This window comes from Intrasporangium sp. (assembly GCF_040414665.1).
Classification (GTDB): Bacteria; Actinomycetota; Actinomycetes; order Actinomycetales; family Dermatophilaceae; genus Intrasporangium.
The window spans coordinates 1-44,212 of record NZ_JBEDUL010000090.1 but is presented as its reverse complement, the minus strand read 5'-3'; the positions used below and the strand labels follow the sequence as shown (position 1 = coordinate 44,212).

Annotated in this window: 34 protein-coding genes; 7 read left to right on the top strand and 27 right to left on the bottom strand. The window is 70.4% G+C overall.

Annotation, left to right across the window (positions count from 1 at the left end; translation table 11 throughout):
* Positions 1–233: 233 nt before the first annotated feature.
* The 6 genes from ABF401_RS10195 to dnaE all read right to left on the bottom strand — a co-directional run bounded on the left by ABF401_RS10195 (position 234) and on the right by dnaE (position 13,845).
* The gene (locus ABF401_RS10195) at positions 234–812 is read right to left on the bottom strand and encodes an alpha/beta hydrolase-fold protein (RefSeq protein WP_353509446.1); all 579 of its coding nucleotides are present in this window, start codon (positions 810–812) and stop codon (positions 234–236) included.
* A 532-nt stretch (positions 813–1,344) separates the two neighbouring features.
* The gene (gene lysX, locus ABF401_RS10190; protein ID WP_353509445.1) at positions 1,345–4,800 is read right to left on the bottom strand and encodes a bifunctional lysylphosphatidylglycerol synthetase/lysine--tRNA ligase LysX; all 3,456 of its coding nucleotides are present in this window, start codon (positions 4,798–4,800) and stop codon (positions 1,345–1,347) included.
* A gap of 139 nt (positions 4,801–4,939) precedes the next feature.
* Positions 4,940–8,083 carry an ExeM/NucH family extracellular endonuclease gene (locus ABF401_RS10185; protein ID WP_353509444.1) on the bottom strand — a complete coding sequence of 1,048 codons (3,144 nt, stop codon included), beginning with the start codon at positions 8,081–8,083 and terminating at the stop codon, positions 4,940–4,942.
* 85 nt (positions 8,084–8,168) lie between these two features.
* Positions 8,169–9,116 (bottom strand): pseudouridine synthase, encoded by a 948-nt coding sequence (locus tag ABF401_RS10180; protein ID WP_353509443.1) that lies wholly within the window; start codon positions 9,114–9,116, stop codon positions 8,169–8,171.
* Entirely contained in the window at positions 9,117–10,220 is a 1,104-nt protein-coding gene (locus tag ABF401_RS10175) for a winged helix DNA-binding domain-containing protein (protein WP_353509442.1), read from the bottom strand.
* 31 nt (positions 10,221–10,251) lie between these two features.
* Positions 10,252–13,845 carry a DNA polymerase III subunit alpha gene (gene dnaE / locus ABF401_RS10170; protein WP_353509441.1) on the bottom strand — a complete coding sequence of 1,198 codons (3,594 nt, stop codon included), beginning with the start codon at positions 13,843–13,845 and terminating at the stop codon, positions 10,252–10,254.
* Positions 13,846–14,059: 214 nt separating this feature from the next.
* On the opposite strand from dnaE, the gene ABF401_RS10165 reads away from it, so the two are divergent.
* The 3 genes from ABF401_RS10165 (at position 14,060) to ABF401_RS10155 (ending at position 16,168) form a co-directional block, all read left to right on the top strand.
* On the top strand, positions 14,060–14,569 hold the full coding sequence (locus tag ABF401_RS10165) for an RNA polymerase sigma factor (RefSeq protein WP_353509440.1): 510 nt from the start codon (positions 14,060–14,062) through the stop codon (positions 14,567–14,569).
* On the top strand, positions 14,562–15,356 hold the full coding sequence (locus tag ABF401_RS10160; protein ID WP_353509439.1) for a hypothetical protein: 795 nt from the start codon (positions 14,562–14,564) through the stop codon (positions 15,354–15,356). Before ABF401_RS10165 ends, ABF401_RS10160 begins: the two co-directional genes overlap by 8 nt.
* 74 nt (positions 15,357–15,430) lie before the next feature.
* Positions 15,431–16,168: a hypothetical protein gene (locus tag ABF401_RS10155; RefSeq protein WP_353509438.1), complete on the top strand. Its 738-nt coding sequence runs from the start codon at positions 15,431–15,433 to the stop codon at positions 16,166–16,168.
* A 10-nt stretch (positions 16,169–16,178) separates the two neighbouring features.
* Here the strand turns inward: ABF401_RS10155 and ABF401_RS10150 are convergent, their stop codons facing one another.
* The 3 genes from ABF401_RS10150 to ABF401_RS10140 all read right to left on the bottom strand — a co-directional run bounded on the left by ABF401_RS10150 (position 16,179) and on the right by ABF401_RS10140 (position 18,245).
* Complete coding sequence (locus tag ABF401_RS10150; protein WP_353509437.1) at positions 16,179–17,111, bottom strand: RluA family pseudouridine synthase; 933 nt, start codon at positions 17,109–17,111, stop codon at positions 16,179–16,181.
* The gene (gene lspA, locus ABF401_RS10145) at positions 17,104–17,700 is read right to left on the bottom strand and encodes a signal peptidase II (RefSeq protein WP_353509436.1); all 597 of its coding nucleotides are present in this window, start codon (positions 17,698–17,700) and stop codon (positions 17,104–17,106) included. Before lspA ends, ABF401_RS10150 begins: the two co-directional genes overlap by 8 nt.
* A 77-nt stretch (positions 17,701–17,777) precedes the next feature.
* Positions 17,778–18,245: a TraR/DksA family transcriptional regulator gene (locus tag ABF401_RS10140; RefSeq protein WP_353509435.1), complete on the bottom strand. Its 468-nt coding sequence runs from the start codon at positions 18,243–18,245 to the stop codon at positions 17,778–17,780.
* Between ABF401_RS10140 and ABF401_RS10135 the strand changes: the two genes are divergently transcribed.
* Positions 18,235–18,885, top strand: a complete 651-nt coding sequence (locus ABF401_RS10135; RefSeq protein WP_353509434.1) for a hypothetical protein — start codon at positions 18,235–18,237, stop codon at positions 18,883–18,885. The genes ABF401_RS10140 and ABF401_RS10135 overlap by 11 nt on opposite strands.
* A gap of 131 nt (positions 18,886–19,016) precedes the next feature.
* On the opposite strand, the gene ABF401_RS10130 is transcribed toward ABF401_RS10135, so the two are convergent.
* From ABF401_RS10130 to mraZ, 18 genes are all read right to left on the bottom strand, one after another.
* Positions 19,017–20,141 carry a DivIVA domain-containing protein gene (locus ABF401_RS10130; protein ID WP_353509433.1) on the bottom strand — a complete coding sequence of 375 codons (1,125 nt, stop codon included), beginning with the start codon at positions 20,139–20,141 and terminating at the stop codon, positions 19,017–19,019.
* A 187-nt stretch (positions 20,142–20,328) separates the two neighbouring features.
* A complete protein-coding gene (locus tag ABF401_RS10125) occupies positions 20,329–20,613 on the bottom strand; it encodes a YggT family protein (protein WP_353509432.1) in 285 nt (94 codons plus the stop codon).
* 96 nt (positions 20,614–20,709) lie between these two features.
* The gene (locus ABF401_RS10120) at positions 20,710–21,192 is read right to left on the bottom strand and encodes a cell division protein SepF (RefSeq protein ID WP_353509431.1); all 483 of its coding nucleotides are present in this window, start codon (positions 21,190–21,192) and stop codon (positions 20,710–20,712) included.
* A gap of 38 nt (positions 21,193–21,230) precedes the next feature.
* Positions 21,231–21,965, bottom strand: a complete 735-nt coding sequence (locus ABF401_RS10115) for a YggS family pyridoxal phosphate-dependent enzyme (RefSeq protein ID WP_353509430.1) — start codon at positions 21,963–21,965, stop codon at positions 21,231–21,233.
* Positions 21,962–22,711 (bottom strand): peptidoglycan editing factor PgeF, encoded by a 750-nt coding sequence (pgeF, locus tag ABF401_RS10110; protein ID WP_353509429.1) that lies wholly within the window; start codon positions 22,709–22,711, stop codon positions 21,962–21,964. The genes ABF401_RS10115 and pgeF overlap by 4 nt, the downstream gene beginning before the upstream one ends.
* 135 nt (positions 22,712–22,846) lie before the next feature.
* Positions 22,847–24,136: a cell division protein FtsZ gene (gene ftsZ / locus ABF401_RS10105; RefSeq protein WP_353509428.1), complete on the bottom strand. Its 1,290-nt coding sequence runs from the start codon at positions 24,134–24,136 to the stop codon at positions 22,847–22,849.
* A gap of 307 nt (positions 24,137–24,443) precedes the next feature.
* Positions 24,444–25,217: a cell division protein FtsQ/DivIB gene (locus tag ABF401_RS10100; RefSeq protein WP_353509427.1), complete on the bottom strand. Its 774-nt coding sequence runs from the start codon at positions 25,215–25,217 to the stop codon at positions 24,444–24,446.
* Positions 25,214–26,680 carry a UDP-N-acetylmuramate--L-alanine ligase gene (gene murC, locus ABF401_RS10095; protein ID WP_353509426.1) on the bottom strand — a complete coding sequence of 489 codons (1,467 nt, stop codon included), beginning with the start codon at positions 26,678–26,680 and terminating at the stop codon, positions 25,214–25,216. Before murC ends, ABF401_RS10100 begins: the two co-directional genes overlap by 4 nt.
* Positions 26,677–27,783: an undecaprenyldiphospho-muramoylpentapeptide beta-N-acetylglucosaminyltransferase gene (murG, locus tag ABF401_RS10090; RefSeq protein ID WP_353509425.1), complete on the bottom strand. Its 1,107-nt coding sequence runs from the start codon at positions 27,781–27,783 to the stop codon at positions 26,677–26,679. Before murG ends, murC begins: the two co-directional genes overlap by 4 nt.
* The gene (ftsW, locus tag ABF401_RS10085; RefSeq protein WP_353509424.1) at positions 27,780–29,153 is read right to left on the bottom strand and encodes a putative lipid II flippase FtsW; all 1,374 of its coding nucleotides are present in this window, start codon (positions 29,151–29,153) and stop codon (positions 27,780–27,782) included. The genes murG and ftsW overlap by 4 nt, the downstream gene beginning before the upstream one ends.
* Before the next feature lie 5 nt (positions 29,154–29,158).
* On the bottom strand, positions 29,159–30,649 hold the full coding sequence (gene murD / locus ABF401_RS10080) for a UDP-N-acetylmuramoyl-L-alanine--D-glutamate ligase (protein ID WP_353509423.1): 1,491 nt from the start codon (positions 30,647–30,649) through the stop codon (positions 29,159–29,161).
* Positions 30,646–31,728, bottom strand: a complete 1,083-nt coding sequence (gene mraY / locus ABF401_RS10075; RefSeq protein ID WP_353509422.1) for a phospho-N-acetylmuramoyl-pentapeptide-transferase — start codon at positions 31,726–31,728, stop codon at positions 30,646–30,648. The genes murD and mraY overlap by 4 nt, the downstream gene beginning before the upstream one ends.
* Entirely contained in the window at positions 31,725–33,116 is a 1,392-nt protein-coding gene (locus ABF401_RS10070; RefSeq protein WP_353509421.1) for a UDP-N-acetylmuramoyl-tripeptide--D-alanyl-D-alanine ligase, read from the bottom strand. Before ABF401_RS10070 ends, mraY begins: the two co-directional genes overlap by 4 nt.
* Positions 33,113–34,744, bottom strand: coding sequence for a UDP-N-acetylmuramoyl-L-alanyl-D-glutamate--2,6-diaminopimelate ligase (locus ABF401_RS10065; protein ID WP_353509420.1), 1,632 nt, complete (start codon positions 34,742–34,744; stop codon positions 33,113–33,115). The genes ABF401_RS10070 and ABF401_RS10065 overlap by 4 nt, the downstream gene beginning before the upstream one ends.
* 11 nt (positions 34,745–34,755) lie before the next feature.
* Positions 34,756–36,567, bottom strand: coding sequence for a peptidoglycan D,D-transpeptidase FtsI family protein (locus ABF401_RS10060; RefSeq protein ID WP_353509419.1), 1,812 nt, complete (start codon positions 36,565–36,567; stop codon positions 34,756–34,758).
* Between the two features lie 378 nt (positions 36,568–36,945).
* Positions 36,946–37,590 (bottom strand): cell division protein FtsL, encoded by a 645-nt coding sequence (gene ftsL / locus ABF401_RS10055; protein WP_353509418.1) that lies wholly within the window; start codon positions 37,588–37,590, stop codon positions 36,946–36,948.
* Positions 37,587–38,657 (bottom strand): 16S rRNA (cytosine(1402)-N(4))-methyltransferase RsmH, encoded by a 1,071-nt coding sequence (gene rsmH / locus ABF401_RS10050; protein ID WP_353509417.1) that lies wholly within the window; start codon positions 38,655–38,657, stop codon positions 37,587–37,589. The genes ftsL and rsmH overlap by 4 nt, the downstream gene beginning before the upstream one ends.
* Before the next feature lie 275 nt (positions 38,658–38,932).
* Positions 38,933–39,364 carry a division/cell wall cluster transcriptional repressor MraZ gene (gene mraZ / locus ABF401_RS10045; protein ID WP_353509416.1) on the bottom strand — a complete coding sequence of 144 codons (432 nt, stop codon included), beginning with the start codon at positions 39,362–39,364 and terminating at the stop codon, positions 38,933–38,935.
* 528 nt (positions 39,365–39,892) lie between these two features.
* On the opposite strand from mraZ, the gene ABF401_RS10040 reads away from it, so the two are divergent.
* From ABF401_RS10040 to ABF401_RS10030, 3 genes are all read left to right on the top strand, one after another.
* On the top strand, positions 39,893–40,876 hold the full coding sequence (locus ABF401_RS10040) for an AAA family ATPase (RefSeq protein ID WP_353509415.1): 984 nt from the start codon (positions 39,893–39,895) through the stop codon (positions 40,874–40,876).
* A gap of 7 nt (positions 40,877–40,883) precedes the next feature.
* Positions 40,884–42,158, top strand: coding sequence for a DUF58 domain-containing protein (locus ABF401_RS10035; protein WP_353509414.1), 1,275 nt, complete (start codon positions 40,884–40,886; stop codon positions 42,156–42,158).
* Positions 42,155–44,212 (top strand): transglutaminase TgpA family protein (locus tag ABF401_RS10030; RefSeq protein WP_353509413.1); only part of this gene is annotated, 2,058 nt, incomplete at its 3' end. The genes ABF401_RS10035 and ABF401_RS10030, both read left to right, overlap by 4 nt.

The following is a 44,212-nucleotide window of genomic DNA, read 5'->3' as shown; positions in this document are numbered from 1 at the left end:
GCCGTCCTCGAAGCGATCACCGTGGTGCTCTCGGATGACGAGCCGACGCGTCGCCTTCGGGGCTGGGTCCATGGCGGGAAGTCTAGGTTGGCCGAGCCGTGGTCAGCACCCACCGGGAACCGTCTCGCGCGGGCCAGGCCGCGACCGGAACGCCGAGCCGGCGTGCCTGATGAGGCCCCATCCGACGCGGAGCGGGCGACGCGCTGTGAGGTCGCCTGGGCTCGGTCAGGCGGTCAGGCATGGAAACCGGGGAGCGTCTGCGCGAGCCACCTGAGGGCAGCGGGAATGTACGGGCTGAAGACGGCGACGCGGTGTCCGCCATGAGCGAGCACCGTCGCCGTGACGGTGAGCGGCGACCGGGCGGCGGCGAGAAAGTGGGTGGTCGTTGGGTGGGACAGCGGGTCCTCCCTCGTGGTCAGCAACCAGATGGCCACCGGAGGAGGACGGTGTCGCGCCAGCCGGATCAGGTCGTAGCCCTCGAGGGCTGCTGGACTGAGCGGGTCGTATGCCGGGCTGAAGTCCGGACGGAAGTACCCCTCGAGGACGACGGCGCCACCGAACACGTCGGGGTGGCGCATCGTCAGCGAGGCGGCGCACCAGGCGCCGAGTGCGTACCCAACGGCCGCCCACGACGTCCGGGCCGACTGCACCCGGAGGTGCTGCACGGCCCAGGCGGGCAGGTCGTGCGACAGCCAGGTGTCGGTCTGCGGCTGCCCGGGCCCGCCGTTGACACATTCGGTGTCGAGACTCGCGGAGGGACTGATCGTCGGCATCACGACGACCGACGGCGCCAGCACGTGCTCGGCGGTCAGCGTGTCGACGTCGCTGAGGAAGCTGAGGCGCGCGAAGCTGGCGGGTGCACCGGGGATCCGTGCAGGCCCACGATGACCGGGTACCTCGTGCTGGAGCGAAGTTGTAGCCGACCGGAAGACTGACGAGCACCGGCAGCCCGGTCCCGGCCCAGCGGTCGTGGACGACGCACTCCTGGAGCCGCTTGCCGGGATCTGGGAGCCGCGGCAGGGGTCCTGGGGGCACGTGCGCCTCGAGCCCAGAACCGGCGATCCGCGACCCGAGCACGTCGTTCCTCGTGCCGCCTGCGTGGGTGACGAACTCTGACGATCTGGCTCCGAAGAGGTCCGACCAGCTCGAGTAGAACAGGTACTGGTCGTTGAGGAGCAGGCCCGCGAGCGCGAGGACGGCCAGGTTGAGCGCGAGCACCTCGGCGGTGCGCGTCATGATCCGCACCCTCTCCTGCGTGGCCTGGGGCCATCGGTGACCAGGCGGATGAAGCCGACGACGACGAGGACGCCGGCGACCACGATGACCGGGTCCCGGTGAGGTCCATCAGGTCGTTCGGGGAGTGCGGTCACCGGGTCGCTGGAGTGGCCGGACGAACGGGAAGGTGAGCACGTCGCGGATCGACGTGTTGGTCAGCAGCATGACGAGTCGGTCGACGCCGAGGCCGAGACCACCGGACGGTGGCATCCCGCTCTCCAGCGCGTGCAGGAAGTCCGCGTCGACCACCATTGCCTCGGGGTCACCGGCCGCCGCCCTGGTCGACTGCTCGACCAGCCGGCGACGCTGCTGGAGCGGGTCGGTCAGCTCGCTGTAGGCCGTGCCGACCTCCATGCCGCCGATGACGAGGTCCCACCGCTCGACGAGGCCGGGCTGCGTCCGGTGCGACCGGGTGAGCGGCGAGGTCTCCCGCGGGAAGTCGACGAAGAACGTGGGACCCGAGGTCCTCGGCTCGACGAGAGCCTCGTAGAGAGCCTCGATGACACCACCTGCCCCGAGGTCGGGCCGCACCTCGACGCCGAGGCGACGGGCGAGGCCGAGCAGCACGTCCGGGTCCGTGTCGAGGCCGACCTCGCGCCCGACCGCCGTGGAGACCGCGTGCAGCACCCGAACGACTGGCCACGGCCCGGAGACGTCGGTGAGCTCCACGCCGTCCATCCCGTTCCGCAGCTGGTCCGGGCGTGGGGCCGGAAGCACCTGCCGACCATGCAGGCTACGCGCCGCCCCCTTGATGAGGGTCTCTGCGAGCATTCGCATGTCGGAGTAGTCGGCGTGCGGGCGGTAGACCTCGAGCGAGGTGAACTCGGGATTGTGCGTGGCATCCGCACCCTCGTTGCGGAAGTTGCGACCCAGCTCGAAGATCGGACCCGTCCCTCCGACGAGGAGGCGTTTGAGCTGGAGCTCCGGGGCAATCCGCAGAGACAGGTCGACGCCGTAGGCGTTGCTGAAGGTGCGGAAGGGCCGGGCAGTGGCGCCGCCGTGGACGAGGTTGAGCATCGGAGTCTCGACCTCGGTGTACCCGCGCTCCAGAAGGGTGCGGCGGATCGAGGCCAGCACCGTCGATCGTGCCCGGAAGAGGTCGACGACACCCGGATGGACAATGAGGTCCGCAGATCGCTGCCGGAGGCGGGCGTCCGGATCGGTCAACTCCCCGAAGGGGATCGGGTGCAGGCACTTCGCCTCGGTGCGCCACGTCCACACGAGCAGACTGGGCGTGCCGTTGCGCGACACCCCGATGCGTCCCTCGACGCGCACCAGGTCTCCGCGATCGACGAAGCGCGAGAAGTCGGTGACGACGCGGCGTGATCGCGCGGTGGCCGGGTCGAGCACGAGCTGCACCGACGCCCCACCGTCGACCAGGGTGGCAAAGAGCACCGCGCCGTGGTCGCGGACACTGCGAACGCGCCCGACGAGCGACACGGCGCCCGCAGATTCCCGAGGCACGCCGCCGGCGGGTCCGCTCACGGAGGGCACGTCCCCTGGCGATGGATGCAGCGCGCCAAGCCGAACGGCCAGCTCGCCGACCGAGGTCACCGGGTCACCGCCACCGCTCGGGTAGGGGTCCAACCCCTCCGCTCGCATGGCCTCGAGCCGCGCGAGCCGGTGCCCGAACTCGCCGCGTCGGCGTTGCTCAGTCGACGTGGCGTCGGCCGCGGCCTCCGCCGCAGCCGCCGCCTGCTGCAGACGGAGCAGGTCGTCCGCACCGAGCCGTGCTCCCGCCGCATGCCGTCCGCCGGGCCATGGCAGGAAGCCCTCAACGGCACCGGCTGCGACGAGCACCTGCGGCAGGGAGACCACGTCCTCGTAGCAGAGGAAGCGCGGGACCCACGCCGGCTCGAGCTTGGCGTTCGAGCGGTAGAGACGCTCGAGCTGCCAGAAACGGTCGAGCACCCCGAGGACGGAGGCGTTGAGACGCACGAGTGGTCGGGCGCCCAACCGGGCAGAGTCAGCAAAGACCCCGCGGAACATGCAGAAGTTGAGGGACACGCGGCGGATGCCGAGCTGCCGGCTGCGTGCCATCAGCTCCGAGATCATCAGCTCGGTGACGCCATTGGGTGCGGTGGAAGCCCGGCGCATGAGATCGAGCGACACCCCGCCGCGGCCCCAGGGCACGAAGCTGAGCAGTCCGATGATGCCGCCGTCGGCGAGGTGCGCCGTGACGACGAGCATGCGGCCGTCCGCCGGGTCACCACTGCGCCCGAGGGCCATGGAGAAGCCACGCTCGCGCTCGCCGCCGCGCCACTGCTCCGCGCGGGAGGCCATCACGGTGCGCTCTTCCGGGGTCAGTTCGTCCTGGCGGCGGACCCGTACCGAGACGCCCGCTCGGCGAGCTCGCTTCACGGCGTGGCGCACCGGCGCCATGGACCCCCGGCGCAGGTCGAACCGCGCCGGGTCGAGAATCGCCTCGTCACCCATGAGCACGACCCGCAGGCCGGCGGCGGCGTACGCCTTGGCCCCCGCCTCACTGGCTGAGAGCACAGCCGGGACCCAGCCGAACTCGCGTGCCTCACTCAGCCAGGCGGCGATGGCCCCACCCCAGCTCTCACCGGCGCCGAGCGGATCGGCAGACGCCACTGACACTCCGTTGACGACCCGATACGTCACGGCAGCACGACCGTCGGCCGAGAACACGGAGGCCTTGTCCCTCCGCGTCGCGAAGTAGCCGAGCGAGTCACTCTCGCCATGCTCGGCAAGCAGGAGACGCAGGCGGACCTCTCGATCGGGGGTCCATCTGCTGGTCCGTCGCGACGACGCGAGGAAGAGCACCGTGGCGCCCAGGATCGTCGCACCCGTGAGGATGGCTGCCACGTCGACGACATAACGTGGCACACCGAGAGCGTGCCGGCTCACCCCACCGAACGCGGCGACGACGGTCGCCACGACGACATTCGCCTGGGCGCCGGAGGCGCCGAGCAGCAGCCAGGTGACTCCGTAGGTGACCGCGCCACCCACGACCAGCGCCGCGAGCGCGGCCCACCAGGAGCCGGGCTGCACCCGCGCCGTGAACGCGGGCCGCAGCCGCCAGAGCCACCACAGGGCGCCGACACCGATCACCATGGCCGCCACGTCGAGCGTGCCACCGAGATCTCCCCGGCTGCTCCAGACCTCGGCGAACGGGAGCCGCGCGGCCGGGAAGAGCTCCGCGAGACCGACGTAGATGCCGGTCACCTGGAACGCGGCAACTGCTGCCAGACCAATCCGCTTGCGTCCCAGCAGGATGCGCGTCATCAGGGCGAGCAGGACGACGGAGGCGAACGTCCCTGCCACGGGAAGGTTGAGCAGCCCGAACACGACCGTGATCCGGATCGGCTGGACCGGTCGGAAGACGAGCAGCAGCGCCGAGACGGCAGTGGCCAAGGCGAGCACAAGAGTGAGCGCTCGAGGAGCGAGGTGTCTCGTGGGACCGGGCGACGCCGGGCGAGCGGGCCGCCGGTGGCTGCCCGATGCGTGTTCTGGCGGCCGGCCCGAGGCCGCCGCAGGCCGATCGGCGGCGGTGGTGGCCATGGGTTCGACCATCACGCTGTGCCCTTGTGACTGGCTGTGTGTCTGCTGTGGACTGGCCGTGAACGAACGGAGCGCCACGCGCGATCGAGTGGACGAGTCCTGGGCGGAGGAGTCGTCCACTCGATCGGTGGGGCCTTCGTCAGTGGATGACGATCTGCCCCGTCACGGCCGTCGCGCCGCCGTCGTAGACGACGGCCTGGGACGAGTCGCGGACCACGACGCGGACGGTGTCGTTCTTCTTGCCACCGTCCGTGGCGATCACCTGGTAGCTGTAACCGGTGGCGCCGTTGACCGTCGCAGAGCCGCCGAGACGGGCCTCGTCGTCGTGGATGACGAGCCAGTCGACGGAGGTGCTCGCCATGACGAAGGTCGTGCCCTCGAGGGTGAGCGTGAGCTGCCCGGACGGAGTGACGGCGCCCGGCTCGTACTTGGCATCGAGCTCGAACTTCGCCTTGCCGCTGTACGACGGGTCGGCGGCCAGCGCCCCCGCGGGTGATCGGTACCAACCACCACCGGTCGCGAACCCGGGGGTGTCGTTGTCCAGCGAGAGGCCGACGATGACCGGGTCGTGATCGGACACGCGGAACTGGTCGGGCGCGTAGAGCGACGACTGGAGGTTCGGCGTCTTGAAGTCGGTGTTGTAGTCGAGCACCGACGGCTCGTCGGCGTTGATGTGCCACTCGCCGACTCCGGTGACCTGCTCCTCGGCCGAGGGCGACGCGAGGGCATGGTCGAGGTAGCCCCATTGGCCGTCGAAGACGTAGCTGTAGGCGTCCGGCCCGATCAGCTTGGCGATGAGGTTGGTGTAACCCGCCCCCTCGAGCGTCCCGACCGGGTCCTCCTTGGCGTAGGAGTTGAGGTCACCCATGATGAGCACGTCGTGGTCCCCGGTGCCCGTCGGGTCACTCGCCAGCCACGTCGCCAGGGCCTTCGCCGCGTTGTTTCGCACGGTGTTGCAGTTGCCCTGCCCATCGCCCGCGTCGGGAGCGTCGCAGGCGCTGCCCTTGCTCTTCAGGTGGTTGACGGCCACGGTGAAGACGCCACCGGTGGCGTGGTCGCGGAAGGCCTGCGCGAGTGCTGGTCTGCTGCGCGGGGCCGAGTCGCCACCGTTGACGAACTCGACGGAGTTGAGTGCACCCGTCGTTCCGATCGGCGTCACGGCGGCCGGCTGGTAGACCATGCCGACCTTGATGGCATCGGTGCCGAGGGCGTTGGTCTGACCGGTGCGGGCGTCCACGTCCACGTAGGCCCACGTGCCGGCCCCGTCGGCCTCGTTGAGCCGGTCGACGAGGAACGCGATGGCGCTGTCCGTGCCGTATCCGTCGTTCTCGATCTCGTTGACGCCGACGACCTCGGCGCCCAGACCGCGGATTGCGGCCACGGTCTTGGGCCACTGCCGATCGAACTCCGTCTGGGTGTCCGCGCCGCGGCAGTCCGTCGCCGCCCCGCCGACCCCGTTGCTGCAGTTGTCCACCCGATCCGGCAACCCGTCGAACGTGTTGAAGAAGTTGAGCAGGTTCATCGCCGCGACCTGCACCTTGCCGCCCACGACTGGAGCATCCGACGGCCGCTCATTGGCGGCCACGAACTGGGCGTCACCGCCAAGGGCGCCGTCGGGGCGGAGCCGGTAGGCGTTGCCACTCGCGGCGTTGCCGGCCCACGTGTAGGTCATGACGCCGACCGCGCCGGTGACGGTGTCGCCGCCGCGCAGCGTGTTCGACGCGGACAGCGGCGCGCCGCCCCGGCCCCAGACGATCGGGTCGGGGTTCTGGGCCTGTGACGAGTCGTCGATGATGAGGCGACGGTTGTTGTTCGCGGCCTGGAGGACGAGCGCCTCGTCGCCGGGTGCGACGACATTGGTCGGCTGCGGGAGCCGGCCCTCGGACGAGACGACGACCTGGCCGAACCGGCCGAGCTGGAAGTGCTCGGTGACGGTCATGGTCTCCGGGACCGAGACGAGCATGCCCTCGTACTGCTCGAGGAAGGTCGGGCTCGCGACGGGGAAGCTGATCGGGGTCGGCTCGACGGTGCCCGTCCCGCAGGGCGTGATCGACGTCGTGTTCGAGATCTGGGTCTGGTCCTGGAACTCCTCGGCGGTGCCGACGACGCGGACGTGGTCTCCGAGCGCGACATCGTCGTCGTTCCCGTTGAAGACGAAGATCGCGTCCGACGTGGCCGGGTTACCGTCCCCGACGGGGTCTTGGAGGTAGAAGCCGCGCAGCGCGGGGCTCGGGCCCTCGTGGTCCCCGACGACGACCCCCTCGGTCACCACCGGTCCGGTGTAGTCAGCGGCCGACCCGGAGCCCTGAATCGCCCCGATCGGCGTGTAGGTGGCGTCACACGAGGTGCTGAGCGACGACGCGAACGAGACGACGGCATCGGCGGTCATCGTGTCCGGCGGGTCCTGGACGTCCTGGTCGCTCACCTCGTCGCCGCGGATGGTCACGCGGCAGGACTCGTTGGGAACGAGGTCGGCGTCAGGGTCGAGGACGAACGACGTCGGCCCCCCGGTCACCGTCACCGACTTCGGCCCGCTGAGGGAGCAGCGCAGCTCGAAAGCCGTCCCGGTGACATTGACGGGCTCGCTGAACGTCACCGTGACGTTGGCGTTCGCGGTCACGCCGGAGGCGCCGTTCGCGGGCTCGGTGGAGGCCACGGCGGGCGGCGCGTCCTGGACGCTGTGGCGGCCAAGGCCGTCAAAGGTGTCCGTGGCGAAGCCGATCCACTGCGCCGATGGGTCGAAGAGGTCGGTGGCATTGGCGTCTCCCGCCGTCACGGAGGACGAGCGGCGCAGTGTGTTGTCAGCGGTTGACGTGAGGCCGGTGCCCCACTCCGTGCCGGGATCGAAGCCGACCTGCCCGATGCTGTCGATGACGGTCGTGCCCTTGCGCAGCACGACCGCGTCGTCGCCGTTGTACCAGCCCGCACCGTTGGTCTGGTCCGCCTCGGCGAGGATCGCCGCGGCAGCCGCCGAGTGCGCCAGCACGTGGACGTCGCCTGGGGCAACCGACCCGGTGAGGTTGATCGTCAAGCCTGCCGACGCAGAGCCGTTGAAGAACATCTGGACGTTGTAGCCACCGGTGGCCAGGTTCACGGGCGCCCCAGTGCCGTTGTAGATCTCGAGGGCCTTGTTGTTGCTCGACCCCTCGATGTACTCGCTGAAGAACAGCTCGGTCGGCGCCGCCTGCGCGGTCGGCGCGGCGACGAACGGGACCAGACCGACCCCGAGGGCCACGGCACACACCGCGGCCACTCGGCGCCGGAGATGACGGTACTGCTGCATGTCTTCCCCTCTCGACGGGCAGGAAGTTGCCCGGATCCACCGCGAATCTAGCGGCGGAGCTGTGAACGAGGGGGCCGAACGCCGACTAACTTTGCGTGTCGTTCACGTTTCCGCCCGGCCACGACGCCAGACGCCTGCGCGTCTCGAACCGCCGGCGCCTGCCGTCGATCGGGTCGTCGAACTCGAGAACCGCGGCGAGCAGCTGGAGCGGCTCGGAGAAGTCCCCGTCGGGCACCTCGCGCGGGGCCGGGTACAGGGCGTCGCCGACGATGGGAATGCCCAGCCCGCAGAGCTGGCAGCGCAGCTGGTGGGTGCGGCCGGTCCGAGGCGTCAACCGGTAGAGACCCCGCCCATCCCTCTCGGCGACCAGCTCGATGAGGGTCTCGGCGTTCGGCTCGGCACCGGGGACCTCTCGGGCCTGGTGCTTCCCGTGCTCCTTGAGGACGTGGCTGCGCCGCACCGTGGGCAGCCGCAGTCCGTCGCGCACTGGTGCGACCGCGAGGTACTCCTTGTGCACCCGGCCCTCGGCGAAGGCGCGCTGGTAGGCACCCCGCCACCGCTGTTCCGCCGTGAACATCAGCACCCCTGCGGTGGGCCGGTCGAGCCGATGCGCGGGGGTCAGCCGATGCCGACCGGTCAGCACTCGGGTCCGGGCCAGCGCCGACTGCGCGACGTGCCGGCCCCGGGGCATCGTCGACATGAAGTGCGGTTTGTCCACCACGACGAGCCGGTCGTCCTCGTGCAGCACGTCGATCGGGAAGGGCACCTCGACCTCGTCCGGCAGGTCGCGATGGGTCCAGCAGACTGAGCGCGGCACGAACGGCGCGTCTGCCGCGACCGGCACGCCAGCGGCATCGACGAACTCCCCCGCCACGAGCTTGGCGTCCACCTCGGCGGGAGTCAGCCCCCGGAGCCGCTCGACGAGATGGTCGCGCAGCGTCTCCCACGGCCCGCCCTGCGGCATCCGGATCCGCTGCGCGTCAACGCCGTGCCGAGGCGGGAGCGGCGACGCGGGAATGCCGCCTCGTGCCACTCAGTCCCCCTCGACCCGGAGCTCGACGTCACGACCGAGAAAGCGGGCGTATGCCGCTGAGCTCGCTTCCAGCCCACGCAGCGCCTTCGCCGTCAGCCGGGTCAACGGCGTCGCCCTGAGGACGACGGCGTCCTTGCCGCCCTGCCGCCTCCAGACGCCGACCACCTCGCCGTCGACGACGATCGTCGGCTGGAACACCAGGTTGCGGCCGGGCACGACGTTGGCGACGTGCTCGTCCGGAAGGGTGACGTCGCGCGACTTGAATCCCAACAGGAACTCGTCCCACTGCGGCAACAGATGGACGCCAGCAGGCCCATCACTCGCCGTCGGCGCGTCGACGTGGCTCAGCCAGGTCTGGCCACCGATGTCTTCCCGCGTGATGTGGTCGCCGAGGAGTTCGAGGGCCGCACGGACGAAGCCGAGCGTGCCCCCGATCCAGCCGGCGATGTCCTTCTCGGTCACCGGGCCGTGGCTGCGGACATAGCGCTCGATGATCGTGGTCATCGCCTGCTCACGGGAAGGCTTGCGGCTCAAGGGAACCCATGTGTCGATGAGCACGAAGGTCGGCTGCTTCCCTGCGAGCGGGCCTTGGCAGAGCAGCCCCGTCATGCAGTGGTGGCCGACGAGGTGGTAGGTCCGCTGTCCGGAGGGATCGATGCCGTGGTCGGCGAGCATCGAGAGGACGTCCGGTCGGCTCATCGGCTCGCCGAGGTGCTCCTCGAAGAGAACTCCTGCCTTGTCGATCTCGTCCTGGGTGATGCCGAGCTGCGCGTAGCGCGCGCCCAGGGAGGCGATCACCCGCGCGGCAAGGAGCTCACACATCCACCGGGCGTCCTCGGCCGGCACCCAGTGGATCGTCCCCCGCATCGGCCAGGTCCGGACGATCTGCCGGTCAGCGACGGCCCGCTCGATCTCGGCGAGGGTCAGGCCGGAACGCACTCCGATCGACCACACGCCACTCGAATAGTCCTGTGCCTGAAGCGCGCCCATCCAACGGGCCACGGACAGAGGCGTCTCGGGGGCGGCGGCCGTACCCAGGGCGGGCGTGAGCCCGAGCGCAGCCATGCGAGCCCGACGCAACCGACGGCGGTCGCCAGCCTTCACGGTGAGACCCAGCTCAGCGGCATACGGCCTGCTACCCGAGCACGGCGGCGCCGAAGGTCGCCTTGAGGTCGCCGAAGAGCGCCGACGTCGCGTTGACGCGCAACCCGTCGTCGAGCGTCATGAGCACGGACCGGCCAGGCTGGGTGAGCTTCACGTGGACCTCCGTCGCGCCGGGGTGCTCCCGGAGGATCTCCCTGAGACGCTCCGCGCGGGCCGCGGTGACCTGACCCAGCGGGAGAGTGAGCACGACCGGTCCACGCGGGCCCTCCTTGATGTCGGGGATCATCAGCTCCTGCGCGAAGATCGAGATCGAGTCGTCGCGCGCGCTCACCCTGCCCTTGACCGCACAGACGGTGTCCTGGGCCAGCATCGTCGAGTACGTCAGGTAGGCGGTGGGGAAGAACAGGCACTCGATGGCCCCGTCGAGGTCCTCGACCGTGGCGATGGCCCACAGGTCGCCCTTCTTGGTCCGCTTGAGCTGGAGCCCGGTGATGAGCCCGGCCACGGTGACCGGGGTGCCATCAGGCTTGGGGTCGTCGCCCATGAGTGAGGCGATGGAAGTGTCCGCATGCGTCTGCAGGAGGTGCTCGATGCCGAAGAGCGGGTGGTCGGAGACGTAGAGGCCAAGCATCTCCCGTTCGAAGGACAGCAGGGTGGACTTGTCCCACTCGCCCACGGGGACGGGTGGCAGGCCGTCGAAGGCGCCCGCTCCCCCGGGTCCATCCGACTCGTCGCCCAGGTCGAAGGCGCCGAAGAGACTGTCCTGGCCGATGGCCTCCTGCTTCTTCACCTCGACGAGCGCGTCGATGTAGCGCTCGTGGACCTCGACCATCCCGCGCCGACTCTCGCCGAGCGAGTCGAAGGCGCCGCTCTTGATGAGCGACTCGATGGTCCGCTTGTTGCAGACGACCGCCGGCACCTTGGAGAGGAAGTCCTTGAAGGAGCCGAAGGCGCCCTTCTCGTCGCGCGCCCGGATGATGGCCTCGACGACCGGCAGGCCGACGTTGCGAATCGCGGCGAGACCGAACCGGATGTCGGTACCGACGGCAGCGAAGTTGGCGACCGACTGGTTGACGTCGGGCGGCAGCACCTTGATGCCCATGTGGCGGCACTCGCCCAGGTACAGCGCCGACTTGTCCTTGTCGTCGCGCACGCTCGTCAGCAGCGCCGCCATGTACTCGGCCGGGTAGTTCGCCTTGAGGTAGGCCGTCCAGTAGGAGACGAGACCGTACGCCGCCGTGTGCGCCTTGTTGAAGGCGTAGTCCGAGAACGGGACGAGCACGCCCCAGAGCGCCGCGACCGAGGCCTCGTTGAAGCCGTTGGCCTTCATGCCCTCCGAGAACGGGACGTACTCGGCGTCGAGGACCTCCTTCTTCTTCTTGCCCATCGCACGACGGAGCAGGTCCGCGTTGCCGAGCGTGTAGCCGGCGAGCTTCTGGGCGATGGACATGACCTGTTCCTGGTACACGCACAACCCGTGGGTGTCCTTGAGGATCGGCTCGAGCGCGTCGACCATCTCCGGCTGGAGCTTGCCCTTGAGCTGCGGATCCAGCGGGACGATCTCCTGCTTGCCGTTCTTGCGCAGGGCGAAGTTCGTGTGGGCGTTGACTCCCATCGGGCCAGGTCGGTAGAGGGCCAGGGCAGCCGAGATGTCCTCGAAGTTGTCCGGCTGCATGAGCCGCAGCAGCGATCGCATGCCACCGCCGTCGAGCTGGAACACACCCAGGGTGTCGCCGCGACCGAGCAGATCGTAGGTCGCCGTGTCGGACATGTCCTTGGACAGGGCGTCGAGGTCGATGTCCTCATCGCGGTTCTGCTTGATGTTGACGATCGCGTCGTCGAGGATCGTGAGGTTGCGCAGGCCGAGGAAGTCCATCTTGACCAGCCCGAGCGACTCGCAGCTCGGGTAGTCGAACTGCGTGATCACCTGGCCGTCCTGCATCCGCTTCATGATGGGGATGACGTCCAGCAGGGGTTCGCTGCTCATGATGACGCCCGCCGCGTGGACGCCCCATTGGCGCTTCAGGCCCTCGAGGCCCTTGGCCGTGTCGACGACCTCCTCGAAGTGCCGCTCGGTCTGCACGAGCGCGCGGAAGTCGACGCCCTCGTTGTAGCGCTTGTGCTCCGGGTTGTAGATCTCCGAGAGGGGCACGCCCTTGCCCATGACGTCCGGCGGCATCGCCTTGGTCAGCTGCTCGCCGACGCTGAACGGGTGGCCCATGACGCGCGCCGCGTCCTTGACCGCCTGTTTGGCCTTGATGGTGCCGTAGGTGACGATCTGGGCGACACGCTCCTCGCCGTACTTCTCCGTCACATACTTGATGACCTCGCCGCGCCGGCGCTCGTCGAAGTCCACGTCGAAGTCGGGCATCGACATGCGCTCGGGGTTGAGGAACCGCTCGAAGATCAGGCCGTGCGGGATCGGGTCGAGGTCCGTGATCCCCAGAGCGTAGGCGCACATCGACCCGGCACCTGAGCCTCGACCCGGTCCGACTCGGATGCCGTTGCGCTTGGCCCAGTTGATGAAGTCGGCGACGACGAGGAAGTAGCCCGCGTAGCCCTTGGAGACGATGACGTCCTCCTCGAAGGCCGCCTGCGTGCGCGCGTAGTCCGGCACGCCGTCGGGAAAGCGCCGCTGGAGTCCGCCCTCGACCTCCTTGATGAACCACGAGGTCTCGTCCTCGCCGTCTGGCACGGGAAAGCGCGGCATGTAGCGCCCCTCCCCCTCGGTGAAGGACACGTCGCACCGCTCGGCGATGAGCAGCGTGTTGTCGCAGGCCTCGGGCAGCTCGCGCCACCGGTGGCGCATCTCCTGCGGAGACTTGAGATAGAAGTCCTCGGCGTCGAACTTGAAGCGGTTGGGATCCATCAGGGTCGAGCCCGACTGCACGCAGAGGAGCGCGGCGTGGGCCTTGGCGTCCTCGGCCCGGGTGTAGTGCAGGTCGTTGGTCGCGACGAGCGGCAGCGCGAGGTCGCGCGCCAGCCGGAGGAGGTCCTTCTGGACGCGCCGCTCGATCTCGAGGCCGTGGTCCATGAGCTCGACGAAGACGTTGTCCGGCCCGAAGAGGTCGCGCAGCTCGCCGGCCACTGCGCGCGCCTCGTCGTACTTTCCGAAGCGCAGCTTGGTCTGGATCTCGCTCGAGGGGCATCCGGTCGTGACGATCAGGCCCTTGCCGTAGCTGGCGAGCAGCTCCCGATCGATGCGGGGCCACTTCGTGTACACCTGGTCGAGCGAGGCGATCGAGCTCATCCGGAAGAGGTTGTGCATGCCCTCCGTCGACTCGGCGAGCATCGTCATGTGGGTATAGGCACCGCCGCCCGAGATGTCGTCGCGCCCGCCGTCGCCCCAGCTGACCTTCGTCCGGTCCGTGCGATGGGTGCCCGGAGTGATGTAGGCCTCCACGCCGATGATCGGCTTGACGCCGGTGCCCTGGGCCTTCTTCCAGAACTCGTAGGCCCCGAAGACATAGCCGTGGTCGGTCGTCGCGAGCGCCGGCATCCCCATCCGCGCCGCCTCCGAGAAGAGGTCGGTGATCCGGGCCGCTCCATCGAGCATTGAGTACTCCGTGTGCACGTGCAGGTGCGCGAAGCTCTGGTGTGGTCTCGGAGCGGATTGGGTCGACATCGGGGTTGAGTCTAAGCCTCGCCGGGGACACTCCCCGGGCGTGTCGCGGCGGGTGTCGCGGCCCGTCGCACCGGGCTGCCGAGGGCCGCCGGCTCGTCGGCCCTCGGCGTGCCTGGAACCGATCCCGAACCGACGGTGTACAAGTGGGTGCAGGGCCACTGGGCGAGCCGGAGGAGCCATCGAGAAGGACCGCGAGTCAGAGATCCTGGCCCGCGTGCGCGCCGGTGAGCGGGCTGCGTACGCCGAGCTGGTGGTGGCGCACGCCCCGCTCGCCAAGCGCGTCGCCGTGCTCGCCGGGGCTGGCGACGATGCCGACGACCTGGTGCAGGAGGCATTCGTGAAGGCATACCGCTCCCTCGCCACCTTCCGCGACGGATCCGGCTTCCGGCCCTGGCTGCTGCGGATCGTCCTCAACGAGACGCACAACCATCGGCGCGGCTCCGGTCGGAGGGCCGAGCGGGAGCGCCGAGCGGGATGGCTCGACGCCCAGTCGCTGACCATGCCGGACCCGGCCGCGGAGGCGCTCTCGGCGGCGCGCCGGCGTGCGCTCCTCGACGCCGTGTCCAAGCTCCCGGCCGACCAGAGGGACGTCGTCGCCTGCCGCTACCTGCTCGAGCTGTCGGAGGCAGAGACCGCGAAGGTGCTCGAGCTGCCTGCTGGCACGGTCAAGTCCCGACTGCATCGCGCACTGGGCGCATTGCGGGAGGTGATGGCCGATGTCTGACCAGCTCGATGCCCTCGAGCGCGAGCTCGTCGGCCTCGGCCGCGACCTCGTGCCGGACCCGCCCCCGGACGGTCTGGCTGCGGCCGTCCTCGACCGGATCGCCGACGACCCCCTCGTCGCCGGGGCCCACCGGCGCGCGCCAGAGCGCCGACGGGCCGAGCACAGCCGCCCGGCGCGCCGCCTGGCCTGGGCGATCGCCGCCATGGTCGTCGCGGTCGTCGCCCTCGTCCCCCCGGTCCGGGCCGCCGTCATGGAGCTGCTCCACATCGGTGGAGTCGTCGTCCGCGAGGAGCCGGGACCACGTCCACTGCCGTCCACGCCCCGCTCTGGCGCCTCCCCGACCCTTGGCCAGGGATTGACCGCGGTCTCCCTCGAGGAGGCCAGGCGAGTGCTCGGGTTCGACGTTGGTGTCCCGGCGGCGCTCGGGCCGCCGGCGACCGTGTCGCTGTCTCACGAGGGACAGGTCGCGGAGCTCAGCTGGGGCGAGGGTGGCGGGACGACCAGGCTGGACGTGTTCATGGGGTCTCCGGACTGGGGCTACCTCAAACGGGTCTGGACCGCGGTCACGCCGACCATGGTCAAGGGTGGCGAGGCCGTCTGGCTGGACGCCACCCACGAGGTCGAGTGGGTCGATCGCCGGGGGGTGACCCGGACCGCCCCGCCCCGGCTGGCCGGGCCGACTCTCGTCTGGGTCGCCCACACTCCTGACGGACGCGAGCTGACCTACCGACTCGAGGGCCCCTCGACCCTGGCTGCAGCGCTGGACATCGCCACGACCGTCCCCTGAGGGCCGGGAGGGAACCATGCGGGGCCGGGCGGTGTAACGACGTCACCAGGCTCACGACCACAGGAGGAACACCCATGCGCAGGTTCATCGTCCTCGTCATCACCGCAGCCGTCGGCCTCATGCTGCTTCCGGCTCCCCCTGCCAGCGCGGGCGGACCCACCTCCGTTCTCGTGGTGGACCACGGTGGCGGGCATGCCGCAGGGGCGGTGACGGGCAGCTCCGCCTACGACTCCCTGGCCCTGGCCCTGGACGTCTGGGACCCACCGACCGGTGAACGCCGGTCGGCGGACAGCTTCATGGCGAACCCGATCCGCCTCACCTGGATGATCCATGACGTGCAGCCGTGGCGTGTGGACGCCCTGACGATCGAGGGCTCGGACGTCTGGGTGAGCACGCTGCTGATGCAGGGCGGCGAGACCCTCTTCTCGACCTCCACGTCCGCGGCCGAGGCAGTCTGGCACCGCCCGGCGAACACGGCACTGCTCCTGGAAACCTTGACGGACCTCGGAGTGCTGGGCGGCGACGCGGCCACCTCGCCGCCGGCCACGACCGGCTCGGTTGCCCCCGTGACCGCTTCGGAGGCGGCGCCTTCGGAGCCGTCCGGCACAGGTGTGCCGCCGTCGGCGCTGGCCGTCGTTGCGGCTCTCTCGCTCTGCCTCGGCGCGCTGTGCGGCCGGTCCTTGCGCCTGCGACGCCGCGAGGCGTCGTCGTCAGAAACGGCGGCGACCGCGGACGTGCGAGCGACCGCAGGCGCGAGCCCAGCGGCATACGACCCGGGAAGGGAACACCTCAAGGGGTTCACCCTTCGCTAGAGGGTGGACCTCAGAGGGTGGCGACGGTGTCGAGGGCCCGCTGGAGGTCCTCCGGGTACTCGCTCTCGAAGTGGACGTAGGCGCCCGTGCCGGGGTGCTCGAACCCGAGCCCAACGGCATGCAGCCACTGCCGGTCCAGGCCCAGCTTCCGCGCCAGCGCGGGATCCGCGCCGTAGAGCGGGTCGCCGCAGCAGGGGTGCTTGATCGCGGCCATGTGCACCCGGATCTGGTGCGTGCGTCCCGTCTCCAGGTGGATGTCGACGAGGCTCGCGTGGCGGAATGCCTCGATGACCTCGTAGTGAGTCACCGACGGCTTGCCGCTGCGCATGACCGCGAACTTGTACTCGTGGCCGGGGTGCCGCCCGATCGGTGCGTCGATGGTGCCGACGAGCGGATCGGGAAGACCTTGGACCAGGGCGTGGTAGTTCTTGTCGACCGCGCGCGTCCGGAAGGCCTGCTTGAGTCTGGAGTAGGCGTACTCGCTCTTGGCCACGACCATGAGGCCGCTCGTCCCGACGTCGAGTCGGCTGACGATGCCCTGGCGCTCGGGTGCCCCGGAGGTCGAGATCCGGTATCCCGCGGCAGCCAGGCCACCGACGACGTCCGGACCGGTCCAGCCCACGCTGGGATGGGCTGCCACCCCGACGGGCTTGTCGACGACGACGAGATCGTCATCATCGTGGACGATCCGCATCCCGGGCACCGGCTCCGCCACGACCGTGACCGTGGGGCTCTGATCCGGCGCGGGAAGGGACACCTCGAGCATCGCCCCGGACGCGAGCCGGTCGGACTTGCCCGCCACCTTGCCGTCGACGACGATGAGCCCCCCACCCGCGAGGTCTGCCGCACGAGTCCGGGACAGGCCGAACAGGCGGGCGACCCCGGCGTCGACGCGCTCTCCGCCGAGGCCCTCGGGGACGAGCACCGTCCGGACCTCAACCATCCGACCGCTCCCCCGGCTCGTCGCTCACCTCGTGCTCCTCCGGCTGCGGGGCGACCGGCGCGGCCTTCCTCTCGCGACGGCCGTCGACGCCCAGTCCCACCAGGGCGAGCACGATGATCAGCCCCGCGGCGCCGACGATCCAGATATCGGCGATGTTGCCGATGAACCAGCCGTTGTAGTCGAGGAAGTCGACGACGTGACCCTCGCCGCCACCCGGCGGCCGGACGAAGCGGTCCGTGAGGTTGCCCAGGGCTGCGCCCAGGAGCAGGCCCAGGGCCAGAGCCCACGCCCTGGAGCCCAGGTCCTTCGACACGTACACGATGGCCACCAGCACGACCACGGCGATGATCGTCATGACCCACGTGTTCCCCGCCCCGAGCGAGAGCGCTGCACCGGGATTGCCGATGAGCTTGAACTGGATCACGTCCCCGATGAACGGCCGCGGCTGTCCGTCCGCCAGGACGTCGAGGGCGATGAGCTTGGTGAGCTGGTCGCTCGCGTAGGCGAGAACCGCGACGACGAGCAGGAGGACGAACAGCCGCCTCCGGCGCGCAGCCGGCGGGTGGTCGGGCGGGGCTTCGTTCTCCACGGGTCCTGGTGCTGTGGTGAGGGCGGAAGACACGGCATCGACGCCCACACGGGGCGTCGACGGTGTCTCGGTGGGCGTCAGTGGCGTGCTTGCTTCTCCTGGCATGTCATGCACAGGGTCGCACGAGGACGGGCCTGGAGTCGAAGTTTGCCGATCGGGTTCCCGCAGTTCTCGCAGATACCGTACGTGCCTGCCTCCAGCTGCTCGAGGGCATGCTCGGCCTGCGCGAGGCCGGCCCGGGAGTTGGCGGCCAGGGCGATCTCGTGGACCCGCTCGGCCGTCTTGGCGCCGGCATCCGCCTGGTCGTCCCCCGCTCCGTCGCTCGACGCACGCAGCAGGTCGTCCAGCTCCTGCTCGGCGAGCTCGAGCTCCTGCCGGTGCACCTCGATCTCCTCGAGCAGGATGGCGCGCACCTCCTTGATCTCAGCCGCGCTCCATGGGCTCTCGTCGTCCTTGACCCGGAGGCGTCCGGCGAGCTGACCCGCGCGAGTCGCTGCGGTGGAGCTCCTGGCTGCGGATGTCGATGTGGCGCTGGTGCTCTTCACTGGTGCTGCCCTCTTCATCGATGTGGACCTGGTGCCGGCAGACCGCTTGGACGGGGCAGCCGCTGCTGCGGAGGTCGGGGTGGTGGCCTTCCTGGCCGGGGCCTTCCTGGCGGTTGCCCGCTTGGCCGCAGTCCCGGGGGAGGTGGCCCTCTTCGTGGCTGTGGCTCCCTTCGTGGCGGCGGACTTCGTGGCCGGCGCCGCCTTAGTGGCGGCGGACTTCGTAGCCGGCGCCGCCTTCGTGGCAGCGGACTTCGTGGCCGGCGCCGCCTTAGTGGCGGCGGACTTCGTGGCCGGCGCCGCCTTCGTGGCAGCTGCCTTCTTCGTCGGCGTCTTCGGTGCTGCCGGCTTCGTCCCGGCCTTCGCCGCCCCACCCTTCGTGGCGGTCGCCTTCTTCATCGCCGGGGCGGCACCCTTCGTGCCGGCCGGCTGCTTGGCCGACGTCGTCGCGGCCGCACGTTTGGCCGGTGCCCCGGAGACCCCTGCCGCCTTCTTGGCCGCGGACCTGGCAGCGGCGCTCGTCCGCACCGGCGCCGCCTTCGTTGCAGGGGTCGTCGTGGCGCCCGCTCTCGCCGGTGCCTTCCTCGGTGCTGCCATGTGGTCCTCCGTCACTGGGGCCGTCCACCTTGACAAGTGCCGCTGACAATAGGCGTCAACGAGCCTGCAGACAAACGTGAAACGCACAACTCGCCGGTGGGGTTCGATCCCTGAGACGACGAATGGCCGCCCGGGTCCACCGGGCGGCCATTCCGCTGCTGAGGTGACGGGCTCCGTTCAGCCCTGGGCACTGCCTGTCTTGGCGGCGTCCTGGACGCTGCCATCGAGGTCGTGCAGCTGACCCTCGATGTAGGACTTGAGGTTGGTGCGGTAGTTGCGCTCGAAGCCGCGCAGCTCCTCGATCTTCCGATCGAGCGCGGTCTTCTGCCGCTCGAGCTCCTCGATCAGGGCTGCCTTCTTCTGCTGCGCCTCCGCGACCATCCCGGTCGACCGCTCGCGGGCCTCGGTGAGCATCTCGTCGCGTTTCGCCGTGGCCTCGGCAATGATCTTGTCCCGCTGGCTCGTCGCCTCGGCGAGCATCTGGTCACGCTGGGCCGTCGCCGCGCTCGTCATCTCGGCCGCCTTGCGGGTCGCCTCGTCGTGCTGGGTCTGGGCCGTTGAGATGAGGTCGCGGTGGCGCGCCTCCGCCTCGCCGACGAGCTGGTTGCGACGGGCCTCGCCCGCTGCCACGTGCTCGTCGTGGAGCCTCTGGGCGAGCGCGATGACCCCGGCTGCGTCAGCGGTGCTCGCCGCCGATGCCGCCGGTGCGCTCTCCGACTCGGCCCGCAGCCGGGAGGCCTGCAGCTCTGCGGTCCGGGCGGCCTCCTCTGCGGCCCTCGCCTGCTCGCGAGCCTTCGTCAGCTTCGACTCGGCGTCCGCAACCTGGTTGTTCAGGGCGTTCAGCTTCGCCTGGGCCTCGTTGAGCGCCTTCTCGTCGACGGCGGACCGGGCAGCGGCCTCGGCCCGCTCGGCGTCGGCCTTGGCCCGCTCGATGCGCTCACGCGCGGCCCGCTCGGCGGCATCCGCCTCGGCCTTCGCCTTCGCGGCTCGGTCCGAGGCGGCCTTGAACGCCCGCTCGGCATCCTGGATCTTCGCCGTGAGCGCCCCGAGCTTGGCGTCGTCACCCGGACGGCCCACCGGCGGCATCGCCTGCGTGGGGCCGTCGCTCCGGACGGCCGGCTGGTTCTTGCTCGCGCGGCAGTCGTTGAGCTGCTTCAGGTAGTCGTCGCGCTGCTCGATGAGCGAACGCATCTCCGCGACGATCTCATCGAGGAAGTCGTCGACGTCCCGCTCCTCATAACCACGTCGGAACTGCGTGGTCTGGAAGTGCTTGTTCAGCACCTGCTCCGGCGTAAGCGCCATGTGTCACCTCGATACAGATGTAATGGTCAGGGGCCAACTTATCTAACGAACCGGTCACGACCCAAAGCCACATGATGCCACTCACAGCTGAAGGCCCGGTGCAGCCGCGCCACGCCGCCTCCGTGGCGCCGGCATCGTCGCACAGATCCGTCAGCGCCTCGGCTTGGCCGGGTGCGGGACATACCTCTCAGAAGATGTTCGGGACGTTGAGCGCGAACGAGGTCAGCAGCATGAGGACGAGGAAGCTGAGGTCGAGGCGCACACCGCCCAGGGTCGGCGACGGTATCACCTTGCGCAGCGCCTTGAGCGGCGGATCGGTCACGGTGTAGACCGCCTCGGCGAGCACGAGGACGAGGCCGCTGGGTCGCCAGGATCGCGAGAGAACCTGCACCCACTCCAGCACGAACCGGGCAATGAGAGCGATGAAGAAGGTGAAGACCACCACGCCGTAGATGGTCCAGATCAGGTCCATGCGCTCAGTGTCCCTGATGAGGTGGCATGGTCAGAAATCGGGTCCCTCCGCGAGCCGCGGCAGGACCCGACGTCGTGACCTGTGTGACCTGATGGATCAGCTCTGGTTGAAGAAGCCTCGCGTGGAGGTGGTCTGGACCTCCGGCTCGTCTGCGGCGACCTCGACGTGGGAGGGTGAGAGCAGGAACACCTTCGAGGTGACCCGCTCGATGGTGCCGTGCAGGCCGAACACGAGGCCGGCTGCGAAGTCGACGAGCCGCTTGGCGTCCGCGTCATCCATGTCGCTGAGGTTCATGATGACCGGCACCTGGTCCCTGAACCACTCGCCGATGTTCTTCGCCTCGTTGTACGTCCGTGGGTGGATCGTCGTGATCCGGTTGAGCGGGTGCACCTCGGGCTCGTTCACGAGCGCGGCCACGGCGCGCTTCGTGGGCAGCGGGGTGACAGCTGCGGTGTGCTCGGACTCGGCCTCGAAGCGGTCCTGGTCGTCGTAGGCGTCATAGTCCTCGTAGCGATCGTGCCGCGGGTCCTCTTCGCTGAGTCCCAGGTACACCATCGTCTTGCGCAGTGCCCCTGCCATGCCCACTCCCAAGCGTTGGATTACCGTTGTCCTCGACGTTACAGAAGTGACGGGCGTGAGCCGAGGATTGCGGTTCCGACACGCAGGTGTGTCGCTCCATGCCGAATGGCCGCCTCGAGGTCCCCACTCATGCCGGCCGACACCCAGTCGGCGCCGGGATGCAGGGCCCGGACCCCGCTCGCCACCTCCTGGAGGACGGCAAAGCTCTCGTCGGGGTCGGCCTCGACGGGGGCGATCGCCATGACGCCCTTGAGGACGAGAGCCGCCCCGTCCGCGACGGCAGCGGCGAGCTCGGGCACGTGGTCTGGCAGGGCCCCGCCGCGACCGGTGTCGCCATCGAGGCTCATCTGGATGAGCACCGACAGTGGTCGGCCACGCTCCACCGCGCCCGCCGACAGCCCGCGCAGCAGCTTGATCCGGTCGACGGAGTGGACGACGTCGGCGTACTCGGCCACATGGCGAGCCTTGTTGGACTGCAGGCGCCCGACGAAATGCAGCTCGAGGTCGGCGTCCCTCGGCAGCTCCCTCCGCACCTCCGCCAGCTTCGGCCCGGCCTCCTGGTCCTTGTTCTCGCCGATGGCGCGGACACCGAGCTCGTGGAGCAGGAGGATGTCGCTGGCCGGGAAGTACTTCGTGACCACGACGAGGGTGATCTCGCCCGGATCCCGTCCCGCCGACGCGCAGGCGGCGCTGATCCGGTGGCGGACCGCAGCGAGCGAGGTCGCCAGCTCGGTCCGACGCGCGTCTGCCGGGTGCGCCGTCGCCTCGCTCATGCGTCACGCTCCGCGTGCAGCAGGACCACGCCAGCGAAGCGACCGGTGACTCCGTCACGACGGTACGAGTAGAACTCCTCGTCCTCGCGCGTGCACCGGGCGACCCGCTCGACGGGCACCTCGAGCCGGGTCAGCTGCTCGACGACCCCGGCGGCCACGTCGATCGCCGGGGTGCCGGCCCACGACCTCGTCACGGACGTCGGGGCAACCGCCGCCGCGGCGCGCACCAGCTCCTCGGGCACCTCGTAGCACCGCCCACACACGGAGGGGCCGACGACGGCCGAGACCTCGTGCGCACCAGCGGAATGCATGGCAGCGACGGCGCGCGGCACGATCCCGTCGAGCAGTCCCGGCCGCCCAGCGTGCACGGCGCCGACGACGCCGGCCCGGACGTCGTGGAGCAGCACCGGGACGCAGTCGGCCACGAGCACGGCCAGGGCCAGACCTGACGTGGCAGAGACGACTCCGTCAACACGGGGCGCGTCCCCGGCCCACGGTCCATGGACCTGGACGACCTCGGTCCCATGGACCTGGTTCATGAAGAGCAGCCGGTCTCGAGCCACCCCCAGCGAGGCGGCCAGGCCAGCACGGTTCTCCTCGACGGCGCCAGGTGCGTCGCCGACGTGGCCGCCGAGGTTGAGGCCGGAGTACGGCGACTCGCCGATGCCCGCGGCACGTCCGGTGAAGGCCACCTCGATGCCGCGCCCCCCGTCGACGGCGGGGATCGTCGATCGCCAGAAGAACACCGCCCCAACCTACCTTCCCCGTGGACCGGGCGAGCCAGTCAGCCGGGATGACCAAGGCCGACGAGGGACCACGCTTGCGCTGGAAGGAAACTCAGCGGCATACGGTCATGGTGCAACTCACCCAAGTGCTGGAGGTCACTTGAGGAAGTCGGGCACGTCGAGGTCGTCGCTCTCCTCGTAGGTGGGCTGACGCGGCGGCTGTTGGGTCGGCAGCTGCTGCGCGTGTCCCGACACCGGCGACCTGGTCTGCTGGGACGCGACGTGGTTGACCGGCTGGTATTGCGCAGGTTGAGGTTGCACCGGAACGTGAACCGGCTCCGCCTGGGCCGGGGGTTGCGTCGGTTGGTGCGCAGCAGCGGTCGGGACGGACGTCGGGGCCACGTGGTGGTTGTTGTTCTGCGAGGGCTGGGGCCGTTGCCCCATGGCCTGTCCCATGACCTGCCCCAGGGCCCGGTCGTCCTGCCGCTTCGTGGGTCCGCCGCCGTCGAAACCGGCCGCGATGACGGTCACCCGGACCTCGTCGCCGAGTGCATCGTCGATGACGGCGCCGAAGATGATGTTGGCCTCCGGGTGCGCGGCCTCCTGGACGAGGCGGGCGGCCTCGTTGATCTCGAAGAGGCCAAGATCGCTACCACCCTGCACGGAGAGCAGCACTCCGTGCGCTCCGTCGATGGACGCCTCGAGCAGCGGCGAGCTGATCGCGAGCTCGGCTGCCTGGACGGCGCGGTCCTCGCCGCGGGCGGACCCGATGCCCATGAGGGCCGAGCCGGCGCCCTGCATGACCGACTTGACGTCGGCGAAGTCGAGGTTGATCAGGCCCGGTGTCGTGATGAGGTCGGTGATGCCCTGGACACCGGAGAGCAGCACCTGGTCGGCCGACCGGAAGGCATCCATCATCGACACGTTGCGGTCGCTGATCGACAGCAGTCGGTCATTGGGGATGACGATCAGGGTGTCGACGTCCTCGCGCAGCGACGCGATGCCGGCCTCGGCCTGGTTCGCCCGCCGGCGGCCCTCGAACGTGAAGGGCCGGGTCACGACACCGATCGTGAGCGCGCCGAGACCACGCGCGATGCGCGCGACGACCGGGGCACCGCCCGTTCCGGTCCCGCCACCCTCGCCCGCCGTCACGAAGACCATGTCGGCGCCCTTGAGCACCTCCTCGATCTCCTCCGCATGGTCCTCAGCAGCCTTCTTGCCCACCTCGGGATCGGCCCCGGCGCCGAGGCCACGAGTCAGCTCGCGTCCGACATCGAGCTTGACGTCGGCGTCGCTCATGAGCAGCGCCTGCGCGTCGGTGTTGATCGCGATGAACTCGACACCCTTGAGGCCGACCTCGATCATGCGGTTGATGGCATTGACCCCACCGCCGCCGATGCCGACGACCTTGATGACGGCCAAGTAGTTCTGCGGTGCTGCTGCCACGGGAGTGGGCCTTCCTGGAGGTGGTGCAAGGTGCTGCCGTGCTGGGTGGTTCCCGGGAGCCGGGTCGACGTTCAGGTCGGCGCCGGAACCGCTGTGGAACTCGTCTGGAACTGGTGTGAACCGTGCCGCCCGTGCCAAGCCGGTAGTCCCTCAAACCTTAAACGTTGACCTAAAGGTTACGGTTTGGTCACGAACCAGTGCCCTGACGGTATGCCGCGGGGAGGGGCGGTTCAACCCACCACGCCGCGTGTCGGCAGGGCGATTGTCACAATGCCGCTGACGTGTCCCGTCCGAACCTCCCGCGCCCTCAACGCGTCACGGGCGCCTCAGGAACCGTGACGTCGATGGTGCGGCCCGGCTCGGCGAGAAGGATGGCCACGAGCTTCGCCTTGACCGCCGCGTCGTCCGGCCCGCCCCAGAGCACGGTCCGTCGGCCGGCCTTCGTGTCCAGGGTGAGCTCCACGCGATCCCCCCGGGTCAGGGCCACGTCGGTCACGGAATCGCGCAGCGCACGGTCGAGCGCAGCAAGCGCGTGGAGGACGGCCTTGACCCCCTCGGGGGTGGCGGCACCGGTCGCCGACGACACGACGGGAAGCCCGTCCGGCGCCTCGGCGACGGTCCGGAAGGCGACGCCCTCGCGGTCGTAGAGCTCGAGCACACCGGAACCGCTGCGCACCACGAGGACGGCGACCCGCGGAGTCACCTCGATCACGACGCTGTGCGGGAGGCGCCGGGCGACCGACACCCCCACCCAGCGGCGGTCTCGTTCGATCCGGTCCTGCGCGGCGGCGGTGTCGACGCGCATCAGCGGCCCACCGAGCGGTACGGCTGCGACCTGCCGCACCACTGCCGCCTCCGATGACCCGACGCCCCTGACCTCGACCCGCTCCGCGAGGAGGAACGAGCTGAACCACCCGAGCCACACGGCCCCTGCCACGAGCAGCACCGCCAGGCTGGCCACGACGGCGATGACCCACGGCCGACGCCGCGCCCGTGCGGCCCGACGTTCGAACCGGCCTCGGGCAGAGGCGAGCCCGACGCGGTACCGGCCGCGTTGACGCGAGCGGGTCACCTGCTTCATGGCGGCCCGCCGCCGAGGAGCCTGAGCACCTCCGGACCGATCATCGTCACGTCGCCGGCGCCGACCGTCAGGACGAGGTCTCCGGGCCGCGCAAGTCCGGCGACGACGCCGGGTACCTCTGACCACGAGGGGACGTAGTGGACCTCTGCGCCCGGCCGGGCGTCTGCGACGGCGTCGGCGACGAGCTGGCCGGAGACGCCGGGAACCGGGTCCTCCCGCGCGGCGTACACGTCCATGACGACGGTGATGTCGGCTGGTGCCAGGCCCCGCCCCAGCTCGGTCGCGAAGTCCTGGGTGCGGCTGTAGAGGTGCGGCTGGAAGACCACGATGAGGCGCCCGGGCGGCTCGACGAGGCGGACCGCGGTCTCGACGACCGCAGCGACCTTGCCCGCGTTGTGGGCGTAGTCGTCGATGACGACGACGCCGCCCGCCCCGCCCTTCGGCTCGAACCGTCGCCGCGTGCCCGTGAACGACGCGAGACCCGCAAGCACTCCGGCTGGGTCCTGGCCGAGGCCATGGACAGCGGCGGCATACGCGGCAACGGCGTCGAGGGCGTTGTGACGGCCCGGGATGCCCAGGCGCAGCTGGTGCTCGATGCCTCCGTCCAGGAGGGTCGCGGCGGAGGTGAGACCGTCCTGGGAGTAGTCGCGCAGCAGCACATCGGAGCCCGGGTCGAAGCCGTAGGTGAGGACCCGGAGGCCATCGTCACGAGCCCGCTCGGCCAGGCCCAGTGCGCCCTCGTCGTCCGCGCACGTGATGACGAGGCCGCCCGGCGGCACGGTTCGGACGAAGGCGTCGTAGGCCGCCTGGACGACCGTGAAGCTGCCGTAGAAGTCGAGGTGGTCGGGCTGGACGTTGGTGACGATGGCGATGTCGGGACGGTAGACCACGAACGAGCCGTCACTCTCGTCCGCTTCGACGACGAAGACGTCGTCCGTCCCCTGGTGCGCGTTGGTCCCGTGCCTGGCGAGCTCTCCCCCGACCGCGAAGGACGGGTCGAGTCCGCACCCCTGCAGGGCCACCGCCAACAACGAGGTCGTCGTCGTCTTCCCGTTGGCGCCCGCCACGGCGAGCCGGCGCTGCCCGTGCATGAGGCTGGCCAGGGCCTGCGCACGGTGCAGGATCAGGGCCCCCCGGGCGCGCGCCGCAACCAGCTCGACGTTGTCGTCCCGGATCGACGAGGACATGACGACTGTCGGAGCCCCCGCCTGGTGCTCCTCGTCGAAGCCGACCCAGACCGTGGCACCCTCGCTGGCCAGCGACGTGAGCACCGGGACGTCCTTGGCATCGCTGCCGGACACGTCGATCCCGCGAGCGAGCATGATGCGGGCGACCCCGGACATCCCGGCGCCGCCGATGGCCAGGAAGTGGACGCGTCCGAGGTCCTCGGCCCTCGGGACCTCCGCAGTGAAGTCGAATCTGGCTGCCGCAAAAGGATGCCCAGCCGTGGGCTGACCGCTCATCGGCGCGAGCCCCAAGCCTCGTCGACGAGGTCGGCGAGGGCATCGTCGGCAGCGCGCTCCCCGAGTCGTGCCGCGGCCTGCGTCATCTGAGCGAGCTGCTCGTCGTCGGTGGCGAGCGGGAGCACGTGCGCCTGCACCCATTCCGGCGTCATCGCCGCGTCCTCGACGAGGATCCCGCCGCCTGCGGCCACCACCTCGGTCGCGTTGAGCCGCTGCTCACCGTTGCCGATCGGCAGGGGCACGTAGACGGCGGGCAGGCCGACAGCGGTGAGCTCGCACACCGTGTTCGCGCCTGACCGGGCCACGACGAGACCGGCCGCCGCATAGGCCAGCTCCATCCGGTCGGCGTAGGGAACGACGCGGTAGGGAGCGCCACCCTGGGGCACCTCGGGCGTGACGTCCTTGCCGAGCCCCGTGATGTGCAGGACCTGGACGCCGCCCCGGCTCAGTCGCTCGGCGGAGGCCGCGAACGCCGCGTTGAGCCGTTGTGCCCCGAGCGAGCCGCCGGTGACGAGCACGGTGGGTCGGTCGGCCTCGAGCCCGAAGTGCTCGAGAGCCTCGGGACGGGTTGCAGCGCGGTCGAGCTGGGTGATCTCGCGGCGGAGGGGCATTCCGATCCGCCGCGCTCCCGGAAGCCGGGTGCGGGAGAACGTCGTCGCGACGTAGGGCGTCCATCGGGCGCCGAGGCGGTTGGCGAGACCGGCCCGGGCGTTCTGTTCATGGATGACGATCGGGATGCGGCGCCGACGGGCCGCGAGATAAGCGGGCGTGCTGACGTAGCCACCGAACCCGACGACGACCTCGGCCCCGGTTTCGTCGATGGCCCGTCCAGCGGCCGCCACCGCCTCCCTGAGCCGACCCGGCAGCCGCACGAGGTCGGCACCAGGCCGACGAGGCAGCGGGACCTTCGGCACGTAGCGCAGGTCGAAGCCACGCGCCGGCACGAGCCGTGCCTCGAGGCCGACCTCGGTGCCGAGTGCGGTGACCGAGATGCCCGGGTGGCGACGCACCAGGGCGTCGGCGAGGGCCAGCAGCGGCGAGACGTGGCCGGCGCTGCCTCCCCCGGCGAGCAGGACGGAGGTGGGCGAGGACACGGGGATCACCGTTTTCTGCGAGGGGTCGGACGGGAAGGCCGCCGGGAGGGCAGGACACTGAGCGTCCGCTTGATGAGCCCCGGACGGGCTGCGAGCAGGGGGCGGCAGCCGGGCTCGCTGCGCGCGAAGGAGAGCAGCATGCCGAGAGCGAGCAGTGTGGTGACGAGCGAGGAACCGCCGGCGGACACGAGCGGAAGGGGCACACCGACGACGGGGAACAGCCCGATGACGGAGCCGATGTTGATCGTGGCCTGGCCGATGAGCCAGGCCATGACCCCCGCGGAGGCGACCCGGATGAAGCGGTCCTGGGTCCGGGTGACCAAGCGGTAGCACGCCCAGGCGAGCACGCCGAAGAGGACGAGGACCAGCAGCGTGCCGGGCAGCCCCAGCTCCTCACCGATGATGGCGAAGATGAAGTCGTTGTGGGCCTCGGCGAGCCACTTCCACTTCTCCTTGGAGCCGCCGAGGCCGACACCCCACCAGCCGCCGTCGGCGAGGGCATAGAGCCCGTGGACGGACTGCCCGCACCAGCCGTCCGGGTCGGTCTGGCAGGTCGGGTCCAGCCAGTTGCTGATACGCGTCGTCCGGTTGCTGCTGGAGGTGACGAGGACGATGATGCCCGCGACGAGGCCGGCCCCGCCGAGGACGAAGAGCCGTTTGGGGGCGCCCGCGACAAAGAGGACGGCAACGACGATGAGGCCCATGACGAGCCCCGTCCCCAGGTCGTTCCCGCCGAGGACGAGAGCGAGGACGACGGCGCTGATCGGCACGACGAACGGCAGGATGGCGTGGAGCCAGTTGCCGACCAGGCCGCCCTTGTTGGCGAAGATCGCGGCGCCGGTCAGGACGAGGGCGATCTTGGCGAACTCGGACGGCTGGATCTGGACGATCCCGAGGTCCAGCCAGTTCAGGTTGCCCTGGTGCTTGACGCCGAGACCCGGCACGAAGACGGCCGCCTGCAGGGCAACCGCCCCGACGAGGGACACGCCGGCCAGTCGTCGCCACCACCGGACCGGCCACCTGGCCGCCCACGCCGCCACGGCGGCGCCGACCACGGCGAACAGCAGCTGCCTCACGAAGTCGCTGTAGAACGCCTTGTCGGCGAGGAGCGCCTCGACGCTCGACGCGGAGAACACCATGATGAGGCCGAACACGACGAGCGTCGTCGTGACGCCGAGCAACAGGTAGTACGTCGTCAATGGCGACTCGAGCTTGCCGAAGTGCAGCAGTGGCGGACCGCCGTCACCGGCAGCCGCCCCGCGTCTCCGCCGGGGCGCGGCTCGGTCGCCGGGTCTGTCCGCGGGTCCCTTCGCGGGTCCCTTCGCGGGCCGCTTCGGCGGGCTGGTGCCGGCGCCCGCTCCGCGTCGGCCAGTGGTCACCGAGCTCACAGGTCGCCCCCGCGCCCCTCCACGTGCCGCCGGACGGCCTCCTCGAACGCGAGGCCACGCGCGCTGTAGTTGGTGAACATGTCCATGGAGGCGGCTGCCGGCGCGAGCAGGACCACGTCACCGGGCTGGGCGAGGCGCGCAGCATGAGCGACGACGAGATCCATGACCCCAGTGTCGGTGTCCGGGACGTCGACGACCGGCACATCCGGTGCGTGTCGGGCCAGCGCGTCGGCGAGCTTGGCCCGGTCGGCGCCGATCAGCACCACGCCACGCAGCCGTGAGGCCACCTCCTCGACGAGGCTGTCGACGTCGGCGCCCTTGAGCAGCCCGCCGGCGATCCAGATGACGCTGTCGAACGACGTGAGGGCCGCAGCGGCGGCGTGCGCGTTGGTCGCCTTGGAGTCGTTGACCCACCGCACCCCGCGCGCCGTCGCGATCTGCGCGATCCGGTGCGGGTCGGGACGGAAGGCTCGCAGCCCGTCACGCACCGCGATCGGTCCCACGCCGTAGGCCCGGGCGAGGGCCGCCGCGGCCAGCGCGTTGGCGAGGTAGTGGGGCGCCACCGACGGCGCGTCGCCGCGGAGGTCGTCCATGGTGCACAGCTCCGCCGCAGCGTGCTGTCGCTGCTCGACGAAGGCTCGATCGGCGAGCACGTCGTCGACGACCCCGATCATGGACGGGGCCGGGATCCCCGTCGTGAAGCCGATGGCCCGGCAGCCCTCGACGACCTCGGCCTCCATGACGAGCTGCTCGGTCTGGATGTCGGCCACGTTGTAGACGCAGGCCAGATGGGTGTTGTCGTAGATCTTCCCCTTCGCTCGCAGGTACTCGGCGTACGACCCGTGCCAGTCGAGATGGTCCGGGGCCACGTTGAGCACCGCCGAGGCAACCGCGGAGATCGATCGCTGCCAGTGCAGCTGGAAGCTGGACAGCTCGACCGCGAGGACGTCAAAGGGCTCGGGATGCAACACGGCCTCGAGGATCGGCGTGCCGACGTTGCCGGCCGAGGTCGCACGCAAGCCGGCCGACCGCAGGATCGAGGCGAGCATGTTGACCGTCGTCGTCTTGCCGTTCGTGCCGGTGACGGTGAGCCAGGGAGCCGCGCCTTCGAGGGGGCGCATCCGCCACGCCAGCTCGACCTCGCCCCAGATCGGCACCCCTCGGGTGGTTGCCGCGAGCATCAGGGCGTCGTGTGGCGGCACCCCCGGAGAGGTCACGACGAGATCGGTGCCGGAGGGAGGGTCACTCAGGTGTTCGGGGCCGAGCCGGACGTCGACGCCGAGGATGTCGAGGATCGCGGCCCGCTCGGTGATGACATCCGTGACGTCACGCGACACGGCCGTGACGGCTGCTCCTCGCTCGGCGAGCGCGTCGGCGGCAGCGAACCCGGACACGCCGAGACCGACGACGAGAACGCGCAGGCCTGACCAGTCGGCATCCCGATGCGTGAGCCCGGGCCGGGGCTCGTGGGCGGGATCGAAGGTCATTGCGTCCCCACCACCCACTCCGCGTAGAAGATGCCGAGCCCGAGCGCGACGAACAGGCCCGCGATGATCCAGAAGCGGACGACCACGGTGACCTCGTGCCAGCCCACCATCTCGAAATGATGGTGCAACGGCGCCATCCGCAACACCCGTTTGCCGGTCGCCTTGAACGAGATCACCTGGGCCATCACCGAGAGCACCTCGAGGACGAAAAGGCCGCCCAGGATGATGATGAGCAGCTGAGTGCGGGTCGTGATGGCGAGGCCGGCCAGGGCTCCGCCGAGGGCGAGCGAGCCCGTGTCGCCCATGAAGATCTTGGCGGGCGTCGCGTTCCACCAGAGGAAGCCGAAGCACGCTCCCATACCCGCGGCGGCCACGAGTGCCAGGTCGTGGGAGTCACGCACCTCGTAGCACTTGATGCCCGGGTTGGTCTGACAGTTCTGGTTGAACGTCCACAGGCTGATGAGGACGTAGGCCCCGAACACCATCGTCGAGACCCCGGTGGCGAGGCCGTCGAGTCCATCGGTGAGGTTCACGCCGTTGGACGTGCCGGCGATCATGAGGTTCGCCCAGATGACGAAGAGGATCATCCCGACGAGCGTGCCCGCGAAGGCGAGGTTGATGTTCGTGTCGCGCACGAAGGAGATGAACGGCGAGGCGGGCGTCCGGTACTGCTCATTGGGGAACTGCAGCGCCAGAACGGCGAAGATGACACCGACGAGGGTCTGGCCGAACAGCTTCTCACGCGACCGCAGCCCGAGGCTGCGCTGCTTGGAGATCTTGATGAAGTCGTCGAGGAAGCCGACGATGCCGAGACCCGTCATGAGGAAGAGGACGAGGACGCCGCTCGCCGTGAGCGGCGTGAGGGTGACCAGGTGCGCCGCCGCGTACGCGCCGAGGGTGGCGGCGAGGATGACCGCCCCTCCCATCGTCGGGGTGCCGCGCTTGGTGTGGTGCGTGGTCGGCCCGTCGTCGCGGACGAACTGGCCGTAGCCACGTCGGACGAGGAACTTGATGAACAGTGGAGTGCCGAGGAGGGAGAAGAGCAGAGAGAAGGCGGCCGCCGCAAGGACACCCTTCACGGCGCCACCGTCCTCTCGTTGCCATCGGCCCATTCCCCGGTGCCGGCGAGCCGGTCACCGAGCCACCGTAGCCCGCTGTCGCGGCTTGACTTGAGCAGGACGACGTCACCGGGCCGGAGTCGCGCCGCGAGGAACTCGTGGGCCGCGTCGACGTCCGGAAGCCACTCGCCCGCGCCGTAGGCCCTCGCTCCGTCGCCGACCGCCACGACGTGGTCGACTCCCAGCGTGGCGGCATACGACCCGATGGCGGCGTGCTCACGGTCACCGTCCGGCCCGAGCTCGAGCATCCCGCCGAGGACGGCCCAGCGCGCTCCCGACGTCGAGATGGCAACGAGCGCGTCGAGGGCCGCGCGCATGGAGTCGGGGTTGGCGTTGTAGGCGTCGTTGACGACGACGACACCGTCCGCACGCTCGGTGATCTCCATCCGCCAGCGGCTCACCGGCGTCGCCTCCGAGAGCGCTTCCGCCACCCGGTCGAGCGGCATCCCGAGCTCCAGCGCCGCCGCGGCCACCGCGAGTGAGTTGGCGACCTGGTGAGCACCGCTGAGCTGCAACGATACTCGCGTACGCCCCTGCGGGGCGATGAGGTCGTATGCCGCTCTGCCCCACTCGTCGACGGCCACGTCCTCCGCGCGCACCTCCGCCTCAGGCGAGCGACCGACGAGCTGGACGCGGGACTGCAGGCCGGCGGCCATCGCGGCCACCAGGGGGTCGTCAGCGTTGAGGATGGTGAGGCCATCGGGTGGCACGGCCTTGGGCAGCTCAGACTTCGCGAGCGCGATGTTGGCGCGGGAACCGAACTCCCCCACGTGGGCGGAGCCGACGTTGAGGACGATGGCGACCTGCGGTGGGGCGATGTGGGTCAGGTACTCGACGTGGCCGATCCCCCGGGCACCCATCTCGACGACGAGGTAGCGGGTCGCCGGCGTGATCCGGCACACGGTGAGCGGCACGCCGATCTCCCCGTTGAGCGAGTTGACCGGCGCCACCGTCTCGCCGACCGTGGACAGGACGGAGGCCAGCAGGTCCTTCGTCGTCGTCTTGCCCGATGACCCGGTGATCGCGACGACCTGCACCCCGGGCGCGCGGTCGAGCACGCCTCGAGCAAGCCGCCCGAACGCCGTCTGGACGTCGTCGACGACGATCGTGGGCACACCCGCGACGGGGCGGGACCCGAGCACCGCCACGGCCCCGGCCGCGACGGCGGCGGGTGCGTAGTCGTGACCGTCCGCGAACTCGCCGACCCGGGCGACGTAGAGGCTTCCCGGTCTGCAGTCCCGTGAGTCGGTGGTCACGACCCCGTCCACGACCACGGCGGCCGGGTCGTCGCAGTGGTGGAGCGCCCCGCCCGTGACGTGCACGAGGTCCGCCAGGCTCACGGGGATCACCGGGCTCCTCCGACCACGGCTGCGCTGAGCGCCGACCGCACGGCGTCCCTGTCGTCGAACGGGTGCTTCACCCCGTGGATCTCCTGTCCCTTTTCATGGCCCTTGCCGAGCACGACGACGGTGTCCGTGCCGGCTGGGCCGCTTGATTCGCTCGAGTGGTGGACGGCCATCGCGACCGCGTCGTTGATGGCCTGGCTCCTGCGTCCGCCGTCGAGCACCTCGGTCACCCTCGCTCCGCCCTCGCGGACGGCCCGCCGGGCACCGGCCAGGACGGCCGCTCGAATCGTCGCAGGGTCCTCGGAGCGCGGGTTGTCGTCGGTCACGATGACGACGTCCGCCCGCCTCGCCGCCGCCATCCCCATGGCCTCTCGTTTGCTGCGGTCCCGGTCACCGCCGGCTCCGAGGACGGCGATGAGCCGCCCTCCGGTGGAGGGCCGCAGCGCAGCCAGGGCAGCGTCGATGGCGTCGGGCGTGTGGGCGAAGTCGACGATGCAGCGGGGCTGGCCCTCGTCGCCGACGGCGACGACCTCCATCCGGCCGGGCACGACGGGGGGCACAGCCAGCGCTGCCTCGACCCGATCCGGCGCGACCCCGAGGCGGATCAACGTCACGGCCGCGATCGCCGTGTTGGCGATGTTGAAGGATCCGGGCAGGTGCGACACCAGGTCGAGCGACACGTCACCCGCACGGTTTCGCAGACAGAACCTGCCCTGCGCCGCGTCCGGCCGTGCATCGGCAGGCCCGGCGTCGGCCCGATCGGCGGCGACCACCCAGTCTGCGTCAGCGCCGTCAGCGCCGGTCGTCGTCACCGTGGTCACCGGCACGGTGGCCCGCTCGACGAGGCGGTGACCCCACGTGTCGTCGATGCACACGACCCCTGCGCGGCAGCGCTCGGACGTGAAGAGGCCGGCCTTGGCGTCGAAGTAGTCGTCCATCGAGTGGTGGTAGTCGAGGTGGTCCTGCGAGAGGTTGGTGAACAGGGCGAGGTCGTAGACGACGCCGTCGACCCGGTGCTGGTGCAGTGCGTGGCTCGACACCTCCATGACGCACGTGTCGGCCCCTCGCTCCCTCATCACCGCGAGAAAGGCATGGAGGTCGGGCGATTCGGGGGTGGTGTAGGCGGAGTCCAGACGTTCCTCACCGATGCGCGTCTCGACCGTGCCGATGAGTCCAGTCCGGTGGCCGAGCGCCCGTAGGGCCGACTCGAGGAGGTAGGCCGTCGTCGTCTTGCCGTTGGTGCCGGTGATCCCGATCATCGTCAGGTCCGCGCCCGGGTCGCCATAGACGGTCGCGGCGATGCGACCGAGGCAGGCCCGCGGGCTGTCGCTGACGACCACCGGGACGCCGAGCCCCCCGGTCTCCTCGATCGCCGCCGCCCCTGCGTCGTCGGTCATCACGGCGACGGCACCGAGGCGCACGGCGTCAGCCGCGAACCGAGCCCCATGGACGTGCTGTCCCGGGAGGGCGGCATAGAGATCACCCGGCCGGACGGCTCGGCTGTCGAGCGAGACGCCCGTGACGGTGACGTTCGGAGGGACATCAGAGGCAGCGCGCAGGCCTCCACTGCGCTCGGCGAGGGCGCGCAGGGATACGCCCGGCGCCGAGGGCCGGATCAGGTCAGGTGACACGTCAGCCCAACTTACAGGCCGTCCCGGCGAGCCCGGGCGTCGCTCAACACGTCCGGGTCATCCGGCGAAAGGCCCTTGTCCGCCCACACGTGGTACTGGAGGTCCGAGGGCGCGCTCCACGGTGTGTTCTCCCGTTCGAGGAGATAGGTCATCACCTGGTTGAACACCGGGCCGGCCAGGGCCCCACCGAACATCCCGGCCTGCGGCTTGTGGATGAACACAGCGACGACGTACTTGGGCTTCTCGGCCGGCGCGTAGCCGATGAATGAGGCGGTGAAGCCGTTGTAACGGCCGAGCCGCTCGTCATAGCGATCCGCGGTGCCGGTCTTTCCGGCCACGCGGTAGCCCGCGATCCGGGCGTCGGCTGCTGTCCCGTTCTTGCCGGTGACCTCCTCGAGCATCCGGCTCAGCTGGGTTGCCGTCCGCTCGGAGATGACCCGGGTGCCCTGCCCCGAGGGGGCCGGCACATAGGTGCCGCTGTCGTTGTACGTGCCCTCGACAAGGGACAGCGGCATCCGGATTCCCTTGTTGGCCACGGTTGCGAAAACGCTGGCCGCCTGGACCGCCGTGAGGGCGTAGCCCTGCCCGAAGAGCACGGTGTACCGCTGTGGTGCGTTCCAGTCGCTCGCCTTGGCGAGCTCGCCGCTCGACTCCCCGGCGAAGCCGACCGCGGTCTTCTGGCCGACGCCGAACTTCCGGTACATCTGCTCCATCGCGTCCGGCTTGACTCGCTCTCCGACGAGGATGGTGCCGAGGTTCGAGGACTTCGCGATGACGCCCGTGGCCGTCAGCTGCTCGGTGCCGTGGTTCTCGTGGTCCTTGAACTTCAGACCGGCCCGCGGCAGCCGGTTGGGGACGATGACGCCGGTATCAGGCGTCACCACGCCGCGCTCCAGGGCGGCGGCCATCGTCATGAGCTTGCCCGTCGAGCCCGGCTCGAAGGCGTCCTGGAAGGCGTGGTTGCGCAGGGCCGCCGAGGAGGCCGAGGACAGGTCATTGGGGTCGAACGTCGGGTAGCTGGCGGCGGCGCGGATCTTGCCGGTCGCCAGCTCGAGGACGACCGCCGTGCCCGTCTCGGCCTTGACCGCGGTCACCTGCTTGGCAAGCGCGTTCTGGGCATACCACTGGATGTCGGAGTCGATGGTGAGCCGGACGTTTCGGCCATCCACCGCTGGTTGGTCCACGCGCTGGGAACCGGGGATCATGGCCCCGTTCTGCGCCCGCTCGGCGACGGTCGTGCCGGCCCGACCCGCCAGCGTCCCATCGAGCATGAGCTCGACGCCACCTCCTGCCGTCTGGTCCGCCGCGACGTAACCGACGAGCTGGCCCAGCGCCATCGATGTCGGGTAGAGGCGCTTGGCCGTGCGTTGCGCCGCGATCCCCGGCACGCCCAGGGCCTGGATCTGGCGCCAGTCGCTCGGGGTGACGTCCTTCTTGACGATGACGTAGCGGGTGTTCGGCTTGGTGAAGAGCGTCGTCAGGCGAGCGACGTCGAGGCCGAGCTTCGGCGCCAGGTCCGCCGCCGCCTGGTGGACGCCCTGCCACCCGCACTCGCCTTCCACCTTGACGTAGCACTGGATCGCCACCGGGTCGGCCGCGACCGTGAAGCGCTCGACGCTGTCGGCCAGGACCTGGCCGTTCGTATCGAGGATCTGGCCGCGCATCGCCGGTGTGTGCAGCTTGATCAGGCGCTTGGACAGCGCCGCGGCCTGCGTCGCCGAAGCGTCGAAGGCCTGGATGCGCAGCAGCTGGGCGGCGAAGACGCTGAAGAGGAAGAGCACGGCAATGAACATGGCGCGCGCGCGGCCCCGCGGATTGGCCACCGCGATACGCAGGCGCCGCTGCCGCCGCGGTCCAGGCGGCGCCGTTCCACGCCGTGGTGCCGGGCCCCGACCGCGGGGACTCGGGCTCGAGCGACCCGCGGTCTGCTGGCGAGCCCGGCTGGGCTGCTCAGGACGGCGCTGTTCAGGACGGCGCTGTTCAGGACGGCGCTGTCCCGTGGTGCGCTGCCCGGCGCCGGGCTGCACCGGATGTGGGCGACGCTGGGCCGCGCCTCCCTGCGGTTGGCGCGCCGCCGAGGTGCGGGCACGCCCCGACGCCCGGGCGGCGGAACCGCGCCCCTGGCCGGCGCGAGCAGCACGATCCGGGCGACCAGGCGTGCCAGCCGACCCGGATGCTGGTCCTCGAGCTGTGGTCACGGATCACCTCGTGGGCGTGGTCTGGCTCGGCGTGGGCTGGCTCGGCGTGGTCTGGCTCGGCGTGGTCGGGGCTTGGCTCGTGGGGGCAGAGGTCGGACTCGCCGTCCCCAGTGTCGCGGTGGCGCTGGCCGAAGCCGTGGCTGCCGGACTCGTCGGCGTGGCGGCCCGCGTCGCAGCCTTCCGCTTCGTCGCATCGGGCTTGGCGACCGGCGTCGGGCTCGTCACGACCCCGAACGCGAGCGACCGGCTCGCCGGGTACGCGGTCCCGGACAGCTTGCCGGTCGCCATGTCGATGTGCGCACGTTCGTTGGACCGGACCAGGCCCAGCTGGCTCGCCTTCTGGGCGAGTGCGCCGCTCGCCGACGCACTGTCGATCTGCTCTTGAAGGTCACCCGCCGATTCGCTGAGAAGGAGAGACTCGTGCTGCAGTTCCCCGAGCTCGATCGAGCCCTTGGCCAGGGCGGTGTTGAGCACGAGCAGGGCGACGAGCCCGGTGACGAGCAACGTGACGCAGATGGCCGCGAAGGCTCCGCTGCCCGTCGTCGTGATGCGGGCGGGGATGACTCGCAGCGGTGCCGGTGTCGGACCGCGCCGCGGGGCGCGCGCCGGGGACCGGAGCGGCCTGGCGGGCGCGGTGGCCTGGCTCATCGGACGGCTCCCTTCCTGGGTGTGCGCCTGCTCGCGGTGGCGCGGCTCGGTGTTGCGCGGCTTGGTGTTGCCTGGCTGTGGACGGCGGTGGCCGCCGAGGTTCCGGTGTCGCGGATTCGTTCGGCCGCCCGCAGCTTGGCCGACGCGGCTCGCGGGTTCGCGAGAACCTCGGCGTCGTCGGGCTCTTCGGCGCCGCGGGTGAGGGCACGCAGGTACGGGGCGTGCTCCGGCAGCTCGACCGGCAGCCCGGGCGGCGTGCTCGAGGTCGTCCCTGCAGCGATCGCACGTTTGGTCAGGCGGTCCTCCAGCGAGTGGAAGGAGAGCGCCGCCATGCGACCGCCGACCGCGAGGACGTCGATGGCGGCCGTGACCGCGCGCTCCCACCCGCCGAGTTCGTCGTTGACCTCGATCCGCAGGGCCTGGAAGGTCCGCTTGGCCGGGTGGCCGCTCTGGCGCTGGGAGGCCGCCGGGATGACCCGGCGAAGCAGCTCGACGAGGCGCGCCGACGTCGTGAAGGGCTCGCTCGCCCGCTCCCGGACGACGGCCGCCGCGATCTTGCGGGCGAAGCGCTCCTCGCCGTAGTCGCGCAGGATGCGGGTCAGCTCCTCCACGGGGTACTCGTTGAGGACCTGCGCCGCGGTGAGGCCACTCGTCTGGTCCATCCGCATGTCGAGCGGTGCGTCAACCCGGTAGGCGAAGCCGCGGTCCTCCTCGTCGAGCTGGAGCGAGCTGACCCCCAGGTCGAACACGATCCCGTCGACGTGCTGGAGACCGGCAGCGAGGACGACCCGCGCGATCTGGTCGTTCGTCGCGTGGATGCCGGTGAAGCGGTCCCCGAACCTCGCGAGCCGCTCCCCCGCGAGCTCGAGCGCCTCGCCGTCACGGTCGATGCCGATGACGCGGCACCGGGGGAATCGCTCGAGGACACCCTCTGCGTGGCCGCCCATGCCGAGCGTGCCGTCGACGTGGACGGCGCCGTCGCGGGACAGGGCCGGCGCCAGGAGATCGAGGATGCGGTCGCGCATGATCGGGACGTGGCGTTCGTGCGCCTGTCCTCGGTCGGTCATGCTCGTCCCTCTCTCGCGTGCCCCTCGGCGCTGAATGCGCCTCGGCGGCTGGTGTGACCAGTGGTTCTGGTGGTGCTGGTGTGACTATGGGTCTGCGCTCTGCGAGTGGAGGGAGGGAGCCGAGCGTCTGGCGGCGTTGGTGGCGGTGACGGCACTGTCGGTGGCGACCTGGGGGCTGGTCCCCATCCGCTTCCCCGCCCGGGACGGGGGAAGTCGTCCCGGGAGCGGAGCGGCTGGAGGCCGGCACGCAGGTCTGCAGGGCGTCGGTCGTGCACTCAGAAGAGTCCGGGGATCACCTCCTCCTCGGTGTCCGCGAAGCTCTGCTCCGTCTCCTCGAGGTAGGCGTTCCAGGCCACGGTGTCCCAGACCTCGAGCCGCGACCCCGCACCGATGACGGTGACCTCGCGGTCCAGGCCCGCGTACTCGCGCAGCTTGGCCGGGATGGTGAAGCGGCCCTGCCTGTCCGGGACCTCGTCCGACGCGCCGGACAGGAAGACGCGGCTGTAGTCCCGCGCCTTCCGGCTCGTCATCGGCGCCTGGTGCATCTGCTCCGCCACCTTGACGAACTCGTCCATCGGAAAGATGAACAGGCAGCGCTCCTGCCCCCGCGTCACGACCAGGCCCCCCGCCATGCGGTCGCGGTACTTGGCCGGCAGGAACAGCCGGCCCTTCTCGTCGAGCCGAGGCGTGTGCGTCCCGAGAAACACAGGTCCGCCACCTCCCCTACGTCGACCCGTCGGCGTCCCCACTGCCTTCCTTGGTGCTCCACCATACTCCACTTTCCCCCACCGTCAACGAAGGAAACCCCGGCTCGAGGGACTTCCTGGCAGCGTTTTCGCACGTCAAAGGCGGTGGAGCGAAGTGGAGCCGTATGCCGCTGGGCTCGCCCCGCGCGCACGGTTGCGTCCGCGCGGGGCGAGCTCAGCGGCATACGGCAGGGTCGTTTTCGGTGCACCCCCCGTGCTGACGGAGCTCACGGGGGCCATTTGCGTGACGCCTGCAACGACTCGGGGGGACACTGGTGGAGGAAAGTGGTGCACCCGTCGACGCCGGTCGGGCCAAACGTCTCCATCCGGTCACGACCGTCCGCTCACTTCCGGCGCCGCGGCCTGATGGGAGAAGATCACGTGACGTCCACATCGCCTCACGCAGACTCTGGTGCGTGGCGAAGCGGACATGACGCGGCAGGGCACCAGACCATGGACGGTTCCCATCAGGGACAGACGGAGGACAGCGTGACGACGGACACCACCGGAACTGATACCACCGAGGATCTCGACCTCGTCAGGAACGTGGCGGATCGGCTCTTCGGGGCCATGACCCGGGTCATCGAGGGCAAGCCGGAGGTCGTCCGGACCACCATCACCGTCCTCTTCGCGAGTGGACACCTGCTCATCGAGGACGTGCCCGGTGTCGGCAAGACGATGCTCGCCAAGACCCTGGCCAGGTCGATCGACGCGTCGGTCCGGCGCATCCAGTTCACGCCCGACCTGCTTCCCAGTGACGTGACCGGCGTCAGCATCTTCAACCAGGACGCCCGACGGTTCGAGTTCCGTCCCGGTGCCATCTTCGCCAACGTCGTCGTCGGCGACGAGATCAACCGGGCCTCGCCGAAGACCCAGTCCGCCCTCCTCGAGTCGATGGAGGAGCGGCAGGTGACGGTGGACGGCACCACCTACCCGCTCAAGGCACCATTCATCGTCATGGCGACCCAGAACCCGATCGAGATGGAGGGCACCTATCCCCTCCCCGAGGCTCAGCGCGACCGCTTCATGGCCCGAATCTCGATGGGGTACCCGTCGCCCCGGGCCGAGCTGACCATGCTCGACAGCCACAGCGCGCAGTCACCGCTCGAGCACCTCAGCGCGGTCACGGACGCCGACACCATCAACCGGGTCGTGGCCGCCGTGACGCAGGTGCACGCCAGCCCGGCGGTGCGGCAGTACATCGTCGACCTCGTCACCCGGTCGCGCTCGACGACGGCGCTGCGCCTCGGGGCCTCACCGCGCGCGGGACTACACCTGCTCCGGGCGGCCCGGGCGCAGGCCGCCCTCGAGGGACGCGACCACGTCATCCCGGACGACGTGCAGTCGCTGGCCGTCGCCGTGCTGTCCCACCGGCTCATGCCCTCGAGCGAGACCCAGCTCGCCCGGCGGACCACCGCCGAGGTCGTCACCGACCTGCTCCGGCAGGTGCCGGTGCCGTCCGGCACGCGGTGAGGCCGAGATGCGTTCGCTTCGGGGACTGCTCACGACGAGGGGACGCGCCTTCGTCGGGGCCGGTCTCACGCTCTCGCTCGCGGGCATCATCTTCGGGTTCCGGGACCTGACCCGCTTCGGCGTCCTGGCGGTCGCGCTCCCCTACATCAGCGCCCTTCTCGTCCGCACGCGGAAGACGCGCATGCGCATCGAGCGGCACATCTCGCCCGACCGGATCACCGTCGGCCAGGACGCACATGTCGCCCTCGCCTTCGAGAACGTCTCGACGACCACGACGCCCGTCTTCCTCGCGGAAGAGCGGCTCGACTACGTTCTCGGTGACCGGCCGCGCTTCGTCGTCGGTCGCATCCCGCCCGCGCGGGTCCGCATCATCGACTACACCGTCCGGTCGCACCTGCGCGGGCGCCATCACCTCGGGCCGCTGGCCGTGCAGGTCCAGGACCCCTTCGGCCTCGCCACGCGCAACGCGGTCCTCGAGGGCACCGCCGACCTCGTCATCCTCCCCCAGGTCCACCCGTTGTCCGCCAGCCGCCAGCCCAGCTCGGGCGTCGGGTCCGAAGGCGAGCTCGCCCACCTCATCGCCCTGCACGGCGAGGACGACGTGACCATCCGCGAGTATCGCGACGGCGACGACCTGCGCCGGATCCACTGGCCGGCCACGGCCCGGACCGGAGACCTCATGGTGCGCCAGGAGGACCGGCCCGCCCAGCGCCGCGCCGTCGTCCTGCTCGACCCCCGTCCCGACGCCCACGGCGGCAGCGGGGCCACCGGCTCGTTCGAGTGGGCCGTGTCCGCCTGCGCGTCCATCGCCGCGCACCTGTGCGAGTCCGGCTACGCCGTTCACCTCGTCTGCCCGGAGACCGTCGAGAGTGGGCGGGTCGCCGACACCCTCCAGATCGACGAGATCCTCGACGTGCTGGCCATCACCGCGCTCCGTCCCAAGTCGACCGAGGACCTGCTCCTGCGCGCGGCCCAGGGCCTCGCCGCCACGGGAGGATTCGTCGTGGCCATCGTCGGGCCGCGCGGCCACGAGGTGACGGGCCGGCTCGCCAGCCTGCGCCAGCCGGGCACGACCGGTCTCGCCCTCGTCCTGGACTCCCGTTCGTTCGGGCAGAGCCCCGTGACGGCTGATGGCGGGGGCACCCTCGGTCCGGACGAGGTCGAACCGCATGTCGACGCCCTGCGGCTCGCTGGCTGGCGCGCGATCGCCGTCGAGCGCGACGAGGACGTCCCGCGCGCCTGGGCGGTGCTCACCGCCGCAACGGTGGGAGGCATGCGATGACTCGCCGCCGCTGGCGGATCACCGTCCTGGCTGCCCTGGCCACGCTCGCAGCGGTCTACCCCATCACGAGCCTGTTCACCAGCGCGAAATGGCTCCCGGAGGCGATGCTCGTCATCGGGTTGACCGCCGCCGTCGGACTCCTGCTCCGAGGACTGACGCGGTCGCGACTGCTCATCGTGCTCGTGCAGCTCCTCCTCGTGCTCTACGTCGTGCTGCTTCGCTCCACCGGCGACACCTTCAGCTACGGCATCCCAACGGCGCGGACCGTCGAGCTGGCCAACGCGCTCGGGCTCGAGGCAATCGAGACGATCCAGCGCAACTCCGCGCCCGCGCCGCTCACCGCTGGAGTCGCCTTCTACCTCGTCGCGGCGGTTGCTCTCATCGCCGTCCTCGTCGACGCGATGGCGGCCACCTGGCGCGCGCCGGCCGCGGCAGGGCTTCCCCTGCTCACGGCCTACCTCATCACCGCAGCCAACGGCAACGCCGCCTCAGCGGTGCGCTACTTCGTCGTGCCCGTGGCCGTCTGGCTCATCATGCTGCACACGACGGCCCGCGCGACCTTTGGCCGGTGGAGCACGACAAGCGTCAGCGACGTCACGGGAGGCGAAGCGAGCTCCGACAACGCCTCCGCCCTGCGCGCGCTGACTGGGGGCGCGGCCCGGCTCGGCGCCCTCGCCGTCGCCGCGGCCCTGGTCATCCCCGTGCTGGTGCCGCACTTCCCGCCGCACTACCTGACGGACGGTCTCGGTCGCTCGCCGGGATCCGGGGGTCTGGGAACCGTCGGGTTCAACGACACGATCGACCTGCGCAACAGCCTCGTGAACAGCGACCAGACCCCGATCCTCCGGTACACCTCGACCGGGCCGGCCAACGTTCCGCTCCGCGTGGTCGCCACCTCGTTCTACGCGCGCGGAGAGTGGCGAGTCGCCGGACGGAGCGGGCAGGGTCCCGACCGGCCCGTGCCACTCCCCCCGCAGTCGGACCGCCGCGAGTACATCATGACCGTGAGCCACAACGCCCTCAAGGCGCCACGGCTCGCCGCGCCGTATCCGGTGGTGACTCCGAACATCGAGGGGACCTCCTACCGGATCGACCCGGTGACGCGCGACATCCGGGTGGACCGGACGGTCGACTCGTACCAGGTCACCTATGCCGACGTGAATCCTCCGGTCTCGAAGCTGCGCGCAGCCGGAGCGCCGACGTCTCCGGACATCCTCCCCGAAGACCTCGAGATCCCGGACGTCGCCGCCGGACTGGTCCACCGGTGGTCCGACGAGGTCACCGCGGGCGCAACCACGGACTACGACCGGGCCGTCGCGATCCAGAGGCATCTGCGCGACACGACCCGGTACACCTACAGCCTCGATCTCGGCGAGCCACCGACCAACGACAAGGGCGAGGAGCTCGACCCGATCTCGGCGTTCTACGAGACCCGGCGGGGCTACTGCACCCAGTTCGCGACGGCGATGATCATGCTGGCCCGGGCACAGGGCATCCCGGCGCGGATGGCCATCGGGTTCATCCCGGGCACCCGTGACGGCAGCTCCAACGTCGTCCGGGCCTCGGACGCGCATGCCTGGCCCGAGCTGTACTTCGAGGGTTCCGGCTGGTTGCGATTCGAGCCGACCGCGTCACGATCCGGGCCGCCGGCCTACTCGGTGCCCGGCCAGGTCACGCCGGGAGATGGTCAGACCACCTCCGGCACCGCGGCCACCGGCACGGCCACCCAGACGCGGTCCACACGGCAGTTCCAGGAAGGTGAGAATGGCGGCTCCTCGACGGCGACGTCCTGGGTCGACCAGTGGCTCACGGGGACCAACCTCGTCATCCTCATCGCCGTTCTTGTCGTGGTGCTCGGCACCTTCCTCATGCCCCTCACCGCCTGGGTCGTCCGCACCCTGCGGCGGCGGCGCGCCATCAGCCGCCAGGACCTCGTCGAGATCGAGTGGGACGCGCTGATCTCACACTTCGACGACCTCGGGCTGTCCGCGCCACCGGGAGCGACCCTCCGGGCTGCCCGCGATCGTTACATCACCGACGGGCACCTCGACGAC

Bases quoted from the DNA above. Each gene is read 5' to 3' on its own strand.
- lysX (WP_353509445.1), bottom strand. From the start codon at position 4,800: ATGGCCACCACCGCCGCCGATCGGCCTGCGGCGGCCTCGGGCCGGCCG.
- ABF401_RS10185 (WP_353509444.1), bottom strand. From the start codon at position 8,083: ATGCAGCAGTACCGTCATCTCCGGCGCCGAGTGGCCGCGGTGTGTGCC.
- dnaE (WP_353509441.1), bottom strand. From the start codon at position 13,845: ATGTCGACCCAATCCGCTCCGAGACCACACCAGAGCTTCGCGCACCTG.
- ABF401_RS10160 (WP_353509439.1), top strand. From the start codon at position 14,562: ATGTCTGACCAGCTCGATGCCCTCGAGCGCGAGCTCGTCGGCCTCGGC.
- ABF401_RS10155 (WP_353509438.1), top strand. From the start codon at position 15,431: ATGCGCAGGTTCATCGTCCTCGTCATCACCGCAGCCGTCGGCCTCATG.
- ABF401_RS10150 (WP_353509437.1), bottom strand. From the start codon at position 17,111: ATGGTTGAGGTCCGGACGGTGCTCGTCCCCGAGGGCCTCGGCGGAGAG.
- ABF401_RS10130 (WP_353509433.1), bottom strand. From the start codon at position 20,141: ATGGCGCTTACGCCGGAGCAGGTGCTGAACAAGCACTTCCAGACCACG.
- ABF401_RS10125 (WP_353509432.1), bottom strand. From the start codon at position 20,613: ATGGACCTGATCTGGACCATCTACGGCGTGGTGGTCTTCACCTTCTTC.
- ABF401_RS10120 (WP_353509431.1), bottom strand. From the start codon at position 21,192: ATGGCAGGGGCACTGCGCAAGACGATGGTGTACCTGGGACTCAGCGAA.
- ABF401_RS10115 (WP_353509430.1), bottom strand. From the start codon at position 21,965: ATGAGCGAGGCGACGGCGCACCCGGCAGACGCGCGTCGGACCGAGCTG.
- ABF401_RS10100 (WP_353509427.1), bottom strand. From the start codon at position 25,217: ATGAAGCAGGTGACCCGCTCGCGTCAACGCGGCCGGTACCGCGTCGGG.
- murC (WP_353509426.1), bottom strand. From the start codon at position 26,680: ATGAGCGGTCAGCCCACGGCTGGGCATCCTTTTGCGGCAGCCAGATTC.
- murD (WP_353509423.1), bottom strand. From the start codon at position 30,649: ATGACCTTCGATCCCGCCCACGAGCCCCGGCCCGGGCTCACGCATCGG.
- ftsL (WP_353509418.1), bottom strand. From the start codon at position 37,590: ATGAGCCAGGCCACCGCGCCCGCCAGGCCGCTCCGGTCCCCGGCGCGC.
- rsmH (WP_353509417.1), bottom strand. From the start codon at position 38,657: ATGACCGACCGAGGACAGGCGCACGAACGCCACGTCCCGATCATGCGC.
- ABF401_RS10035 (WP_353509414.1), top strand. From the start codon at position 40,884: ATGCGTTCGCTTCGGGGACTGCTCACGACGAGGGGACGCGCCTTCGTC.